We start from the raw sequence: 57,671 nt of genomic DNA on the forward strand, positions 1-57,671 counted from the left end.
AGTTTCTTGGGTGAAAATCCAAATAATAGGCTCGTTTGTTTAACAGATGAACAGCATGCTCGTTTCGAAATTTCCTATGGAGGCAAAAATGAGGATAGACCTAATGATATTGTTGATGGTGAAGAATTTATTGCGGTAAAATCGTACAAAGCTCGAGGAAAACGATTATCGACCTACGAAATTGCTACAATCAAGGAAATTGAACCGATAGTCATCGAGAAAGAACTTGAGAATAGTGAAAGTACTGACCAGAATATGAGCGATTCTGAGGAAAACAATCTGGATTAATTTCTCTTTTACTTTTAATTTGTTGTTATGAAGGTATTTTTGATTGGTTATATGGGCTGTGGAAAATCACGTTGGGGAAAAATTATTGCCAATCATTACGGTTTTCATTTTATCGATTTGGATGAACTCATTGAAGAAAGAGAGCAATTAAGTGTTCCAGAAATTTTTGAAAAATTCGGTGAAAGTGGCTTTCGCCAGCGAGAAAAGGAAGCATTGAAAGCCATCCCGAAAGTTGAAAATGTGATTGTTGCTACTGGCGGTGGAGCTCCTTGTTTTCATAACAATATGTCGTATATGAATGAAGAAGGAGCAAGCTTATTTATAGAATGCAGTCCTGAATTACTTCGGGAACGAATTACGAGCTCGAATACGGAACGTCCTTTGGTGAAAAATTTGTCGCCCGAAGAGTTATTGCAATACATTAGCAATCATTTAAACGAAAGGTTGCCTTTTTATGAGCAATCGAAGTATAAGTTGACTTCGGGAGACCTAGAAATAAGTGATTTTACAGCTGTTTTGGATCCAATTATAAATTCGTAAGCTGATCGATTTTAAAATCGTTTAAACTATCAAGAACGTCATTTGCAATTACGAATTTGTTTAGGTTTGATGCCTCTTTTTCGGGAACTGCAATGCATTTCATGTTTGCTGCAAGAGCCGAAATAACTCCGTTTAACGAATCTTCAAATACCAAACATTCTGCAGGAGGAACTCCTAGTAAATTAGCTGCTGTAATGAATACCTGCGGATGAGGTTTTCCGTATTGTTCGAATTCTGCAGAATGAATTACCTCAAAATAATCGTGAAGTTGAAGTTTATCTAGCACTGCTGTAATAATTTTCATTTTAGAGGATGAGGCAAGTCCAATTTTGAATGATGCAGTTTTTAGAATTTCAAGAGAGGAAATTACTCCGTCTAAACAGGAGCCCTTTTCATGCACTAGTTGAATTACGTTATCAACAATATCATCTGCTACCTTTTCTTTCGAACAATGATTCCAAGGTGTTGTATTGTACATGATTTCAACTACTTCATCAATTCTTTTTCCCATAAATTGTTCAAACATCTTTTTGTTTACATCAAGACCAAGCGATGAGAACACTTTTGTTTCACTTTCCTGCCAGAATGGTTCTGAGTTGATCAAAAGACCATCCATATCAAATATAACTGCTTTAATCATTATCGTTTTGTAAAATTAGCTTGCTAAAATACCTATTTTAGGATTGTGATTAAGATGCTTCAGAATTTCATTTGTTAATATTCGTTAAATCATTCGCGGATAAGCAAGATAGGAAGGCTTTTTTTTAAATTTGTTAGAACTCAAAACAGATTTTTTTTGATATGGATATTGTAGTAGAACATCTAACCAAAAGATATGGCCCTCAAAAGGCTGTGGATAATGTGTCATTCCGGGTAAAAGCTGGGGAAGTATTGGGTTTTTTAGGGCCTAATGGTGCTGGAAAAACAACTACAATGAAAGCCATTTCGTGTTTTATAAAACCCGAAGAAGGCGATATACTGATTGGAGGATATTCGATTCATGAGCATCCTGAAATTATCAAACGAAACATTGGCTATTTGGCCGAGAATAATCCCCTGTATCAGGGAATGAATATTATTGATTTTTTGGAATTTATAGCTAAAATTCATGGGATTCCTAAGTATCTTATTCCAGAACGAATTTTGGATATGATTCGTACTTGTGGTTTGGAAGGCGAAAAACACAAGTTGATTGGAGAACTTTCAAAAGGGTATCAGCAAAGAGTTGGATTGGCTCAGGCATTAATTCATGATCCTGAAATTTTAATTCTTGATGAACCTACAACAGGTTTAGATCCCAATCAGATTGTGGAAATTCGTGAATTAATAAAGCGCATAGGAAAGGAAAAAACAGTAATTTTAAGTTCGCATATTTTAGCAGAAGTGGAAGCAACTTGCGATCGGATTTTAATTATTAACAATGGAAGAATTGTTGTGGACGGTACTGCTGCCGATTTGCGAAAGCAAGCACAAGGAAGTGAAATTTTAAAATTAAGAGTGCAAGGAGGAAATATTGATGAAATTTTTGAGCGTTTGCATGAAATTGAAAGCATAGAGTCTATCGATTTTATAGATGTAGATAAGCAGATTTTTGAGATTCAATCATTACCCGAAACATCTTCGGTGAAAGCCATTTTTGATACCTGCGTGCGGAATAATTTCTACATCAGTGAACTAACACCAACGGAAACAAAACTCGAGGATATATTTAGACAACTAACTCTTCACTAGTTTTATATGAAGCAAATTATACACATTGCAGGCCGAGAATTAAGTACTTTTTTCAATTCATTAACGGCTTATGTTCTTATCGTTATTTTTTTGGGTTTTAGTGGGTTTTTTACCTGGATTTACGGAGCCGATGTTTTTTTCGTAGGACAAGCGAACCTGAATACTTTTTTTACGGTAGCTTACTGGAGTTTATTTATTTTTATTCCAGCTTTAACCATGCGTTCTATTGCCGGAGAATTAAAAGCTGGGACTCTGGAGCTACTGCTTACAAAACCTGTTAGTGATTGGCAATTAATTTTGGGAAAGTTTCTATCTACTTTTCTTTTAATTGTAATTGCTCTGGCTCCTACAATCATATACTACTTTACGTTATGGTCAATTGGCCCTGTCGATCATTCCGCAATACTACTGGGGTATGTAGGCCTTTTACTGATGAGTATGGTATATATTAGTATTGGATTGCTAGCCTCTTGTATTGCCGAAAATCCAATTATTGCCTCCTTGGTTGCCTTATCTGTGGGGATATTTTTTCATATTATTTTTGATGTATTGGCTTCTAATTTTGTTGGGTTTTTGGGTAGTTTTTTCAGTTACATGAGTCTTTCTACACATTTTGAGTCCATATCACGAGGGGTGGTGGATACCAAAGATTTAATTTATTTCTTATCCATTTCCTTCTTTTGTCTTTTTACTTCAAAAATGATATTGTCAAATCGTAATTTATAAATCCTGATTCATGACTAAAAGGAAAAATATAATATACAGTAGTTTAGTTGTTGCAGGTATCTTAATCATCCTGAATTTTATTGCATCCGTATTCTTTTTTCGTGCCGATTTTACTGAGGATAAACGCTATACACTCGATCGTGCAACCAAAAGAATATTAAGCGAGGTGGAAACACCTATTATCATGACATTATACGTGTCTGAAAATTTGCCTCCTGATGTTAATAGAACCGTTCAGGATTTAAAAAACCTACTCACCGAATACAATAACTATAGCCGAAAGAAAATTGATTTCGAATTTATCAATCCCAATGCAAATGAAGAGTTAGAGCAGGAAGCTATTGAGGCAGGAATTAATCCGGTACCTCTCGAAGTACGGGAGAAAGATCAAATAAAGGTGCAGCGAGTCTTTTTAGGAATGTCCATACAGGTTGGTGATCGGTCTGAAATCATTCCATTAATAAAGCCTGGCATTGTGATGGAATATACTTTATCGACTCTAATTAAACGACTTACGATAAAAAACAAACCGAGAGTTGGCTATATTGTTGGCCATGGAGAACCTGGCCTCGAAAGTTTAGATCAGGTAATGGCTGAATTATCGGTTTTGTACGACGTAAAACCCATTCACTTGCTTTCTGAACCTGATCTGTCGGTATACAAATCTTTGATGCTTATTGGCCCAATGGCAACCATTTCTTCCACTCAATTAGGACGTTTGGATCAATATTTGGCTAAAGGGGGTAATTTATTTGTGGCCATCGATCGGGTAAATGGTTTGTTAAATGATGGGATCGGAATTTCTGTAAATACTGGATTGGAAAAATGGCTTCTGGAAAAAGGTATTTATGTTGATGATTCTTTTATTGTGGATAAAAAATGTGGAACAGTAACTGTTCATCAGCAAGGGTATTTTTCTTTTCCACAACAAGTTAATTTTCCTTTCTTACCAGTTGTTTCAAAGTTCTCAAATCATAGCATTACCGATGGATTAGAAACTTTAGTTCTGCAATTTGCAAGTCCATTAAGTTTTGTTGGCGATAGTAGTATGACTTATCAGTCATTGGCCTTTACCTCTGATATATCAGGCAAGCTAAAGGCTCCCATAAGTTTTGATATTGGAAGAGTTTGGCGAGCACGTGATTTTCTCTATCCTGATTTAACAGTTGCGGCAGCGATTACTGGTTATATGGGTGGCGATAAAGAAGCTCGGCTTTGTGTTGTTGGCGATGGAAATTTTATTGTGAATGGTCGTGGTGCCAGCAAAATTCCTATTCAGAAGGATAATGTGAACTTTTTAGCTAATGCTATTGATTGGTTAAGCGACGATACAGGTCTCATGTCCTTACGAACCAAGGGAGTTTCATCGAGGCCATTGAAGCAAATAAGCGACGGAAGAGTTTTCTTTTTGAAATACCTTAACTTTTTGTTGCCTCTTATTTTGATTATAGTTTATGGCTTATTCCGATTCAGACACATACAAAATCAACGTGCCAAACGAATGAAACCTGGTTTTATTAAGTAGAATAGGGGTGAGTAATAAGGATTTATCCCGGCTTCTGGTAATTCCGGGAAAGAATATACCAGAAGCTAATTAGCATATCAATAAATTGGGATAAATAAAACAGGGGGAAACCTGTTCCTATTTATGGGTGTAATTTAAAAATATATTTTTTACTGATCAAAAAAAATTTATGATATTCAAGAGATCATTAGTTTCTAAAAATTCGGTATCAATAAATACCTTACTTGTAGCGGTGTTATCTTTCGTAATTTATAAACAATAAAAATAAAATGAATAAGCTTGTATTAATATTCTAGATTGTATAATTACATTATATCCATAAAAAAAACGCAGTGTAAACTGCGTTTTTTTTATCGATAGCTTGAAATAATTTCTAGCTTATTGGTTTGATTTTCAACTTTTGCCCTACTTTCAGGCTGCCATCGTCTTTTATATTGTTAATTCTCATAATGTCGGCATTCGATATTCCAGGAAATTTTTTGGCTATTGTCCAAAAGTTATCTCCTCTTTTAACTGTATAATATACATAGTTATTGCTAACAGTATTAGAATTAGTACTAGCAATAACAGGAGTGCTTGTTTTTCCTAAACTAGCTTGTTTTTGACTGTAGCTCATCGAATTAAAGTTCTCATAGTACGATTCTTTATCTTTAGGAACATAAATCACTAGTTTTTGGCCAAGTTTAATTAAGTTTCTTCGGATGTTATTCCAATACCTAAGATCAGAGGTTCTCACATGAAACCACGAAGCAATAAGACCAATTGCGTCACCCGATTTCACTTTGTAGTAAATTTTAGCTTTGCCTTTTGGTGTTACGTGAGCAAATTTTTGGTAACGATCTCTTGGGTTTACAACTTTATCTTTAATGCTAAAGTAGTAATCTTTTTTGTAGGCAAATATAGAATCTTCTTTGTCAATAAATTGCGCGACATATTCAATTGGTATTTTTAGGGCATAAGACTTGTTGGCAGGAATAATATCAGATCTGTACTGAGGATTTAGCTCTCGAAGTTGTTCCTTCGGAATATTAATAACTTTAGAGATTTGGTCGAAATGCACTTGCTCACTAATAAGTAAGGTATCGCATGCTGCCGGTAAATTGGTTGGTTTGGGAAATAGTTGATGCTCTTCGTGATAATTAAAAGTGTATGCAGCTGCAATAAAAGCTGGTACATATCCTCTGGTTTCTTTGGGTAAATAGTAGTAAATATCCCAGTAGTTTTTCTTTCCTCCGCTGCGTCTGATTGCTTTGTTTACATTTCCAGGTCCACAGTTATAGGCAGCAATTACCAAATGCCAATTGCCGTAAACTTTATACATGTCTTTAAGGTATTTTACAGCAGCATAACTTGCCTTAACAGGATCTCTGCGTTCATCTACGAAAGTATTAATGTCTAGATTATACATTCGTCCAGTTGCATACATAAATTGCCACAAGCCGCTTGCTCCAGCTCTCGATAAAGCCATAGGATTTAATGCAGATTCTATGATGGGTAAATATTTTAATTCGTGAGGCAAGCCTTCTCTGTCTAAAATTTCTTCAATAATGGGGAAGTAGTATTCCGATAACCCCATCATCATTTCTACTTGATTTCGTCTTCTTTTGGAATATAGTTCAATATAATTCCGGACAATTTTATTGTAGGATAAATCAATAAGAGAAGGGATGCCTTCCAATCGTTTTATATAAACCGAATCTGGAATGTATTCTGTTTGGAGCAGTGTTGAGTCGGAGTGATAGGTTCTGGTCTTAGTTGTATTCTTAACGTACCAGGTATATACCAAACTATCTAAATTCGTCGAAAAAGTGGTGTTGATGGTATCTTCAAGATCCCATCTTATATCAACAGGATTTACTTTTAAAAAAGCCAGGGAATCTTTTGAAATTAGGCTTTCGGTGCTTATCTCTTGCAAACTAGAGTCAATCGTCGAAAGGGTAATTGTTTCTTTGGGCAAATCGGCAGTTGAGCTGACATCGGAGCTAGTAGGTTGAATGGTGCTACAAGCTAAACTTGTTCCTAAAAAGAGAAGGGGTAAAATATATTTTTTTTTATTCATCGATATGGTCTTAAAAGGTAATTTGGCATCTTAGGCCTAGAGAATTGCCTGAAAAGGCAGAATAATTAATTGCTGGTTCTACTTTAATTGTTAAATCATTATTCACGTTAAAATTGGTAAAATGAGCATCAATTGCAGCATCAACAATGTTTAGTACGTAAATACCAGCCAAAATGATATAGCTAAGGTCTCGATCTTGTTTGTAGGAATCCTTTTTGTTTAGTAGGGTGGTTTTAAACCAGCTATCATAACTCGAACTTGTTTCAGAAAAATCAGTATCCAAAAGATCCTCGTAACTCTTTTCGGTAGGTTCCTCTATATCCTCATCGTCATCCTGATATTTATAATCGTAAAAGGCTGAAAAATCAGCATACGCATTTTTGTACAGTTTGAAATTTTTAGTATTCCAGCTAATGGCATAAATGGTTACTCCAATTCCTGCATATAAAATTGGGATTTTCCAGTATTTTTTGTTGTATGCTTGTCCTAAACCAGGAAACATAACCGAATACATAGTAGCCTTGTGTGGAGAACGCACAATAACATCGGATACAACAGATACTGTATCTGCTTCTAGACTTTGTGAGTTGGCATTTTTAGTCACTCCCAATAGGATAAAAGAGATCAGCCCAAGGAAAATAATCAGGCGTGAATAATTCAATGTCTTAAAATTTTAAATGTTCAACTATCTTATGATTTCATCTGATCCATTACAGCTAGAATTCGTTCTAAATCATCATCCGATTTAAAGGGGATAATAATTTTTCCCTTGCCATTTTTTGTGCGTTTTAAGTCAACCTTAGCACTAAAATGTGTTGCTAAATGATCTTTTAGAGACTCATACTCTTTAGGAAGCGAAAATGCTTTCACAGGAGTTGTTTTTTCTTCAGAGTTTTTGTTGAAATTACGAACTAACTCTTCAACTTTTCGAACTGAAAAATCATTTTCAACAGTTACTTGAAAAATATCAAGTTGAGTTTTTGGATCATCAATATTGACCAATGCTCGTGCATGGCCCATAAGTAGTTTTTTCTCGCGAATTCCTTTTTGGATTTCAGCAGGTAGTCTTAGAAGTCGTAAATAATTAGATATAGTAGAGCGTTTTTTTCCAACACGATCAGATAAACATTCCTGTGTTAGTTTGCATTCATCAATTAAGCGTTGGTAGCTGATTGCAACTTCTATTGAATCAAGATCTTCACGTTGGATGTTCTCAACCAAAGCGAGTTCAAGCATTTTGTCGTCCTCAGCCATGCGAACGTAAGCAGGAATTTTAGTTATGCCAGCAATTTTAGCTGCTCTTAAACGTCTTTCACCGGCAATAAGCTGATAGGAATTATTATGAATTTTTCGAACCGTAATGGGTTGAACAATTCCTAATTCTTTAATAGATTGGGCTAATTCATTTAAAGCATCCGTATCAAATTTGCTTCTTGGCTGATAGGGATTTGTTTCAATTTTGCTGATGTCGATTTCGTTGCTTAAATCTCTTTCAGGTTTTGCCTGAACATCATCTATATCATTAATGAGTGCTCCTAATCCTCTTCCTAATGCGCTTTTTTTCACCATCTTACAGTTTAAATATTATTCGCTTATGTGTTTTGTGCTCTTGCTTGATTTTGTCAGCTTATTATTTTTCAATAATTCACGTGCCAAATTTAAGTAATTAATTGCTCCTGCCGAATCTGCATCGTAAAGAATTGCAGGTTTTCCGTAACTTGGAGCCTCACCTAGCTTAGTGTTTCGTTGAATGATTGTCTCAAAAACCATATCCTGAAAGTGTTTTTTAACTTCACTTACAACTTGATTTGATAATCGTAAACGACTATCATACATGGTTAAAAGGAATCCTTCAATTTCTAGTGCTGTATTTAAACGATTTTGAATAATTTTAATCGTATTCAATAGTTTTCCCAAACCTTCCAATGCAAAATATTCACATTGAACAGGAATAATGATTGAATTTGCTGCTGTTAATGCATTTACGGTAATCAATCCCAATGAAGGAGAACAATCTATTAAGATAAAATCATAATCAGGACTTAATTTTTCGAGTACTTTCAGCAGTATATGTTCTCGATTTGCAAGGTTCAGCATCTCGATTTCTGCACCTACCAAGTCGATGTGCGAAGGTAGAATATCAAAGCCTTCAATCTCACTATGTAGAATTGCTTCTTTGGGGTTTATGCCATCAACAATACATTCATAAATACTTTTTTCGATGGTACGAACATCGAAGCCGATGCCTGAGGTAGAATTTGCTTGAGGATCAGCATCAACGATTAAAACCTTATACTCTAAAACAGCGAGGCTCGAAGCCAGATTTATTGCTGTTGTGGTTTTTCCAACCCCTCCTTTTTGGTTTGCCAGAGCAATTATTTTAGCCATAAACAATTTTAATTATAAGGTTTTATATTCTTAAAAAGATCTGGTTTCAAAGATACTATTTTAAAGCAAATTTAAAATTTTGAAAGCATCTAAAATAGTAACAATAAGGATCGAATTATCAACATGCTTATTGCTTGAAAACGAAAAGAATAAGCATTTTTCATAATCGGGATCATTGTAGTTTTTACTCTTACAATTTATCTATCATTTTTATACTTTCCGCTAATAGCTGAGCTTTGTCTATGGGAACCACCACTGGTATTTCACATACAATTCCTCCTGCTAGGTTTGATATGCTGGCCAACTGTCTGGCATTCATGCCAGCGGCTAAACATAAGGCTGCAACACTTATTACCGTATCTCCAGCACCCGAAACATCGGCTATCTGTCGAACTTCGGCAGGAATGTGTTCATAAGTTTTTTCATTGCTGATAAAAACACCTAATTCCGATAAGGTTATGAATAATTTTTTGATGCCCATTTCGTTTTGAAACTTCTTAGCTTCAGCAAATAATCCTTGTATATCTCCTTTTTCAAGTAGTAGGTTAGAACCTTCTACAAATTCTTTAAAATTAGGTTTGAAAAGGCTTACGTTTTTATAATCGTTATAATGTCGTTTCTTAGGATCAACTAAAATAGGAATCTCTTTTTTGTTGGCACAAGAAGTTATTTCGTCAATTAAATTTTTTGTGATCACTCCTTTGTCGTAATCTTCAAATATAATGGCGTGAATCTCGTGTTCATCGAGCAGATTCTTTATGTGTTGAGTAAAATCGAGTTCTATTTTATTCGCTAATTCATGGGTATCTTCTTCATCAACTCGAATCAAATGTTGATTGTTGCTGATGAATCGTGTTTTTACTGTTGTTATTCGATTGTCACTAACTAGAATTCCTGATTGCTCCTGTTCTATATCTTGTAATAGGCTGAGAAACTCTTTGCCTTTGTCGTCATCGCCAATTACCGAGCAAAGAATAGGATTCGCACCTAATGATTTGATGTTTAAAGCCACGTTTGCGGCTCCTCCTAGTCGACTTTCCCTCTTAACACAGGAAACGATAGGCACGGGTGCTTCAGGCGATATTCTATTTACTTTTCCCCAAATGTAGGCGTCTACCATAACATCGCCTATAATTAATACATTGTATTTGGAGAAGGATTCGAAAATTTCTTCTAATTCAATACTATTCACTATTTCTTAATTTTTGAATTATGCTAGCAAAGATAAACAAATTCGTGTGTTCGAGCAGAATAACAACATTCCTTATGCATTTTTAACGTTTCGGGTCGAGATAATTGCTTGTCTCTTAGGCTTACAATACAAGCGATATTACATTGGGTCAACATCAAAATTAATTAGTATGGATTTAAATTGATCCATGCTCTTTAAGTGATTGGCATGTTGATTTAATATCCATTTGGCCTTTGAAGGTGAACTCTTCTTTTCAATTTTCAGTAGTATGTTTACAATGTGAAAATTTTGAATGCGGCTGATTACAGGAGATTGAGGGCCAAAAATACGAATGCCAAATACTTTTCGCAATGATTTAGCCAGAACAGATGCTGCCTGATTCACCACTGTTTGATTTTTGTGTTTCAAACAGATGTTGATTAAGCGAAAGTAAGGTGGATAAATATATTCTTTTCTTTCGGCCAATTGTTCCGAATACATCGAGTAGTAATCGTTCTCAATTACATTTTTAATAATAGGATGATCAGGGGTATAAGTTTGAATGAGTACTTTGCCTCTTTTCTTATTACGGCCAGCTCGTCCCGATACTTGCGCCATCATCTGAAAACTACGTTCGTAAGCTCTGTAATCGGGATAGTTTAGCATGGAATCGGCATTTAGTACACCAACTAAACTTACATTATCGAAATCGAGTCCTTTCGAAACCATTTGAGTTCCTACCAAAATGTCGAGTTCTCGGTTTTCAAATTTGTAAATTAATTTTTCGTACGCCATTTTTTTGCGAGTAGTGTCCAAATCCATTCTTCCAATTTTCGCATCTGGGAAAAAAGACATTAATTCTTCTTCAATTTTCTCAGTCCCAAAGCCTCTGTCTTCTATTTCGGTAGAGCCACACTGCTCGCAAACAGTTGGCGGATGAATACTATGTGCACAGTAATGACAAACTAATTGATTATTATATCGATGGTAGGTTAGGCTAACCGAACAATTTGGACAATGAGGGACCCATCCACAACTCTTGCATTCCAAATAGGGGGAATAGCCTCTTCGATTCTGAAAAAGAATAATTTGTTCTTTGTTTTCTAGACAAATCTCTATCATTTGAATTAATTCCGGAGAAAATATCGATTTCATCCGTTTTTTTCGACGAGCTTCTTTTACATCAGCAATAATAATTTCAGGCATTTCAATGTCTTGATGACGATGAAATAATTCTACTAAGCCATATTTACCACTTTTTGCATTGTAGTAGGTTTCGATGGCTGGTGTGGCTGTTCCCAATAATGTTTTTGCCCCATGCAGGTTGGCTAGGTAAAGCGAAGCGTCTCGGGCATGGTATCGGGGAGCTGGATCGAATTGTTTGTAGGTATTTTCGTGTTCTTCATCAACAATTATTAATCCTAAATTGTTAAAAGGAAGAAATACCGATGAGCGAACTCCTAAAATGATTTGATAAGCATTTTTAGAATTGTTTTGATGAATGTTGTTGTAGATTTCCACTCGTTCGGCATCGTTAAATTTAGAATGATAGATTCCTACTTTGTTTCCAAAAACAGATTTTAGTCGATTGATTATTTGAGTGGTTAACGCAATTTCGGGCAACAGGTAGAGGACTTGCTTGCCTTCTTGCAATTGTTCATGTATCAAATGAATGTATATCTCAGTTTTTCCACTTGAGGTAACGCCATGGAGTAAAACGCAATTTTTTTCCTCGAAACTGGTTTTTATTTCAGATATAGCTTCTTGTTGGTATTTATTTAACTCTTTTAGTCCACTAGTCTCGGTTTGCGATAAATCGATTCGATCGATTTTTTCAGAATAGATTTCCAGAATATTTTTCTCTGCCAAAGATTTTAAGATTCCTTTGGCACTACCGACCGATTGTAAGAGTTCATCGACAGAAACTTTATTGGCATTCTCTTCAAAATAGTGTTTGGATAGGTTGAGGTAGGAGAGAAGCATCTCCTGTTGTTTTTTAGCTCGTTTTAGTTGGTTGATGAACAAACTCATCTCCGATTCACTAAAATCAGAGGATAAACGAACCCATTCTTTTGTTTTTTCTTTATAGCTGCTTACGATTTGTTCCTGTATGGATATTGCTCCTTTTTCGAGCAATGATTTTACTTGAGGAAGTGTGTTTTTTAATCCGGTAGCCTGGTTCAGGGTCGATATATTCACATCTTTTGAGTGTTGGAGTACATTCAAAATTTGCTCCTCGGTTTTTGTTAGCGAAATTTTCGTTTGAAAGTTTTCGTTGGCAGAAATCTTGCTTTGACTCTCGAGTTTTAATCCCGAAGGCAGAGCAGCTTTAAATACATCACCTAAAGTACATTGATAGTATTGCGAAATCCAATCCCAAAAACAAAGTTGTAAGGAAGTAATCAGAGGACTTTCATCTAGGCAAGAAATTATTTCTTTGGTGGCATAATCTTCGGGAGGATTGTTGTGAATATTTTTTACAATGCCTGTGTAGAATTTTGTTCTCCCAAAAGGAACAACTACCCTTTTTCCAATGGCCACATCAGCTTTTAATTCCTCTGGAATGGAGTAAGTAAATAGCTGGGCCAATGGAAGTGGCAGTATAAGATCTGCAAATTTGGTAGTTTTGTTCATTATTTATTCATTTTCCTCAAAGTTATTAGTTCTGATCAGAATCTCAACTTTCGGGTATGAATTCCATTGCGGGAAAATAATCAGGAACAAAAACCACCGCAAACAGATGATATTAAATGGAAAGAATATCGTTTAAACTCACTAATGATTCTTTCACTTTCTTTTTGTTTTTAATGGCTTTGTTGAATGAAACATGAGAAACTTCACCATGAACCATTCCTACCATTATGCTTTTTTGATCATCAAGTAAAGCATCAACAGCAGCAACACCTAAAGTAGAAGCTGTAACACGATCGAAAGCCGATGGAGAACCACCTCTTTGCATGTGACCTAAAACAGAAACACGAATGTCGTATTCGGGGTGTTTCTCTTCAATTTGTTTCGCAATTGCAAATACTCCAGAATCTTTTCCTTCTGCAACAATTACGATACCACTCGATTTGTGTTCTTTGTATCCTTTTTCAAGATAGGTTTGCAATTCTTGAGTATGAGTATCTTTTTCAGGAATAAGAATTGCTTCGGCTCCAGTAGCAATACCACTTCTCAAGGCAATAAATCCAGCATCACGCCCCATCACTTCAATAAAAAACAGACGGTTGTGTGCACTTGCAGTATCGCGAATTTTATCAACCGCATCAATTACGGTGTTAATTGCTGTGTCGTATCCAATGGTGTAATCAGTACCATACAAATCATTATCAATTGTACCTGGAATTCCTACAACAGGGATGTCATATTCCTGAGTAAAAATACGTGCTCCTGAAAATGTTCCATCTCCACCAATTACTACCAAAGCATCTATTTTGTTAGCAATCATTTGTTCGTGAGCCTTTTTTCTTCCCTCTACACTTCTAAACTCTTCACTTCTAGCTGAACGAAGAATGGTTCCCCCTTTTTGAATAATGTTGCTCACATCATGAGATTTTAGTTTTTTAAAATCTCCGTTGATTAATCCCTGATATCCCTGTAAAACGCCTACAACTTCAATTTTGTTGTAGATAGCCGCACGAACAACAGCTCTAATAGCTGCATTCATTCCTGGAGCATCTCCTCCTGAAGTTAATACCCCAATTTTCTTAATTTTAGACATGCTTAAATTGTTTTTATTTTCAAGTTTAATTTTTTCAATGGTTTCTTTCATTAGCCAACCTGGCGTTGATGTTGCACCACTTACGCCAACAGATTTTGCTTGTGCAAACCAATCTAGATTCAATTCATCGGGCTTAGTGATAAAATGACTCTTCGGATTTACTTGTTTGCATACATCATAAAGGAGTTTGCCATTGGAGCTTTTTTTTCCGCTTACAAAAATGATTACATCATGTTTTTGGGCAAATTCTTTTATGAGAGGAACGCGATTGGCCACTTTTCTGCAAATGGTATCGTTAATGGTCAGCGTATTTTTGCTATTTTCTTTTAAATATTTTGCTATTTTGGCAAAGCCAGAAATGGTTTTTGTTGTTTGTGAAAATAATACAATAGGGAAGTTAAGATTCACTAATTGCAGGTCTTCTTTGTTTTCAATAACAATTGCTTTTCCTTCTGTTTGTCCCACTAATCCGTTTACTTCGGCGTGGCCTTTTTTGCCATATATTACAATTTGACCCTTTGATTTTTGAATCTCACGGTATGCTTTTTTTATTTTTTTCTGAAGATTTAGAACAACAGGACAGGAAGCATCTACAATTTGTATCTTATTATTTCTTGCTGTTTCATAAGAACTTGGTGGTTCGCCATGCGCTCTAAATAAAACTTTTTGTCCAGACAATTCTGAAAATTCATTGTGATTTATTGATTGTAATCCTAATTTTTTGAGACGGTCAACTTCTGTATTGTTGTGTACGATATCACCAATACAGAAGAGTTTGTTTTCCTCGTTTAGTATTTCTTCTGCTTTTTGAATTGCATTAACAACGCCAAAACAGAATCCTGCATTAGGATCAATTTCAACCTTCATTATCTATTTTGTTTTTGAAATGTCTATTTTCCAATTTTATTCATTCGTTCCACAATCCAATCTAGTTGCTCCGATGGCGTTAGATGGCTGTTGTTTAGAGTGATTGCATCTTCAGCTTTGCGTAGTGGACTTTCCTTTCTATTTTCGTCGATAAAATCTCGTTTCGATACATTTTCTCTTATTTCATCCAAAGAAATTGTTTCTCCCTTTTCTTTTAGTTCTTTATAACGGCGAATGGCTCTAATTTCAACATCGGCAGTCATGAAAATTTTCAAGTCGGCATTGGGGAAAACTACAGTACCAATATCTCTACCATCCATAATTACACCACCTTCTTTGCTTAGTTCGCGTTGAAAGGCGACCATTTTTTCGCGAACAAATTTTATTTTTGCAATTAGGCTAACATTGTTCGAAACGTCTAGCCTACGGATTTCGTCTTCAACAAGTTCTTTATTTAGAAAGGTTTCGTGACGTTGCTTTTCATTGTTGTACTGAAAAGATATGGATACTTTCTCGATTAAATGAGCTAATTTATTTTCATCAACACGATCATCCGAAATTAAATTGTGTCGCATTGCAAACAAAGTTACCACTCGGTACATTGCTCCGCTATCAATATAGGTGTAACCAATCTTTTTTGCTAAATCTTTAGCTACGGTGCTTTTACCACATGAGGAGTGTCCGTCGATTGCTATAATAAGTTTCTTATCAGGTGTATTCATACAATTATTGCTCGAAATTTTTGTGCAATTGGGTACAAAAGTAAAAAGAAAATTAATGAAAAGATGAGAAATTACTTTAAAAAACGAGGAGCTTAAAATTGTTGCTTTCTGTAATCGATTGAAATGTAGGTATTGGTTAAGAATTATTTAAAATCACTTAAGCGTGTGCTTATGGAGAAATGATTGCTTGCACCCGCCAAATGATACCTTGCTGAAGCGTAATTAATTCGAAAATGAGAGACTTTTAGGCCAAAACCCCAAGTGAATCCTACGGTGGAAACTTTTTCATCGATCTTTAATTCAGCGTTTCGTTGGAAATTGTAGCCGAATCGGACAGTGAAATTTTTCGATGGCAGAAACTCGCTTCCTAAAATAAGGTGTTTAACTGCTTTATTAGAAAAGCTATCTTCCTCTGATTGTTCGTAGGATTCATCCTCTGAGTCTAATTCTGAGTCATAATTCAGATTGAATTCTTCTAAGTGTCGGTAGGTAATAGCAAAGCGGAAAGGAGCATGCTGTAGTTTGGTGCTTAGGCCAACCAAAATTTCATTTGGCAGATCTTCCCGGTGCGAATCGTAATAGGTTTTTATCTGATAACCAAAATTACGCGCTACTATCGACGCTCGAAAGCCTTGGTTTGGGTGGTCGTAAATAAAAGCCAAATCGGTAGCCAAGCCAATGGATGTGTATTTTTCTAAGGAGGAGTAGATGGGTTTGAGCGAAATTCCTATTCTAAAACGTTTACTCAACTCTCTTGCATAACTGATTATTAATGCATAATCGGAGGCTTTAAAGCTCCCTGTGATTTCTCCAAATTCATTGGCCTCGGTAAATTTTCCGTAGTTTACGTAATGCATGGCTATCGAAAAAGTGCCTATGTCTTTGTAATTTTTTGTGTAGGATGCGTATCCATAATTGATATCGGTAATGTAGTTGACGTAGTTTAGGCTAACGTTTTGATCCATATCAGCATGAAGAGCTGCAGGATTGTAGAAAGAATAATCGGCATCGGGATCGCTTAATGCAATTTGAGTGCCGCCGAGTGCCGCAACTCTGGCCGAACTTCCTAAATTGAGGAATTCATAGATATTTTCTCCACCACTTTGAGCTTTTCCAAAGAGAGATATCAATAAAAGAAGACTAAGTAAAGTGGTTGGTCTTTTCATAAAATTGTTTTTCTTACAATTTTTAAAGATAGGAATCCCGATGAAAAATGTGCTGATTAAAGTTGGTCTTTTTTCTTTTTGAGGCGATCGACTACTTCGAAAACAGCAGGGCAGTAATAGGTGTTTTTAAGTGTTATATTAAGAATTTGATAGAAGCGTTTGCGATCGGTATGCGGATATTCACGACAAGCACGGGGGCGATTTTCATAAACCATACAGTAGTTGTCTGGTAATAGAAAAGGGCAGGGGGTTTCTTTAAATACATAGTCGTGTTCATGATCGAGAAGTAAATATTGATCGGTGAATTCGGAAGGTTTCATGCGAAATTGCTTTGCCAATCGCTCAATATCCTTGTCGGTTATCATGGGGCTAATACTTTTGCAGCAATTTGCACATTCTAAACAATCCAGGTCTTCAAATACCTCATTGTGAATTGTTTTAACTAGGGAGTCTAGTTGTTTAGGTTTCTTTTTTTTGAGTTTGGCGAAGAATTCCTTGTTGGCAGTTTCTGTATTTTTTGCTTTTTGAGTCAATTGTTCTAGGTCAATTTTTATATGGCTCATGATCTAAGGCTATTTTCTGAAAAAATTTAATTTGGCTTGCGATAAGAACAGGCCACAAATAACAATGAAAATTCCTGCCATTTTCTGAAATGTAAGAATCTCATCGAGTACAAAGTAGGCAAATATAGCTGTAAATACAGGAATGGCATTGATGAAAATATTGGTTTTGGTAATTCCAATATGGTTAATTCCGTAGGTAAATAAAATAAAGGCCAGGGAAGATGCAAATATAGCTAATTCGAGTAAGGCAATCCATACTTTAATATTTGGTTTTGCGTAGATAAAGTCGTGAAAATCAAATAAGAAAAACCAGGGGAGGAAAAGGGCTATTCCCAACAAATTTTGGTAGGATATTAAGGTGATAGGGTTGTATTTTGCAGCCATATTTTTTAAAACTACCGAGTATCCAACGGCCGCTGCAACGGCTAAAAACATTAAAGCAATGCCAGTAGGCGAAGCTATAAGGTTCAAATTCTTATTGAAAATAATAACAGATACGCCTAGAATAGAAATTAAGATTCCTACAAGACCCATAATTCCAATTTTCTCGCGGTAAAAAATATAGGCCGCTATTGGTGAAAAAAGGGGGATTGTTGAGACGATAACTGCGCCCAAAGTAGATGAAACCAGTTGAAGGCCGAAGCTTTCGCCCATGAAGTAGAGAAATGGCTCAAAAAAGGCCAAAAGAAGCAATTGCATTCGGTCTTTTTTCTTAATAGGCTGTAGCTTTTTTATGCCTTTCCCAATGATAAACAGGAGAATGCTTGAGATAATCAGGCGTAGAAGTACAGTGGTAATTGGATTGTAAATCAAATACACAATTTTTACCCAAACAAAGGAAAAACTCCAGAATAGCATGGATAAAATAATGCTGCCGTAAACCAAAAGTTTTTTTTTACTCATTGAATTTAGTTAGAAATAGTAGGTGCTGAAATTACAGATATTATTTGAGGAAAAAATAGCTTGATTTGGGAAATGCTGATTGGATGCAATTTGTTTTTTGGTAATAAACTACCTCAAATATTGATTTGTTAATGATTGTTTTGTGTGTAAATGATTTAATAGGTATTTTTTAAAACTGAATAGTGTGGATTTAATATGCTTATAAAGAGGGAGATATGTTGCAGTTGTTGAATTGTTTTTAATGCTATTTTGGCTTGAGTATGAAAATAAAAAAAAGCAAACACTTTAAAAGTGTTTGCTTTTTATAGGGTGAAGGACCGGTTTCGAACCGGCGACCTCTGGAACCACAATCCAGCGCTCTAACCAACTGAGCTACAATCACCATTTTTGCTCTAACGCGGTGCAAATATAGAGAAATCTTTAAGTATCATGCAAGTATTTTTTGAAAAAAAATAAAAAAAATATCGTCTAAAGATTATAAACTCTACCTTTGCAGCTAGTTAACTAATTTGAGAAAAATGGATTTTTTTATTGACAATCAAGAAACCGAGAATTTGTTTCAGGAAATTTTCAAGAAAATTCAAATTCTTCGTAATGGTGAGACCCACCATGAAATGAAAAAATTTGGATTGAATTATCAGCATTCATTGGGAGCAACCATTGTAAATTTACGTGAAATTGGAAATGCTTTTCCGAAAGATCATTTGTTAGCACATAAATTGTGGACCAAAGGATTTCGGGAATCAAAAATTGTGGCAACGATTGTTGAGGAACCACAAAAAGTTAATGATGAACAATTGGAGCGATGGTTTGCCGAAATGGATTCCAATGAGTTATTAGAGCAGGCCAGCATGAATCTTTTTCAATACTTGCCAAAGATAAAAACTTTATTGCCCCTTTGGATGAAAAGTGGAATGCCTGCAAAACAAGCTTGTGCAGTTATGATTGTAGGAAGAATGGCCATGAATCAGAAAAAAGAAAATGAAGAGTTTTATATGGATTTTGTGGATTTACTTCCTGTAAAATTTGAAGATGCTTACCTACAAAAACAAGTAAAACGATCATTAGGAAAAATGGTTCGTAGGGGAGAACTTGTTGCGAACAAAATACTTGTTTTGGTTTCTAGACTGCAAAAAACAGATGAGGATTGGAAAGACATTTGGGAAGATCTTCAGTACGAATTGCAATTGTAAGTTTTTTTAATGTATTTTAAATCTAGATGTGCTTTTCAGTCTAGGAAAAGAAAATTAAAGAAAGTAAATTTGAAATCTATTTTACGAGAAAATTAAAAATAGAATTTTAAGAGATTAGAAGTAAAAGATTATGGGATATACTAAAAGTTCAAATCCAGTTTTAAGCGAAAAAATATTTTCTTCTTCGCGAAGTGGATCTTATGGCGAGTCCATGACAGTAAACGGAACCATAAATAAAATTGGCTTGTTGCTGTTTTTTTTGGTTGCTGCGGCTAGTTACACATGGGGATTGTATCAGGATACAATGGATCCCGCTAGTGTAACGCCTTGGTTAATAGGTGGTGCTATTGTAGGTTTAATTCTTGCTTTGGTTACCACATTTAAACCTGTTTGGTCTCCCTATACAGCTCCTTTTTATGCTTTGGCCGAAGGTTTACTTTTGGGCGGATTATCGGCAATGATGAATACTGCTTATCCCGGAATTGTGATTCAGGCTGTAGGCTTAAGTTTTGCAACATTGTTTGCTATGCTTTTTGCGTACAAAAGCGGATTGATTAAAGTGACCGAAAAGTTTAAATTTGGAGTTGTTGCTGCTACAGGAGGTATTTTTATTTTTTACATGTTGAGCTGGATTTTAGGCATGTTTGGTATTGGATTAAACTTTGCTAATGATACAAGCTTGTTGAGTATTGGAATTAGTCTGTTTGTGGTGGTTATTGCGGCCCTTAATTTGGTTTTAGATTTCGACTTTATCGAAAAAGGAGCACAATCAGGAGCACCTAAATACATGGAATGGTATGGTGCATTTGGCTTAATGGTTACATTAGTATGGTTGTACGTGGAGCTGTTAAGGCTTCTTTCAAAATTGGCCAGACGAAATTAATTTTGCATAAAATTTTGCGATTTTAGAGAACTTAAATAAACGAATCGAGTGAGGATAGTTGAAGTTAATAGTCAAAAGCATCGAAAAGAGTTTTTAGATATTGCCCGAAGCATTTATAAGAATGATTCAAATTATGCATGTCCATTAGATGTTGAGATTGAGGGGATATTTGATCCTAATGAAAATTCATTTTTTAAACATGGCGAGGCGTGTCGTTGGGTACTTCATAATGATGAAGGAACAGTAATTGGACGAATTGCCGCTTTTATCAATACAAATAAAGCTTATTCTTTTGATCAGCCTACTGGTGGTTGTGGATTTTTTGAATGTTTAAATGACAAAAAGGCAGCTTTCCTTTTGTTCGATACAGCGAAAGAATGGTTGCAAGCGCGTGGTATGGAAGCCATGGATGGGCCCGTAAATTTTGGTGAAAATGATAATTATTGGGGACTATTAGTCGATGGCTTTTTACCGCAAGGTTATGGGATGCCTTACAATAAGAAATATTACCAATCATTTTTTGAGGATTATGGATTTCTGATATTTTTTGAGCAATACAGCTATCATTTAGACCTTACCAAAGCATTTCCTGAACGGTTTTGGAAGATTGCCGAATGGATTGCAAAAAAACCAGGATTTACTTTTGAGCATTTTACTTATGCTAATTCTGAGAAGTACATTCAAGATCTGATTTCTATTTATAATGAGGCCTGGAAATTTCACGATAATTTTTCACCAATTGATCCTGCGGACATTCGTAAAATGGCTCAAGAAGGAAAAGGCGTAGTTGAGGAGGAATTTATCTGGTTTGCTTATCACGAAGGTAAACCTATTGCATTTTTTGTGATGATGCCAGATATCAATCAGATTTTGATAAAAATGGATGGGAAATTCAATTTGTTCCACAAATTGAAATTTTTCTACTACCTAAAAAAGAAAACAATTACGCGTGCCCGAATAACAGTTATGGGGGTAGTGCCTAAATATCAGAGGTTCGGTGTTGAGTCGGCTATTTTTTGGCATATGGATAAAGTGATGAAACGTAAACCTCACTATAAAGAGGTGGAACTTTCATGGGTTGGCGATTTTAATCCGAAAATGGTTTCCATTTATGAGTCGGTTGGAGGAGTTAAAAAGAAGACTCATTATACCTATCGACTGCTTTTTGATCCGAATAAACCCTTTAAGCGAACTCCGATTATCCCTCTGGAAAACAGAGGGAGTAAGGGAAAGAAAAAAAATGCAAAGGAAAGTGTCGAATAATTTATTTATTTTTTTGCAAAACAAATTACAATATCTACCTTTGCAGCCTATTGGAAGTAGATTATAAGAAACTAAAGGATAATAAAATGAAACAAGGAATACATCCGGAAAATTACCGACTTGTAGCTTTTAAAGACATGTCAAACGATACTGTTTTTATTGCTAAGTCAACTGCAAACACGAAAGAAACAATTGAGTTCGAAGGTGTTGAATACCCTGTAGTAAAGCTAGAGATCTCTAATACATCTCACCCTTTTTATACTGGTAAGATGACATTAGTAGATACTGCTGGACGTGTTGATAAGTTTATGAACCGTTACAAAAAACACATGGACGACCTTAAAAAGTAAGATTACTAAGTCTACGATACAAAGAAAAAGCCTCGATTATTCGAGGCTTTTTTTTATTTTTGAGAATATATACACTACTTCTGAACTAAAACACTACTTCAATGAATTATATTCTTTTTGATGATGTGGTATGGAACGATCTTCGTCCACTCACATTTACTCGTCCAGTTTGCGAAATTCGGGTTGGTATTTTAACTATTCGCGAAAAGTGGGAAAAATACCTTACTGCAACTTGTAGCTATTTAACTAAGGATTATTTATCGCACAAATATCCGCTGGTTTTGTATGATAAAAATATGCTGATTAATGCTTCCGTACTCCCTAGTGTGGAGTTGAGAAATGCAATTTCGAATTTGAATGAAGGAGAATATTTAAGCAAAGATGGACTTGTTCTTGCAGCCTATTTGAATGCTGAAGACCTAAAACTTGTTAATGAGAAAGGAATTCTTGAGAAAAAGGAAATTGTGTTCGGTTTTGATTTTATAAGAGTCGTAAAGCCCTACGATATCTTTAAATTAAACGATCAGGCGATACGAACTGATTTTAATTTGCTGACAAAGGGAAGAAAATCACAAGAAATTAGTGGTAGTGTAAATGTTTTGGGGAAAGAAAATGTTTTTCTTGAGGAAGGAGCAAAAGTAGAATTTGCTACGCTAAATGCCACAGATGGACCTATTTATATTGGAAAAGATGCCATTATAATGGAAGGATCTTTAGTTCGGGGTCCATTGGCAATGTGTGAGCATGCTCAATTAAAAATGGGAGCTAAGGTTTATGGAGCAACTACTCTGGGACCGTATTGCAAATGTGGTGGAGAACTAAATAATGTTGTATTATTTGGCTATTCGAGTAAAGCCCACGATGGTTTTTTGGGGAATGCGGTATTGGGCGAGTGGTGTAATATTGGGGCAGACACGAATAATTCCAATCTGAAGAATAATTATTCGGAAGTAAAATTATGGAGCTACTCGAGTAAACATTTTGAGAATACAGGTTTGCAATTTTGCGGTACCATTATGGGAGATCATTCTAAATGTGGTATCAATACCATGTTGAATACCGGAACCGTAATTGGTGTGAGCGCTAATATTTTTGGAGCTGGCTTTCCTCGGAATTTTATTCCCTCTTTTGCCATGGGAGGAAATCATGGTTTTAAAGAGTATCGCCTAAAAGCTTGTTTTGAGGTGGTAAGCTTAGTAATGCAACGTAGAGGATTAGAATGCAATGATACCGAAAGAGATATTTTAGCACATGTGTTTGAAATGACCGAAGAGTATAGAAAATCTTTTTAATAAATTAGTTGTAAATTAAAAGTTGTGAGTTCTTTCTTTTTAGGGATAGAACTCATATTTTTTTATTTTGGCATAGCTATTGCCAAGTATGTACTGACCCATTAATTTGGGGAGGAACAGACATTTTGTCATTTACAGAAACGATGAATGTTTATTTCCTTTATACAGAGTAAAGAACATGACAATCAAAGTAATGAGTAGAAAGATTGAAATTAATATAAGTGATATTGCATTGTCGAATATGATGGACGAAGATTCAGATTTTATTCCAATTATAACTGATGAGGATGAAAATGCCTTGGATGAACTGCAGGTTCCTGACAGTTTGCCAATTCTTCCTCTTCGGAATACGGTTTTATTTCCTGGGGTAGTGATTCCAATCTCGGTAGGAAGAGAAAAATCTTTGAAATTAGTTCGCGAGGTTTATGCTAAAAAAGGAATGTTGGGAGCAGCCACTCAAATTGATTTGAGTGTGGAAGAGCCTCATTTTGACGATATTTATAAAATTGGTACTGTTGCTCAGATTATCAAGATTTTAGAAATGCCAGATGGTTCAACAACCGTAATATTACAAGGGAAAAAGCGATTTGAACTAGAGGAAATCATATCTGAAGAACCTTATCATATTGGAAAGGTAAAAACTCTGAAAGACATCCGTCCAGAGGTAGAAGATAATGAATTTAAAGCGCTTGTTTCATCGGTTAAGGATATGGCTGTTAAGGTGATTAAATTGTCGCCACAGATTCCAAACGAAGCCAGTTTTGCCATTAAAAACATCGAAGGGTCCTCTTTTCTAATTAATTTTATATCAAGTAATTCGGAGATAAAGCACAATCAAAAACAAAAATTGCTTCAAATTGATGAAATTGGAAGTAGAGCCATGAAATTGCTTGAATTGTTGGTGCGTGAAGTTCAGGTTTTAGAACTGAAGGATGATATCCAAACCAAGGTGAAAACGGATATGGATCAGCAGCAGAGAGAATATTTGTTGCATCAGCAAATGAAAACCATTCAGGATGAACTTGGTGGTGGACAAAACGATCAGGATGTTATTGATTTAGAAGAAAGAGCCAAATCAAAAGATTGGAACGAAGAGGTTGCAGTTGTTTTTGAGAAAGAATTAGGCAAACTTCAGCGTTTAAATCCAGCCTCGGCAGAATATTCGGTGCAGTTAAACTATCTCGAAGAATTGCTCGATTTACCTTGGAATGAATACACTACGGACAATTTCGATTTAAAAAGAGCTCAAAAAGTTCTCGATCAGGATCATTTTGGTTTGGAAATCGTTAAAGACAGAATCATTGAGCATTTGGCGGTCTTAAAATTAAAAGGAGATTTAAAATCCCCTATTTTATGCTTGTATGGCCCCCCGGGTGTTGGTAAAACATCTTTGGGAAAATCGATAGCTCGAGCTTTGGATCGTAAATATGTCAGAATGTCTTTGGGTGGCTTGCACGATGAATCGGAAATTCGTGGTCACCGAAAAACATACATTGGAGCTATGCCTGGACGAATTATCCAGGGAATGAAAAAAGCTGGATCAGCGAATCCTGTTTTTATTTTGGATGAAATTGATAAGGTAAGTAATGATTTTCGCGGAGATCCATCTTCTGCTTTGCTAGAGGTACTCGATCCCGAACAAAATAATGCTTTTCACGATAACTTTTTGGATGTAGATTACGACTTGTCAAATGTTATGTTTGTAGCTACAGCCAATAATATAGGAGCCATTTCGGCACCTCTTCGCGATCGTATGGAAATGATTGATGTAAGTGGTTACATTCAGGAAGAAAAAGTAGAGATTGCTAAAAGTCATTTGATTCCTAGGCAAATGGAAAATCATGGGATCACATCAAAAGACGTGAAGATTTCCAAGGAGGTAATTGGTGAAATTATCGATAAATATACTCGGGAATCTGGAGTGAGAGCTTTGGATCAGCGCATAGCAAAAGTGATGCGACGAATTGCTCGTAAAGTTGCTATGGAAGACTCCTATGACATTCAAGTGAAGGTAGAAGATCTGAAAGACTTATTGGGTGCACCAATTTTTAACCGCGATAAATACCAAGGAAACGAATATGCCGGTGTGGTAACGGGTCTGGCTTGGACTTCAGTTGGCGGTGAAATCTTATTCATCGAATCGAGTTTATCTCAGGGCAAGGGAAAATTAACCCTTACAGGTAACTTGGGTGATGTGATGAAAGAGTCGGCTTTGTTGGCTCAAGAATATTTAAGAGCTCACTGTGATAAATTAAATATTAAAAAGGAAACTTTTGATGAATGGAACCTACATGTTCACGTTCCCGAAGGTGCAATTCCTAAAGACGGTCCTTCGGCTGGTGTGACCATGGTTACGGCTATGGCTTCTATTTTTACACAACGAAAAGTGAAGAAAAATCTGGCTATGACAGGTGAAATTACTCTTAGAGGAAAAGTATTGCCAGTAGGTGGAATCAAGGAGAAAATTCTTGCTGCCAAACGAGCAGGAATCAAAGAGATTATTCTTTGTAACCAGAATCAAAAAGATATCGAAGAGATCAAGGATGTTTATTTGAAAGGCTTAAAGTTCCATTTTGTAGATGAAATAATGGAAGTACTGGATATTGCTCTGATGAAACAAAAGGTTGATCATCCGATAAAAATATAATTATCATTTAATTATGAAAGGGCTTTCGCAAGAAAGCCTTTTTTTGTTTAGGCTTCCTGATACCATAAAATTTCTTACTTTTAAACTGTTCTAACAAAATACAAAAACGATCAATTACCTATGGATGGAAAAGGAAAATATTATATTGTAGCTCTCGGATTTATTTTGCTAGCGCTACTGTTTTGGTATTTCAGCAATATTGTAACCTATGTTTTAATTTCAGTAGTTTTGTCTTTTATAGGACGTCCTGTTGTTGATTTTTTGAATGGGTTAAAGATCAAAAAATGGCAGTTTCCTTCCGTTCTATCTGCAGGATTAACCTTAATTCTCCTGTGGCTAATTATGATTATGTTCTTTCGAACTTTTATTCCGATGATCGCTGCTCAGGCTCAAGATTTATCCAATATCGATGTAAATGCAGCTGCACAAAGTCTTGAAGAACCTATGCAGAAACTTGAAGCATTTATTGTACAATATTCGATTGGAGGAGAGGCATTTAACTTGAAAGCTGTATTGGTTAAAAATATATCGTCCATTGTGAAAGTTTCGGATGTTTCGGATGTTTTTGGTTCATTGGTGGGTACTTTGGGGAATGTTTTTATCGCCCTATTTTCCATTTCATTCATAACCTTCTTTTTTTTGAAAGACAGTAGTTTGTTTACCGAAGGAGTTGTTTTATTGGTGCCAGCACGAAACGAAGAAGGTGTTCGACATGTATTGGATTCCATTAAGAATTTACTGATGCGTTATTTTGTAGGTTTGTTTTTTGAGGTAATATTGGTTGGATTTATGGTCACCATTGGCTTAACCATTGTTGGTTTGCCTTTTAGCACAGCTGTTGTTATTGGGTTATTTGCCGGAATTATGAATGTGATTCCCTACATAGGACCAATTATAGGTGCGTGTTTTGGAATGATGATAGGTATTGCCACTAATCTGGATGCTGATTTTTACACAGGAATTATTCCTTTGTTAGGATATATGGCTATTGTTTTTGCCACCGTTCAAATTATCGATAACATTTTGTTTCAGCCTTTAATTTACTCGAACAGTGTAAATGCTCATCCGCTCGAAATTTTCATTGTAATTATCATGGCAGGTAGTATGGCTGGAATTTTGGGTATGATGTTAGCTATACCCGCTTACACCATTTTGCGTGTAATTGCTAAAGAATTTTTTAATAAGTATCGATTCGTGAAAAAGTTGACAGAAAAAATATAGCTTTCATTTTGCTGTTAGTTGTGATATTACCAGCAGCAATAAGATTGTATTCGCACAAAAAAAGCGTGATTCATTTTTTGAATCACGCTTTTTCTATTTGGCCAATTGCCAATTTATTTTTTACAGACTTGAAGTCTCAAAATGTTTTTTTAGGATTTGAAGTTCTTCTTCAAAACTTAATTTTTCCCCATCATACAAGTTCATAATTCGCTCATCGGATTTTACAAACTGTTGAGGCAAGTCTAAATGTTGGTTGGTAAAAATCATTTCCATGTCTGGATTTTGTCCTTGCATAACTTCCACCACATCCATAATCGACTTGTTGTGTTCCACCAAATTGTAAATGCCAGATTCCAATTTTTCACCCAATAAATTAGCCAAAATGGTAATTGTCTTGTCTAATGATACAAAGGAACGATGCTGATTACCACTTCCGTGGATAGAAATTCTACCTACAAAATGAGAATCGAAAAGAAGGCTATTCAGAATTTCTTTCATGTTCATGCTTACACCATAGCCAAAAACATTTCCCAAACGAATAATTTGTGTATTCATTTTCGACATCATTCGTTCTACATGCTGTTCGCCACGTAACTTAGAACTGCCCAAGGATGTTGTTGGTTCTGGAATTGAATTTTCATTAAATTCTTCATCGGAATAACCATAAACAGCGGTTGAACTAACATATATTAGTTGTTTTACATTGCTCTCCTCAATGGCGTAAACCAATTCGGCAGTTCCCCAATTGTTCACTTGTTCGTGCAGATGATGAAGCTTATCATTGTCTGTATTCTCAGCAGCTAAATGATAAACCACATCAATATTTTTCATGATTTTATCGAGAGTTCTGGAATCCAAAAGTTCTCCCTTCACAAATCGTAGTTTTCCAGGTTTTATTTGTGAATGTAAAAACAGATTAAAATTGGCCTGTTGCAAATTATCCAAAACGATAATTTCTTTCACTTCCGGATTCTGATTCAGTTTTATGCATAATTCGGTGCCAAGGTATCCAGCACCACCAGTAATTAATACTCTCATTGGATCTGTTTTTGTGTAATTACGAGTCGTAAACTAAATTTATTTATTGTTTTTGTTAACTACCAAATCGGTATTTAATCCACATTCTGTTTTTTTCATTCCAAACCATCGGGCCGAGCGGTCGTCACCTAAAACCATTTTACGGGTACAAGGCTCACAGCCAATGCTATCGTAGCCTTTCGCTTCCAGCGGATGACGAGGAAGATTGTGTTCCTTAATGTATCGATATATTTCGGGCTTACTCCAATCCAGCATGGGATGAAAACGAATTACATCGTGAGGAGCTGCCTGTTCTATTTGCATGGCTTTGCGCACTGCCGATTGATCGGCTCTAACACCATTGATCCACACATCATGATCGGCCAAAACGCTATCCAAAGGTTGAACTTTGTTTAGAAAACAACAGTAATCAGGATCAGATGTGAATAGAAAATTTCCTTTCGCATCTTTTTGTTGTGCTTTTGGAACCGATGATTTGGCATCAACGATATTTAATCCAAATTCTTCAGCAATTTGATCTTTAAACTGAATGGTTTCAGGAAATAAAAATCCAGTATTGATAAAATAAACAGGAATCGTATTGTCAATTCGGCTAATAATATGCAGAAGAACTAAACTGTGCGATTGGAAGGAGGAAGAAGTGAACATTCTTTTTCCCTCTGATTTGTATTGGTCTAGTTTCTTTTTAATGTTGTCAAAATCCATCTCAAAATCCTTTAGCCTCGAAAAATAAAAGGCGGTAAATGTATTGGTAAAGGACGGTAAAGATACAAATAAAAATTCCAATCTAAGGTGATTTTTGAAGAGGAGAGTGGCCTCTAAATTATAGGTACTTACAAAATTCTAAAAGCAATTGTTCTTACAATCTGAATACATTTTTTACTCTAAAATATTGACACATAGTTAATCTGATTTAATTATTTGCGGTGTAAAGATGTTAGCTTGTGAAATTAGTTTAAGAAATATTATACTGTTCAGTCAAATATAAATTTGCAGGTCCATTAAAAATGTATTAAATTCAATAATTCAGAGACTTATCTCTTTGTGGAGGCAAAAACAACCTATTGTGACACTGCTTTATTTATGTTAATCCAAATTCGATCGTTTTCGATTCAATTTAGACTTGGTGATATGATTAAAAATTATTTTAAGTTTCTTTTTTTACAATGCTTCTGTTTACTGGTGTAGGAGTGAAGGTGAATGATCAAAAGGTTCGCTTTCATGATTTAAATTTTTAAAAAAAATCTATAGATGCATTAATACTCGTGGACGGAAAAATGGAAAAATCGGATCGTGTAATTCGATTAACTAAGCCATATAATAGAAGTGAGTTAATATGTTAGGTGGCTTTTTGGTAGGTGTTTATGGTAGGGTGAGAGAATGTGTAGTATGGATGGTCTGTATTGCAAAAAACTTAAAAAAACAAAATTATGAAAAAGACACTACTAATTTTATTCGCGATTGTAACTGGATTCACATCTTGTGATAAAGTAAATGATCTGAAAACGAAAGAATTTTACGACATCGAATTGTCAAAGGAAACTGTAATAACTGTAAATACGGCCGAAGCTGTTAGCATAAAAGCCGATGAAGCTTATGCATTTTCCGAAACAATTAACCTTAACCTATCTGATATAGATGATATTAAAGATTATTTGAATAAGCTCGAAGATGTTGATGTAACATCAGTAAACTGTGAAATAACTGGCTTATCAGGAGGAGAAATACAAACATTAATCATTAGTGTTCCTGATTTGAATTTTGAATTTGAGTTTACCGAAGTTTCAGAAAATCAATCTCTTTTTGTGAATTTTACGGCGGTTCAGTTAGATGCAATAGCCGATGCATTATTGAAGAATAAAACTCTAAAAATTACCATATCAGGTACAGTTAGCGAGCAGCCATCAAGTTTTACTATTGAAACATTAGCCTTGGTAGATGTAGAAGTGGAAGTAGTATAAATTCAAAATATTACTCCTGCTTTTACTTACTGCTTCAAGAAAAACAATGCGAATTCGTCAACTTTAAGCTTAGATCTATATTAGGTTTTCTTTGTAGAAGTGAATGATAGCATGTGTGGACTGAAATTTTATACCATTTCTAGATTTTTTTTCAATAACTAAATTTAGTTAATTCTTCCTGTTTGGGCAATCAACAGATTCACTTTAAAATCTTTCAACCATAGTAAAAAAGTCCCAAACAGGAATTTTCTCTTATGAAATGAGTCTGACTTTCCCGCATAGAGGAAAAAATGCATGTATGGTAAAGTGGATGAAGAGGATGATATCTCTTTGATTATTGAGATTCCAGATTGCAATGCTTATGTCATTCTTGTAACTAGTTCTGTTCAAACAAAGTCTGAAAAGCTTTAGCTGATGGATGTGTTTAATTTTTAAAAGCTAGAAATTATGGGAAATACTCCTTATTTCATCAGTTGTAACACTTATAATTGGTTCAGGAAGTTTTTTTAAGCTACTTCCTTCAGTTGGACACCTCAACAGGCAATTCTTACCTCCATTTGTATTTCGTTATGAGAATGAATATGATTTGTTCGTTTAAATTATTATATTTGGTAGAGAGCGAGGAAGTTACGAAGAAAGTGAGCTCAACTACCTTAAAAAATTGAATGGATAGAATGTTGTAGGATGTGAGAGAATAAGGTTTCGTATTTTGATTTGTATTTTCATTGTTGGCTATTATATATAACCCTAATCTGTATCAAATACCTAATTCTATGAGTAAACCCTACGGATTTTTTTATGCCCTGATCATACTTTTTTTGTTTATTTGTCCTCCTGTGCTTCTTGCTGTTGAAACAGATAGTGCCCATATTGTTGAAACCGACAGCCATCATTTCAACTATTTTTTAAGTGCTGAAAAAAGAGGCGAGCGACTGTTTAAAGGTCTCACCAGAATAAAAACAGATGCTACAGCTTGTGTTTCCTGCCATAATGTCGATTATATCGATACACTGAACTGGAATCCTTCCGCTACCGATATTTCAAAAACCTTTGCAGATAAGAGTATTGCAGAATTCAAGTCTGTATTGATGACTCCATTAGGGAAAAAAATGGAAGCATCTCATGTTGGGTATTCATATACCGATGAGGAATTAGGATACATTAAGGCGTATATTTCACAAATAAAGGGAGACAGTCTTTATTCCACAAAACCCAAAGTGAATAACATATTAATATTCGTTTTTTTGGGGTTGTTAATAACAATGGCTTTGATAGATTTAGTTTTCACCAAGAAGATTAAGTACAAGGTAATTCCCATATTAATTTTTGTTCTTGCCTTTGGATATCAGATAAATATGCTTGCAGATGGCGCTATGGCATTAGGTCGTACGCAGAATTACCAACCAGCACAACCCATAAAATTTTCTCATAAGGTTCATGCTACGGATAATAAAATTGATTGTCGGTATTGTCATACAACTGTTGATGAAAGTAAATCTGCAGGAATTCCTCATGTAAATTTGTGTATGAATTGTCATGTAATTGTAAGGGAAGGAACTCATTCCGGAAAATTCGAAATCAATAAAATAATTATGGCCATTGAAAATAATACCTCGGTGGAATGGGTTCGAATTCATCAGTTGCCCGATCATGTTTTCTTTAGTCACGCTCAGCATGCCAATGTTGGGAAAAGAGACTGTCAGGAATGTCACGGATTGGTTGAGGAAATGCATGTAGTTAAGCAAGTGGAAGATTTATCCATGGGCTGGTGTCTAGATTGTCACGATAAAACAGCGGTTGATTTTCAGGCTAACGGATACTATTCTCAGAGATTTAAAAAATTACATGAAGAATTAGCTACTGGTGCTAGAGACACTGTTCGAGTTACCGATATTGGAGGAAGGGAATGTGCCCGATGCCATTACTAGAATTGTGAAAGTCGATTATTGTACCTATTGATAACCTTTTGATTTATGAAGAAACACTGGAAAAGTCTTGCAGAACGTAAAAATGGTTCAGATTCCCCCGAGAAGCAAAGCATGCAGAAAGGAAATCTGGAACAAATACTTGATATATTTGATAATGGGAATGAGAAAATGCAATCGACCCGTCGTGATTTTTTAAAGCTTTGCGGATACAGTCTTGCTATTGGTACTGTTTTGTCTAGTTGTGAGAATTCTGTTCAAAAGGCCATTCCTTACCTAATCAAACCCGAAGAAATTACTCCTGGGAAGGCAAACTACTATGCATCATCTTATGTAAATGGAAGTGAATATTGTAGCATTTTAATTAAAACCCGCGAAGGTCGTCCAATTAAAATAGAGGGTAACGATTTGTCATCAGTGACTAATGGAGGAACAAGTGCACGAGTACAAGCTTCCATTTTAGGATTATACGATACCTATCGTTATAAGAATCCGTTGAAAGGCGATCAAAAAATCTCGTGGGGAGAACTGGATAAACGTATTATTCAACAATTAAATCAGTTAAAAGCCACAAATGAGCATGCTGTGTTACTTACGCCTAGTATTTACAGTCCAAGCACAAAGGCAGTTATTGATTCTTTCTTAAGAACTTTTCCCAATGTTAATTGGATACAATACGATAATCGATCTGCCACAGCATTAATTAAGGCGAACGAAATCTGTTTCGGGAAAGCAGGAATTTGCGATTACCGCTTCGATCATGCGGATTTAATTGTGAGTTTCGATGCCGATTTTCTGGGAAATTGGCTCATGCCAGTTGAACACATTCGTAAGTATACAAAAAGGCGAAAATTACAAGCTGAAAAAGCGACTATGTCACGACACATTCAGTTTGAATCGCGCATGTCATTAACCGGAAGTAATGCTGATTATCGCATTCCGATAAAACCTTCTGAGCAAGCCATACTTGTTGCTCAATTGTACAATGAAATTCTAAAATTGAAAGGTCTGAAATCTTATTCTATTTCCGATGCTTCTGATGATATTCGTGATTTGGCAAAAAACCTTTGGAAAAATAGGGGGAAATCGTTGGTTGTTGCAGGAGAAAACGATGTAAATATTCAAATTTTAATTAATGCCATTAATTATGAGTTGGAGAATTATGGTACAAGCTTGCGGTTTGATCAGCAAATACTGACCAGGCAAGCGATTGATTCGGATATGGAGCAACTGCTTTCGGATCTGAAAGCAGGAAAAGTGAAAACTTTATTTTCTTATGGTGTAAATCCAGTTTTTGATTACTACAAAGGGGATGAATTCGGAAAGGCAATAGAGAAAGTGCCATTTTCGGTGTCGTTGGATGTGTCGCCAAGTGAAACGAGTAGTTGTTTTACTTACATAGCTCCCGATAATCATTTTATTGAGAGTTGGAACGATCTGGAACCCAAAACAAATTGTTATAGTTTAATGCAACCTGGAATCCGTCCTTTATTTGATAGTCGACAGTTTCAATCTTCTTTATTAGCTTGGTCGGGCTTGGAAACGGATTATTTGCAATTCATTAAGAATTATTGGGAAGAGGTGTTGTATCCGCTTCAAACAAGCTATCCAAATTTTACCAGTTTTTGGAACAATAGTTTGCAACAAGGAGTTTTCGAAGCTCCAATAAGATTGGGTTCCGATACTAAATTTAAGTTCGATGACTTTTCTGATGTCATTGAAAAAATTACACAAAGTCCCAGGTCTTCAGGAATAGAACTTCAGGTATATGAAAGTGTTGCCATGGGCGATGGGAAAATGGCTAATAATCCTTGGATTCAGGAATTTCCTGATCCGGTAACGAAAGTTTGTTGGGACAATTACCTGACGGTATCACCGAAACAAGCTGAGGAAATGGACTTGGAGCCTGGTGATGTTGTAGAATTAAATTCGGGAGTGAAATTACCAGTTTATATTTTACCCGGACAAGCATACAATACAGTATCCGTTGCGTTGGGTTATGGCAGAACCGAATGTGGTATAGTTGGTAAGAATGTAGGAATTAATGTTTCTAAATTATCTCGATTAAAGAATAATTGTCGTGTTGACTTTTCAGTCGGTGTTGAAATCAGTAAAACCGAGGAGAAGAATGAATTGGCAATGACTCAAACTCATCATTCTATGGAGGGAAGAGCAATTGTTCGTGAAGCTTCACTAGGAGAATATTTGCAAAATCAGTCTGCAGGTAATGAAGGTCATCATGCCTATGAGAATGCGAGTATTTATAAGGAGCCAAATTTTCCGAATCATCATTGGGGATTAGTGGTCGATTTGAATTCTTGTGTTGGCTGTGGTGCCTGTTCTATTGCCTGTCAGGCAGAAAATAATGTGCCAGTGGTTGGAAAAAAAGAAGTGATTCGTGCGCACGAAATGTCTTGGATTCGTATCGATCGGTATTTTTCAGGCAATGAATTTAATCCAGATGTTTCCTTTCAGCCAGTAATGTGTCAGCATTGCGATAATGCACCCTGCGAGAATGTTTGTCCGGTAGCGGCCACCACTCATAGCAGCGAAGGTTTAAATCAAATGGCCTATAATCGTTGTATTGGAACTCGTTACTGCGGAAATAACTGTCCGTATAAAGTGCGTCGTTTCAATTGGTTCGATTACACCAAAGCTGATTCCATTCCAAATAATTTGCACGATTTTGCGGAGATGACAATTGATTTAAAGCGAATGGTTTTAAATCCAGATGTTACTGTTCGTGCAAAAGGAGTTATTGAAAAATGTTCCATGTGCGTGCAGCGAATTCAGGAAGGAAAATTGAATGCAAAAATTCAGGGGCGAAAGGTAAAGGATGGAGAAATAAAAACTGCATGTCAGCAAGCCTGTCCTTCGGGCGCAATTATATTCGGCGATTTGAATGATAAAGACAGTCGGATAGCGAAAGAAACTTTGAGTAAGAGGAATTACCATTTGCTGGAGGAGATTCATACGCTTCCATCGGTAAGCTATCTTACAAAGATTAGAAATAAAAAAACGAACAATTCATAAAACCACGCTTATGTATGTGTCGCCAATTCGTGAACCTTTAATCACGGGAAAAAAAACGTATAAGAAGATTACTGATGAAATTTCGGCTCCTATCGAAGGGAAGGCAGGAAAGGCTTGGTACGCTGGAATTACCATTACACTTTCAGCATTGTTTCTTGGCTTAGCCATGATGGGATGGACCATTTGGCAGGGAATTGGGACATGGGGACTGAATAAAACCATCGGTTGGGGTTGGGGAATTACCAACTTTGTTTGGTGGGTAGGTATTGGTCATGCTGGTACATTTATTTCGGCCATTCTGTTGCTGTTTCGTCAGAAATGGAGAACAAGTATCAACCGATCGGCCGAGGCTATGACACTTTTCGCAGTAATGTGTGCCGGATTGTTTCCATTAATTCATATGGGGCGACCATTGCTTGGATTTTTTGTGTTTCCGTATCCAAATACGCGTGGTCTTTGGGTAAATTTTAATTCACCACTTTTGTGGGATGTATTTGCAATTAGCACTTATTTTAGTGTTTCGCTTCTATTTTGGTATGTTGGTTTAATACCTGATATTGGAACCATTCGCGACAAAGTGAAATCAAAATTCAAAAAAGCGATTTACGGATTTTTGAGTTTCGGATGGACAGGGTCTGCCAGACATTGGAGTAGACATGAAACCATGAGTTTGATATTGGCAGGATTAGCTGCTCCACTTGTGTTGTCGGTTCATAGTATTGTAAGCTCCGATTTTGCAACATCGGTAATTCCAGGTTGGCATACCACAATATTTCCACCCTATTTTGTTTCTGGAGCCATATTTTCTGGCTTTGCTATGGTGCTAACGCTTCTAATTATTACTCGGAAAGTGCTCAATTTGGAAAGCTATATTACAGTTGGCCATGTTGAATCGATGAACAAGATTATTATCGCAACGGGTTCTATTGTTGGTATTGCATATATCACCGAGTTGTTTATTGCCTGGTATTCGGGCGTGGAATACGAACAATATGCATTTCTAAATCGGGCAACCGGACCGTATTGGTGGGCTTATGCAATTATGATGACTTGCAATGTAATTTCGCCACAACTATTATGGTTCAAAAAATTAAGGCGTAACCTTGCATTTACTTTCGTTCTGTCCATTTTTATAAACATTGGAATGTGGTTCGAACGATTTGTAATCATTGTTACCTCTTTGCATCGCGATTATCTGCCTTCTAGTTGGTCGATGTACCAACCTACTATTGTCGAGGTGGGCATATTTATTGGAACCTTAGGCTTATTTTTCACCTGTTTTCTACTATTTATTCGTGTTTTTCCAGTAATTGCGATTGCCGAGGTGAAGACTGTGATGAAGAATTCAGGAGAAAACTTTACAAATAAGGATAAAAACGAATAATCATGAGAAGATATATTTCAGCCTATTTTGAAGATGAGGAGAATCTTCTTCGTGCTACCAAAGATTTGAGAGCTCGGGATGTGTCCATTCAGGATGTGTTAACTCCTTTCCCCGTTCATGGATTGGATCACGCTTTGGGATATAAACGATCGAATTTACCTACGGTTGCATTTATTTGTGGAGCCATAGGATTGGCAGTTGCTTTTGGTTTTCAGACCTGGGCATTTACCGTCGATTATCCTTTGTTTATTGGTGGTAAACCACATTTTTCAATTCCCGCATTCATACCAATTACTTTCGAATTGACGGTTTTGTTTGCTGCATTTGGAATGGCAACTGCATTTTTTATTCGTTCGAAACTCGGACCCGGTGCTAATAATGTAATTCACGATGAACGAAGTACCGATGATCGCTTTGTAATTATTATTGATTTGGATGAAGCTGGGAATCAGGATCAAATAATAAAAGATATTCTGAATAGGGAAGAAGGTCAGAATATACAAATTAAGGAGATAGAATTGTAAACCATAAAAAGCATATTGCGATGGACAACAACTATACATTTACGGGAAAAGACAAACTAATACTCTTTTTTATTGGTGGTGCAGGAATTTTGTTCCTAATCGTAAGCTATTTTATCGAATCACCCAATAGTCAGCGTTTTTGGACCAATATTCTTATAAACAACCTATTCTTCTTATTCATAGCCTTGTTTGGAGTCGTTTTTCAGGCTTTACACAAAATAGCCTATTCGGGTTGGCATACAGCTTTGCAACGGATACCCGAAGCTATGTCTGCATTTTTACCCATATCAGCCATTCTCATGTTTCTTTTGTACTTCGGTATGCACGATATTTATCATTGGTCGCATGAGGGATTGCACGATCCTATTTTGGAAGGCAAAGCTGCCTATTTAAATGTTCCATTTTTCTTTATCAGAATGGCAATTTATTTTGTTATTTGGATTTGGTTGAGTCGTTTGCTTCGTAAAAATTCCCTGCAGCAGGATTTATCAACCGATAGTAAGTACTATAAAAAAGGAAAGTTATTAGCTGCTTTATTTATGGTTTTCTTTGCCATTTCAAGCTCTACCATGAGCTGGGATTGGTTAATGTCTATCGATGCTCATTGGTTTAGTACTCTGTACGGATGGTTTGTTTTTATTGGTCTTTTTGTAAGTGGAATTGCCACAATTATTCTTCTAATTAGTTTACTAAAATGGAAAGGTCATTTGGATTTTATCAACAAAGAACACATTCATGATATGGGAAAATACCTCTTTGCATTCAGTATTTTTTGGATGTATTTGTGGTTTTCACAGTACCTGCTTATTTGGTATAGTCATATTCCCGAAGAAACAGCCTATTTTGCTCCCCGACTAAACGATCATGCTTTTCTGTTTTTCACCATACTTATTTTAAATTTTGTGATTCCATTTCTGGGATTAATGACCCGTAACTCAAAACGAAATTTAAAGTGGTTATCGGTTATGGCGATTGTTGTGTTGATTGGACAATGGTTGAATGTGTATTTATTGGTGATTCCTGGCACAATAGGAAAATCTGCAGAAATTGGCTTAATCGAAATTGGCTTCGTTTGTTTGTATTTGGGAGGTTTTTTATTTGTTGTTTTTTCTTCTTTGGCCAAGGCGCCTCTATTGAGTAAAAATGATCCTTTACTCGAAGAAAGTTTTCATTACGAGACTTGATTTATTACCAAAAAAAGAAATTGTTATGCAAAAAATCATTTCATATTGTAGTACTTTATTGGTAGTTGTAGTGTTGTTCACATCATGCGATAAAAATCGAAATCATCCAGGCTATTCTTATTTTCCAGATATGGCAGAATCGCGTGCCTTTGAACCTTATTCCGAGAATCCAAACTTTGAAGATGGTTTGAGTTTACGCCTACCGGCCGAGGGAACAATTCCTCGCGAGATGATTCCCTATCATTTCGAAAAAACTCCTGAAGAAAGACTTTGGGCTGGTGAAAATATTGTGAATAACACGGCAATGAGTCTTAGCGATGTTCAGAGAGGAAAAGAACTTTTTGGAATCTACTGTATAAATTGCCACGGAGAACTGGGTGATGGACTGGGCTTTTTATTTACAAGTGGAAAATATCCATTTCCTCCCAAAAGTTTGGTTACTGATGTGATGAAAGCCACTCCACGCGGTGAAATTTTTCACGTAATAACGGTTGGTTTTGGTGTAATGGGTGCTCATGGAGCTCAGGTGAAACAATCCGACAGATGGAAAATTATTGAGTATATAAAAGTTGATTTACAAGGGCAATAGTAGGGCGAGCGATTATGATGAAGGTATTTTACGAATGAACTCGTTAGCTTGATGCTGAGCTTACTCAGAATCCAATTCTAGGAACGACTATTACCCTTGATCGTTTGAAGAAACGTGGCTACATATCGATTTACAAACAAATCACGCCTGTTAGACGTGATATATTATTTCCCATAACTTAACGAACCGCCGTATACGAGACCCGTACGTACGGTGTGAGAGGTTCTCCGCTAGGCTAATGACCTAGCGGCTGCCTACTCGATTGTGTGTAGCTTTTATTTTTCTCTTTTTCAATATACTTACCAATAAAATTCTCGTACTGTTGCATTAGTTGAGACTCACTATTCAATAAATTACTTAATTGGGCAACAACCAATTTTTTACTTTCTTCAGAATCAACAAAAAGATTTGGATACAAAAAATCCATAAGTTTCTGCATTTTCGTATCAATAAGATTTATGGTGTTTTCTATTCTAATCAGTTCGGACACTATCTCAAAATCTATTGAATTAAGTTGATTTTTTTTATAAAATTCAAATTTGGTATTGCTCAACATTGTACTTACTTAGCCCACCTTCCTTTATTAATAATCAGTTCACGTATTGTTATATGATTTGTCCTATATTTTTTAATTGTATCTAACAAGTTCATATGTCCCTCAATGGTTCCTTTTAAGTCTTTATAGTTTGTTTCGATTTCATTATTTATAGTTTCAATTGAAGTAATGTAATATTTCCGTGTTTGATTGTTTTCTTTATAATTGCTTAAAAATAATGCTACCAAAACTCCTGCTGTAACTATTGTAAACTCTATCAAATAGGGCTTAATATCTTTAAAATTAGTTTTCATATTTTATAGTCTTGTTTTATCATTACAGTCAATATATCTTAAATCATAATTAAATACGAAAATAATTATCTACAATGTCCTTCAATTAGTGCTTGAATTTTAACATCTCGAATTTGTCTGTAAACATAGTCTCAATATGCTACCGTTTTGTTCATAACAAGGAAAAAACATCTTTGGGAAAAAAGATGTTTTTTGTAATGTTGCTTGGCAGTATCCTATTTTACTTGTCAACATGATAGCCAATGCTTTCAATTTGTTGAGCAATTTCTTCACTGCTAACTTTATCTTTTTCTACCTTAATTGTTACTTTGCCACTGGTGTGAGAAGCTTCTATTTCTGCAACCCCATCAATTTGTTTTAAAGCATTTTTTATGGTGTTTTCACAACCTGTGCAGGTCATCCCTGTTACACTCAGTTCTATGTTTTCATAATCAACAATTTGTGTTGTTTCTGCTTTGGAATCGTTCTTAGTCTTTTTGGTGTTCGACTGGCAAGAAACGAAGAAAGCTGTTACGAATAATACGATAATAATTTTTTTCATTTTAATAATGTTTAGTTGAATGTTTATTGGCTTAAATTCTATGTTAGCAGTAAAGTATTTTTTCTAAAAATAAAGTCTATCGATACTAATCATGATCATGACTATCAGGAAATAGAGATTCAATCGCAAAAATAATTTTCGAATAGTTATTCTGTCGTAATTTTTTAAAAGGATAAAACTATTAGGAATAATCCATAATGACATCGCCAGTAAAGACCAGATCAGAATTTTTGAGGAGAACACATCAAATACAGGAAGCAGAAGAGCAACCATTATTGTTGCCAACATCCATATTAATGTAATGTTGTGAATTTGTTTAACGCTAAATACATCTGTTAGTACTTTAAAACCACCTTTTTTGTATTCGTCGCCATAGAGCAGGAGTAGTAACCAAAAGTGCGGTATTTGACCAATAAAGAAGAAAAAAGAAAGGGCTAAAATTGGCAAATCAAGAAAATGACCACCTGCAGCCACATAGCCAATAAGTGGAGGAAATGCACCACTTAATGCACCAGGAACCACAGCAAATGCCGATACTTGTTTTAAAGGCGTGTACACCAAATTGTACCAAAAGATTGAAAATATGGCAATCCAAAGACTGGTAGTATTTCCGCCCCAAGCGAGAAGACCACAGCCTAAAAGCAAGAAAAATACGCTCCATTTTACTGCTTCGGATATGCTTATTTTTCCTGAGGGAATAGGACGAAACTTGGTTCGATTCATCAAAGCATCCTTTTTATACTCCTGAATATGATTTAGGGCAGAAGCTCCGGCTACAATCAACAGAATTCCAAACACCACAAATCCCAAATTCCATGAGAATTCAGGAGAATGCAGTAAATAGCCTGTGAAGCAGGAAATTGCTATTGGAATAGCGATTTTAATTTTTCCCAACTCAAAGAGGGTGCTTATTTTAGAGGATAAGTTCATGCCATTTTTATTACCTATTTTTACTCACTTATGGTTTTCATGAATTCAATTATTTCACCGATATCTTCTTCGGTTAGTTCATTTCTGTAGGAAAGCATCAAGCCTTTGCTATAACCTTCTACTATATCATCGTTCGGATTGTAAATGGAGTTAATCACGTAGGTACTATCTACTATTTGTTCACGTTTTTGTCCTTTATTGCTTACGATTTCGGTTTTGCCATACAAGCCTTTCCAAGTTGGACCAACCAATTTCGAACCATCTAAAGAGTGACAGGCTAAACAGCCATTTTTCTGAACGATTCGTAAGCCTAAAGCACCTGGTCGGTCGGAAATAAGAGTCACAGTTTTTGTGGTATCAACATACCAGGCATCGAATTTATCTTGGGGCATTACAATTACCGAAGTTTGCATGGAAGAGTGTTGTAGTCCGCAATATTCTGTGCAGAACAAATCATATTCACCTTCTCGTCCTGGAATGAACCACATCATTTGTTCTTTTCCAGGAACCAAATCTTGTTTCAATCGAAAGGAAGGGATGTACAAACTATGTAGAACATCTAGGGCAATTAAATCCAATTTTACAGCGCGATCCAAAGGAACATATAGGGTGTCTGTTTTTTTTCCATTCTCATATTCGAATTGCCAATTCCACATTCGGCCAATACTTTTAATCTCAAAGGCATCATCTGGCACTTCTTTCATAGGTTTGTAACCCATCCAACCATAATAAAACATAACCATTACCAGGAGTGTTGGTATAACAGTCCATAAAATTTCCAAAGTAACACTTCCGTGAATTTGGGTTGCTTTTGGATTTTTTTCTTTACGATATCGAAAAACAAAGTAAATCATAGTCACTGTGATGGCGATGAGGAAAAAGAATATGATTCCCAATATCACCTCGAAAGAGGTATCTACACCTTTCACAAAATTAGAAGCATCGGGTATTTTATTAAAAGTCATAAGCTATCGGTATAAGTAGTCTAAGAATGTAATAAAAATAACGCTGGCAAGGAGGATGAAAACGGCGGCCACCATAAGGGCGTAGAATTTTTTATCAAATTTTAAGTGCATAAAAATCAGCAATACTAAAACGGACTTGATGCCTGCTAATAGTAAAGCTGCAGAAACTGTGTATGGACCTAAATTGATACTGGTTATCGCTACAGAAGCAAAGGTCATAAAAAGCAAAGCAATTAATACAATTACATAAGTTTTGTATTTTACAATGTGAGTATGTTGTTCTTTTTCCATAACGGTATAATTAAGTGATTAGGTAAAATAGTGGGAAAAGGAAAATCCAAATAAGATCGACCAAGTGCCAATACAAGCCACTGTTTTCGAGGATGATAAAATTGTCGTGTTGAACTTCGTTCTTACTAACTAGCCGCATTACGTAGGCAATAAATGCCACTCCAATAATAATGTGCAATGCGTGTAATCCTGTCATTGCGTAATACAATCCAAAAAATAGAATTTCTCCCTGACTGGTTTCCATCAGTGATGGACTTCCTGGATATATTCCATGTGAGATTTTTCCACTCCATTCAATGTATTTGTTCACCATGAATACAATGGCTAAAAAAATAGTAATACCCATTAGTAGCAAGGTGAATTTTTTGTTTTTGTATTGAATGGCACTAATCGACATAGCTATAGTCATACTACTAACTAATAGGATTACTGTATTCACAGTTCCAATAAAGGGATCTAGCTCTTCGGCCGCTAAATGAAAGGCTGCCGGATTCAAGTATCGATAAACAGAATAGACAATAAACAGTCCTCCAAAAAGGAGCAGTTCAGTGAAAATGAATATCCACATGCCTGTTTTTGCACCTTCATCGTCTCGGTGTTCGTCAATATTAGCGTGATTATTCATAGTCGTAAGGCTGTTTAGTTACTACTGGAATTTGCTCAAAATTTTCAAGTGTTGGTGGGCTGGCAATGGTCCATTCCAATGTTTTTCCTTTCCAGGGATCAGCTTCGGCAGGAATACCTTTGCGAGCCGATCGAACTAAATTGGTGATAATGATAATTAAACCAGCAATCATTAGCATAGCACCAAATGAGGATACAATATTTGGTCCGTGAAATACTTCAACATAGTCGTAATACCTACGTGGCATTCCTATCATACCCAAATAAAACATTGGAAGATAAAGGGTGTTGAAGCCTGTGAAGAATACCGCCAGACCGATATTTGCCCAACCCTTGTCGTACATTCTACCGAACATTTTAGGATACCAATAATGCAAAGCCCCAAAAAAGGCATATCCAGTTCCACCAAAAACAATAAAGTGAAAGTGAGCTACAACAAAAGCAGTATCGTGCAAATGAACATTGGCCGATAAAGCACCAAGTACCATTCCAGATAAACCTCCTATCATGAAAACGAAAAGAAAACACAATGCCCATAAAAATGGGGTTTGAATATCAATGGAAGCTTTGTGCAGAGTTGCTACCCAATTGAATATTTTAATGGCGCTGGGAATGGCAACCAGAAAGGTTAGAATGGAGAAAGTATACAAAGCAGTGCCACTCATTCCTGAGGTAAACATGTGATGTCCCCACACAAAGTAACCTACAAATGCAATTGCTAGAGTAGATATCACAATAGCCTTGTAACCAAAGATGGTTTTTCGTGCGAATGTGGGTATGATTTCAGAAATAACACCCATTGCTGGTAAAATCATGATATATACAGCGGGGTGGGAGTAAATCCAAAATAAATGCTGATACAAAATAGGATCGCCACCCAAGGCAGGGTCGAAAAATCCGATTTGCATGGTACGTTCCAATACAATCATTAAAAGAGTTACACCAACAATTGGGGTGGCCAATACTTGAATCCAGCTGGTGCCGTATAAAGCCCATGGGAACAATGGCATTTTCATCCAGCTCATTCCCGGAGCTCTCATACGGTGCATAGTTACTATAAAGTTGATACCAGTGGCAATGGAAGAGAAACCTAGAATAAATGCTCCAGTTACTGCAGGAAGCATATTTGTGCCGGTTCTAAAACTGTAGGGAGCATAAAAAGTCCATCCGGTATCAGGAGGACCATCACCAAAAAACTGAGCCGAAAGAGCAACAGCAGCTCCCAAAATATAAATCCACCAGGATAAAAGGTTTAGCTTAGGAAATGCTACATCTTTAGCTCCAATCATTAAAGGCAGAAAGAAATTTCCAAACACAGCTGGAAGTCCTGGTACCACAATTAAAAATATCATGGTAATCCCGTGAAGGGTAAAAAAGCTGTTGTAAGTTTGGGCATCCATAATTGTTTTCCCAGGGGCAATTAATTCTACTTTCATAAGCAGGCCCAGAATAGCAGCAACACTAAAAAGCACCAGCATACTATATAAATACAACAAGCCAATTCTCTTATGATCTGTCGAGAAAATCCAAGCATAAATTCCTTTGTATCGTCCCTGATATTCAAGGTAATTTGGTTCCTGATTTTGCATTATGGTATCAGACATATATAGTAGTGTTATGATTGTGGTTTCTTTCTGGGTTTCTTAAAAATTAACAACAGGAATACGATTAGTCCCATGCTTAATATGATGGTTCCGGTAACCTTCGTTACATTTAATACATAGGCTTGTCCTACTGGATCGTAGGAGTAACAATATTGAAGTATTTTGTTAATGGTTGGTCCTGTTTGTCCTTTAGAAGCTTCCATTATAGCAAGTTTAAATTCAAAGGGTAAAAAGTAAGTTCCATTCAAATAACGGGTGATTTTCCCCTCAGGACTGGTTACAATTACCGTAGCAGCATGTGTAAAGTCATTTCCTACTTTTTTGTATCTAAAGCCCAATGCTTGGGTTGCAATAGCAATGTTTAGACTATCACCAGTGTAAAATTTCCATCCTTCCTGAGTATTTTTATTTTTGATCAGTGATTTATAATTGTTCTTTTTCTTGATGGCCAAATCGATTGTTTCACTGGGATCGAAACTGATGGTAATAACTTGGTAATCTTTGGCAATTTCTAAATCGCTTTTTTCAATTACATCGGCCAAACCATCCATTAGTGGACTGCAAATCCCCGGACAACGGAAGTAAACAAATACTATTGCTGTTGGTTTGTCAATTTGGTCTTTTAAGAAAACTAACTCGCCCGATTCACTGGTGAGTTGGATATTTTGTGGAATAGTGTCATCAAGTTGTTCTATAACGCCAACTTCTAAGTCGAAATATAAATCTTTTACACCTTGGCTAACTATACATGAAGCATTAAAAAAGAGCAAAAGACCTACGATTAATTTTAGTTTCATAAATAATCCTCCATAGTTTTAGGGTTAAGGAGAGAAATGGGGCAATTATGTGATAATCATTACTCTGATCTTTATAAATATATAAAAATATTTGATGAAAACTTATGGTTAATTGGCTTTTTTTGCGGCACTTAGCTATTTAGTCACCTGAATAATTTGGATTATTCGCGCTGACTTTGTTATTTTTACTAGATCTAAAAAAGAATAATAAATATGAATAAATTGAATCTACTATTTTTGGTCTTTGTGTTTTTCTTGCTTGCATGCAATGGATCGGAGAAAAAAGCTGAAAAGAAATCTGTTGACAGAATTGAAATGTCAGCTGTAAATATTGAAAAGGGAGGAGAACTATACCGAGCTAAATGTATGAATTGTCATATGCAAAAGGGAGAAGGAATTGCAAAATTTTATCCTCCCTTGGCAAATTCTGATTATTTAAAAGAGAATACCAATGAAGCCATAAGAATGGTAAAATTTGGAAGTAATAAACCCATTAAAGTTAATGGAGAGAAGTATAATAGTTTGATGCCTTCCTCTGGTTTAACCGATAAGGAATTGGTTCTGGTTTTTAATTATATTTTAAATTCATGGGGGAATGATTATGGTCAAATTTCTATAGAGGAGGTTGAAGCCGTAAAACGATAAGTTCGATTTGTTTTAGGATGGAATAGCTGGATTTGCTATTCCATTTTCCTATTAAATATACTTTAGTGAAAATGCGATTTTACCCTGAAATGCTCTTTTCTAAGGGTTTTAATTCTCATAACTTTTATTGTTTCTTCACCACTAGTTTCATTAATTTTTTTGACTGCTACTTTGCTTTTCTTTTGATGTTCTGGATAGTGGCAGCTTTTGTATTTTTTACCACTATTGCAGTAGCATTTGTCGTTGCGTTCAATTCGTACATAGTAAAAGTTATCATCATCTCGAGTGTCGAAAAATGTCAACAAATTGTTCAGAATTTTTTTCATAGTGTTCGAATATCTTAAAGTTAAATTTTGACTTGCTTTAATTTACAAGATATCCTGATTGAAAACAAAAAAAATGTAAAATAGATTTTGGTGACTAAAAATGAGGATAGTGTGAAGTGCTAAAAAATATTTCATGCTGTAAAGGCACAAATCGGGAGAACTATTTTTCTGTAGGTAAAAGGACTTTTTCTGATATTCTTTAGATAAAGTAGCGAAGTCTGAAAAGAACCAAGCGAAATATTTTTAGTTTTGTTGCATAAGCCATTTCTTCTAAATAGAGTACAATATGCACTGTCCTAAAGTAGGAATCTTGTTTCCAATGCGATTAAGTTTACTCCTCAAAATGGTATTGTAACTATTAATGCAGAAACTGAGGCAACATTTGTACTTATATCTGTTTGTGATAATGGTGTTGGAATTGCATCGGAAACATTGGATCATTTTGAGTCAAAATCGATCAACAGGAGGAACGGCAGACGAAAAAGGAACAGGATTAGGTTTGATTTTATGCAAGGAATTTACTGAGAAACATGGTGGTGAAATATGGGTTGAGAGTGAAGTTGGGAAAGGATCTTTATTTTATTTTACCATTCCTTTGGAATCAGAAAAGAGCTGAAACTTTGTATTTTGTTACAAATAGCCTCAGTTCTTTTATTTAGTTGAAAGAGATATTTTTTTGTTGTGTAGTTTAATGACAGCAATCTGGTTTAGCTTCGCTTGCATCAATTTGTTCTACCGGCACGGTCATTGCTTTTTCGGGTGGACTTAAAAAAGGAATTCCCAAGCTTAAACCACGAAGGACAAATAATACCCCAATAAATACAATTGCGTACGGAATCAATTTGGTTACTTTCTTTCTCAATTCAAGGGTTATTATATTTCCGATGAGGGAAATGGCCAACATCATAGGAAGAGTACCTAAACCAAATAAAAACATAAACAGACTTCCGCCAGACGCCGAACCTGTAGCAATGGCTGCAGCAATGGCCATGTAAACCAACCCGCAAGGCAGCAAACCATTTAGTAGGCCAATAAAAAAAAGAGAGCCATAACTGCGCTGAGTGAATAATTTTCCCAAAGAGAGCTTTACTTTTCCTACGAATGAAAATACTCCTTTTTCTGCATTAAAGCGATTTTTGTAAATCGAAGGAGTGATTACCGATAGAATCATGACTGCCCCCATAATTACCGATACCCATTGTTGAAAACCACTCATTACTAAACCTCGGCCTAGTAGCCCAAAAACGGCTCCCATTGCCGCATATGTTAGGGCGCGACCAATATTGTAAATAAGGCCACCCGTAATTCTGGTTAACCAGGAATTGGTTTTTAATGGAATGGCCAAAGCAATAGGGCCACACATACCTACACAATGAAAACTGCCCAATAGGCCTAATGTTAATGCTGATAAATAGATCATTTTGTTTGTTTATTAAACTTCATGGTGCGCAAAGGCTTTTATTTTAGTGCACTAGGTTTTACTATATTTTTTTGTAATAAAGTTTACTTTGTTGTTTTTACATTTAGGTTCTTTGAATTGATCTTAGTGTTTACTAGGTAAATCGTTACTTATTCAGGTAAATTGCTTCTTCTTTATAGTATCCTACACCAGCATGTTTCCATTCAATTTTAATGGTATACATTCCTTGTAAAAGTTGTTCGCTATCTAATTCCTGCACACCGTTTTCGTCAATCAAAATTGCTGTTTTAATATCAGATTCATAATCAGCCGGACGGTAAAAAATAATTTCGCCTGTTATATCGTGGTGCATACCAGAGGGGAATTGAAATTTGATTTTTCCATGCTCCTGAGTAATGACAATTGATTCGGGTAATTCTTTTGCATTCTTTATTTTATCAATTTGTGTTTGGTATTCCACCTCTTTGGGGTAATAATCTTTCGAAACCAAATTGATTTTTTGTGTTGTACTAAATCCTACAAAAATCAGAATTCCGATGACATATATCGAAGCCCCAATTGCTAGTTTTGTTCCCCAGCTTAATTTTTTCATATCTCAATTTTCTTCTTAATTCGGTCCAACAAATGTCAAGTCAATTTCTTCTATTAATCGCTCTTCTGCATATACGCCAATGGTAATTGGGATGTTATCGCTACTGATTTCCTGCTTTGGTAAAATGGCAAAAAACACACCTTCTTTTATGGAGCTTGCATGAGCCTTAGCTTCCTCTCCAATCATTTTAATTTCACCTTCATGATTCATAATTTTAAAATGAATGGGAACGTCTTTTGTTGTTTTGTTCACCACCTTAAAGTTATACATATTGCTAATAGCATTGTTATTCTGTGGCTGATAAAGCAGACCAGGAGTACGAAGAATAATAGCTTCTAAATCGCTTCTCGAGGCAAATAATACAGCAACAACTCCTAACAAAATAGAGAGAACTACAGTATAAGCGATTTTTCGTGCAGGCCATTTTTGCTGTTTACCTTCGGCGATATTTTTTTCTGAATCGAAACGAATTAAGCCTTTGGGTTTCCCTAGCCAACTCATTACCGAATTGCACTCATCAATACAGGCGGTGCAGTTGATACATTCCAATTGGGTTCCGTCCCGAACGTCAATCCCAGTCGGGCAAACATCAACACATTGATAACAATCGATACAATCGCCCTTTCCATCAGATTTTCGGTCTTCACCTGCCTCTAAAGGAGCTCTTTCTTCGCCACGTTTGTAATCGTAGGCTACCACTATCGAGTTAGAATCCAAAAGGACTCCTTGCAATCTGCCGTATGGGCATATCATTGCACACACCTGTTCGCGCAATTTAGCGAACACAAAAAACATTACACCCGAAAACAAAAGAGCAATAATGAAACCTGTTTGGTGCTGTGAGATAGGTTCGCTTGCAATTTTAAGGACTTTATCAACCCCAATAATATAGGATAAAAAGGTATTGGTTATGAGAAAGCAGATAGCATAGAACAGACTCAACTTTAGCATTTTTTTCCAGAACTTTGTCAAATTCATCGATTGAGCATCCAATTTTCGCTGTTCCGCAGGATTGCCTTCGATGAGGTATTCTATTTTTCGAAAAATAAATTCCAAAAAAACAGTTTGAGGACAGGTCCATCCGCACCAAATTCTTCCATAGCTAACAGTAAATAGCACTACAAATACAAATAGGGTAATCATGGAATACAGGAAGAGATGAAAATCCTGAGGCCAAAAGTGAACGCCAAATAAAATGAATTTACGTTCCAGAATATTGAACAACAAAAAAGGCTCGCCATGTAGCTTTACAAAAGGCAATGCAAAAAGAAGAAAAAGTAAACTGTAGCTAACAAGTTGGCGATAGTTATACAGTTTCCCTTTGGGTTTTTGTGCATAAATCCATCTGCGTTTTCCTGTTTCTTTTAGGGTAGCTAGTTGATCGCGATAACCATTGTAGGGGTTTGTGGGAGCCATTTTTAATTTTATTCGATTAGTTCACCTTGTGCTTCTTTAGCATTGGCGGGATTTGTTCCCTGCAAACTCATGGTGTAGCTTGATACTTGCAACATTTGTTCTGGCGATAATTGATTTTGCCAGGCCAACATGCCTTTCATTGGTTTTCCTACTTTAATAATGTGATAGACATCCTGAAGACTACCTCCATTCAACCAATACTTATCGGTTAGGTTAGGACCAATTGCATTTCCTTCGCCAAGAGTTCCATGGCAAGCAACACAGTTTTTATCGTAGATGGCTTTTCCTGCGTCTAAATTGCTGGCATCAGTCATTAAGACAAGTGCATTTTCATCAAAGGCTGCTTTGGGCTTGTTCGCTTCTGCCAAGGCCATTTCCTTATTGTATTCGTCAATTTGCAGATCGTCGCCAAAAACATGGTAACGAAACATGTAAACAGCTGCAAAAATAATGCTTGCATAAAATAAATATCGCCACCAGGTTGGCATAGGATTGTTCAACTCCTGTATACCATCGTAATCATGATCGCTAATTAAGTGTTTGTTTTCTTCTAAGAATTTATCTTTCTTTTCCATTGTGTCTCAATTTAGGGGCATTTTTTATTCTAGGCTCTCCGAAGAGGATTTCTTAGTATCCTCGTCTAAAGCATAACTTTCCATTTCAGTAAAGAATTCTTTGTTACTTTTCTTGAAAGTCCACCAAATCATTCCTACAAAAAATAGGAAGAATATCAGGAGCGAAATGCTTGGAAAAAAACCAACATCAGCAATTCCTTGTAAATAATGACTAACTATTTTCATATCTATTCATTTTTAGCTGTGAAATATGAGAAAGCAATATAATGAATGTGATTTCTCATTATTCACAGCTATGATCTATCTCTATTTTTGTACGGAAATATCTTTTCCTAAACGTTGCAAGTATGCAATTACAGCAAGAATTTCCTTATCATTTGCGACCTCTACACCTGAATTTTTCAAATCAGCAGCAATTTCTTCAGCTTGTTTCTTCAGATCTTCGTTGGCTATTTGATCGTAGTTTTCTGGATATGGAACACCCAAAGTTTGCATGGCTCGAATTTTTGCTGGAGTCGATGAAATATCCAATTTATCTTTTATTAACCATGGATAAGCTGGCATGATGGACTGAGCATTCATTTTTTGCGGATCAAGCATGTGGTTGTAATGCCAAACATTCGTTTTGTACATTTTTCCTCCTGGAACACCTTCGCGAGCTAAATCAGGTCCGGTACGTTTCGATCCCCACAAGTGTGGATGATCATAAACCGATTCTCCAGCTTTTGAATATTCCCCATATCGTTCTGTTTCCGAGCGGAAAGGACGTACCATTTGAGAGTGGCAAGTATTACAACCTTCGCGGATGTAAATATCTCTACCTTGTAATTCAAGTGGAGTATAAGGTTTCACACTTTCAATAGTTGGTATGTTTGATTTGATGAGGTAAGTAGGAACAATTTCGAAAGCACCTCCAATTAAAATAGCGATGGTTGCCAATACCATGAACTGAACTGGCTTGCGTTCCAACCAACGGTGTAAACCTTCACTTTTACCACGTTTTGTATTGGTTACAATTGCCGGAGCTGAGGTTTCTTCATTATCGACACATTTACCTGCGGCAGCTGTTTTCAATAGGTTATAAACCATCAGGAATAATCCGGTAAAATAAAGCAATCCGCCAAAAACTCTTGCGTGATACATAGGCAAAATCTGGGTAATAGTTTCCAGAAAGTTCGGGTAAGCCAATAATCCATCAGGAGTAAATTCTTTCCACATTAAAGTTTGAACTATTGCTCCCCAATACAATGGCAAAGCATAAAATATCATTCCTAATGTTCCCATCCAGAAGTGAGTATTGGCCAGTTTTTCGGAATACAATTTTGTATTCCACATTTTTGGGAATAAGTAGTAAAGCATTCCAAAGGTTAGAAATCCATTCCATCCCAAGGCCCCAATGTGAACGTGAGCAATGGTCCAGTCGGTATAATGTGTTAAAGAATTCACCCATTTCAGCGACATCATTGGACCTTCGAAAGTAGACATTCCATAGCAGGTTACTGCAACCACCATAAATTTAAGCGTAGCACTGTCGCGGACTTTATCCCATGCACCACGAAGCGTTAGTAAACCATTAAACATTCCTCCCCAAGAAGGAGCAAGAAGCATAATTGAGAAAGCAACCCCTAAAGATTGTGCCCAATCGGGTAAAGAAGTATAAAGTAGGTGATGAGGACCAGCCCAGATATAAAGAAAAATAAGTGCCCAAAAGTGAATGATTGATAATCGATACGAATAAACTGGACGATTGGCTGCTTTTGGTAAAAAGTAGTACATCAATCCCAAATAGGGAGTGGTTAAGAAAAATGCAACAGCATTGTGTCCGTACCACCATTGCACCAAGGCATCCTGAACACCTGCATAAACCGGATAAGATTGAATCCAACTGTATGGCAAGGCTAAGGAGTTACCGATATGGAGCACGGCAACGGTTACAAAAGTTGCGATATAGAACCAGATGGCAACATATAAGTGATCAGCCCTTCGTTTTAGAATGGTACCGAACATGTTCCAACCAAAAACCACCCAAATAATAGTGAGTACGATATCAATAGGCCATTCTAGTTCAGCATATTCTTTACTGGTTGTAAATCCTAACATAAAGGTTACTGCAGCAGATACAATAATGGCCTGCCAACCCCAAAAATGGATCCAGCTCAATTTATCGCTATACATTCTGGCTTTTAACAAACGCTGAAGTGAATAGTATACTGCGGTAAAAATACCGTTTCCTACAAAGGCGAAAATAACCGCGTTGGTATGAATGGGACGGATTCGGCCAAAAGTAGTATATGCCAGCTTAAAATTAAAAATTGGAAATGCCAATTGTAGCGCAGCCAAAAGCCCTACCAGCATTCCAACGACACCCCAAAGAATGGTAGCGTAGGCGAAAAATTTCACGATTTTGTTATCGTACGAAAAATGTTGTGTTTCCATTAAATTAAGATTTATGGTTCTTCTTAGTTGTTTCTTTTTTTTCTTGTTCTTCTTTTTTTTCCTTTTTTTCTTCCTCTTCTTCCTGATCGTCGAACAGAATCCGAACCGATGGCGAATAGGAATCATCATATTGTCCTTTTTTTACAGCCCAAAGGAATGCCATAAGGAAACCTCCTGCTACAAGCATGCTTACACCGATTAAAACGAACAATACACTCATTATCTTTAGTTTAGTTGAACCGATTTTTTTACATCAGCAAGCGAATGCCTGCTGTTGTTTTTAGACTTCTCAATTGATTTATTTTTATTCTCTTTCGGTTTGGCAATGTAATTGGTTGTAAAAGTGGCAAATGCGACTACCGAAATGGAACTTATTGGCATTAGTAAGGCTGCAACAATAGGCGATAAAACCCCTTGAACAGCAAAATACAAACCCACCAAATTGTAAATAAAAGAGAGCACAAAACTTAGTTTTACAATGAGAATGCTTTTTCTTGATATTTTTAGAAAGTGTTGCAATTGTTGAAATTTCGAAGCTTCTAAAATGGCATCGCAGGCAGGTGAAAAATGGTAAATATCATCTGCAATGGAAATGCCAACATCGCTCGATTTTAAGGCTCCAGCATCATTTAAGCCATCGCCAATCATTAAAACATGTTTGTCTTGGTGCTTTAAATTCTGAATGTATAGCAACTTATCATTGGGCGATTGATTAAATCGAATAGCAGATTGAGAAGGAAATATTTTTTTCAGATTTTCCATTTCAGAATCGTTATCTCCAGAAAGAATGTGTAAATCGAATTTAGGTGCCAGACTGGAAATTAATTTCGTTAAGCCCAATCGATATTGGTTGCTTAAGGTAAAATGGCCTTTTATTTTTCCATCTACCGAAAGGTAAATTTCTGTGCTTAGCGAACTTGTTTCGGTTGTTCCATCGTGTATAAATTTTGAGGAACCTAGTTTTATTTTTCGACCGTTCACAATTCCGGAAATTCCCATGGAAGGTAATTCTTTGTAATCCACAACCGTTTGGGGGATGATGTTTTTAAAGTATTCGTATAAAGTTGAACTCAAAACATGAGTAGAATGTCTGGTTAAGGATTTAATGGCTATTCTGTCATCATCAGATAAGCTTTTTCCTATAAAATTGACTTTTACCTGATCGGCTTGAGTTATGGTTCCTGTTTTATCAAATACAATTGTGGTGATTGAATTCAATTTTTCGATTACCTCGGAACTTTTCAGATAAATGCCTAAACGACCCATTAAGCGCATGCTGTTTCCCAGTGCAAAAGGAACCGAAAGAGCCAAGGCACAAGGGCAGGCAACGATTAGAACCGAGGTAAAGGCGAACAGAGCTTTTGTGGAATCGTTTATGAGCCAATAGATACCGGCAAACATGGCAACGGCAATAATTACTATTGTAAAATATTTGCTGATTTTATCGATTAGAGTGTTTAGTTTTGTGGAGGAAGATACACCATCATCAAATTGGTTCCATAGTTGTGTCAGTCGACTTTGAATCACATCTTTATCGATGGTTAATTCAATGGCAGCGCCCATTTGTTTTCCTCCTGCAAAAATATGATCACCACTTTCTTTAAAGACAGGTTTCGATTCTCCCGTTACAAAGCTGTAATCAATTTGTGCTTCTCCTTTAGTTAAAATGCTGTCGGCAGGAATTAATTCCTGATTTCGGATTAATATAATATCACCTTTCTGTAGTTTTTCAATGGGGGTACTTATTTCAATTCCCTTTTCCATTTTACTCACCGCAACTGGAAAGTAGGAACGGTAATCTCGTTCGAACGAAAGAGCCTGATAGGTTCTGCTTTGGTACCATTTACCAATCAAAAGGAAAAAGATTAATCCGGTAAGAGAATCCATATATCCAGAACCACTTGCGGTAAAAATTTCGATGCTACTTTGAACAAAAAGCATGAGAATACCCAGCGAAATGGGAACGTCAATGTTAATGAATCTGTGTTTTAGGGCTTTTAGGGCTGATTTTAAATAATCACTGCCGCTGTATAGGAATACAGGCAATACCAATATGAAATTCATCATGCCAAAAAATTCCTTGAAATGCGTTTCGAGGTATTCGTGGCCAGGTACATATTCGGGCAAGCTCAGAAGCATGATATTTCCGAAGCAGAAACCGGCAATTCCTATTTTATAAAGGAGTTTTTTATTCACTTCTTCGTTCTGTTTTTTCTGAAGTTTGTCTAAGGTGATTTCAGGAATGTAATGAATCGAAGAAAGCAGTTCGGCCAGTTGACGAATACTAATCTCATTGGAATTAAAAGTGATGGAAACTTCTTTTTTAACAAAATTTACAATGGATTTAATCACTCCTTGGTTCAAAACATTCAAATGCTCCAAAAGCCAAATGCACGAACTACAGTGAATACCAGGAATGTAAAAGTTCACTTTACGGATATTTCCTTCCGAGAATTCATAAAGTTGTTCCGAAATTTCACTGTCGTCTAAAAAGGCAAATTTTTCTCTGTATTTTCCTTCTTCGATCTTGATTCCTGGGTTGGATTCAAAGTTGTAGTAGGTACAAAGTTCGTTCTCGTGCAAAATTTGGTATACGGTAGAACAACCATTGCAACAAAAGGGCTTGCCATCCCACATTACAGGATGTGCGCCACAATCATCGCCACAGTGCACACAAATGTGATTTTTTGTTTCTTGTTGTATTTTTACCATATTGCCGACCTTTCAGTCTTAAATTATTCGATATGAAATCCGATTTAACTCTTATCTATATTATAGCTGGAATTACAGCTCTTCATTTTTTAGTGGCAATGGGATACCTATTGTATAAATTAGGAGGTCCATCAAAAAAGAAGAAAGAGCCTGATTCCAAGTAGACATTATTCTTTGTTTTTTGCGAGTTTAGGTAATTGTATTAGTTGAAATAGTACCAAAAAGATTACTCCCCAAATACTGATTACTCCACCTACATAACTTAAAACAATCCATATGGGCGCATTTGCACGAGTTCCCCACATTGCTCTTTCATCAAGCGGATTTACGGGATCAGTAGGAAGGCCGAGAGTTGCAACTCGATCTACGGTAATGTCACCATAAAAAGCGTCGTCGGTAACTTTTACCAATAGATTCACATGTCCTTCGCGGTCGCCAGGTAAATCGATAGGGAATTGTATTTCTGCTTTTCCATCCTTGTTGGTGTAGGCATCATCACCTGAAATGTCTAAGTAACCAAAGCTTCGTTTTACTTTAAAGCTGAGTTCGATTCCTTGCAGGCCAATTCTGTCTCCTTTATTTGTTAGTCCAGTAAGAAGAGCTGCAATCTTTTTGTTTTCCTTATCAATGTCTAATAAAAGTTTGACATCACTAACCTCAGGATTTTTTACTTCTGCAATTTTTTCACTTACTTTTTTATTCTTGTCAAAGGATCGAAGGTAACTAATCACCATCCATTTGTCTTCGTCACTTAGTGTTTTCTCGAAGGTAGGCATGGAACCTTGTCCTTTGTTAATCTTGTAAAAAATTTCACCGTCGCTTTGTACTAAAAAAGCCTGGGATCCTAAATCGGTTGGCGCAACAGGCTGTAAAGGAAGCATATTGGCCATTCCCGCATCGCCATGGCACGATTTACAATTGATATTGTAGACTTTTTTTCCAGAGCTCATATTTTTTGTGCTTGCCTCGTAAGGGTTTTGCTTTTTTTTAGCTGATGCTGGAACCGACCATTCTTGAGCACTTACAACTGTTGTTGTGAATGCAAAAAGTAGAAACAGACTGGCAATTATTTGGATAGCATTTTTCATTGTTCGTATGTTTTTAGTCTTCAATTTTGTATTTAATTCCTTTGTTATCTGCTGTTTCACAAATTGGAACAACTGGGAATATTTTCGACAGAACGGTAATGATAAGCAAGGCAAGAGCAAAACTTAAAACAGTTACTGCAATTTCAATTGCAGAAGGGGAGTAGTGTGCAAAATTGTCAGGGACATTTTGAATGGGTAAATGAGGGTGAAGCAGGGTAGGAATTACAATTACATATCTTTTGAACCATGCTCCTGCTAAAATAAAAATAGATATGATCATGATTGGTAAAGGCTTACGGAATTTTTTCGTAACCAAAAGCATGATAGGAATGATATTTCCCAACAATTGAGAACCCCAGAACATGAAAGCCCAATGACCAATAAATAATTCTTTTAAGTGAATGTCGTCACCTGTTTTCATTTTGTAGCCAGGAACCAAAAATTCATTAAGGTTAAAGTACAGATAAACTAGACAGACTGCAACCATTAATTTTCCCATATAATCGAATTGCATATCGGTAATGTAATCTTGTAACTTGTAGTTTACTCGAAAGAAATACATAGCAATAATTAAAGCTGCTGAACCAGCAACAAAAGCTCCTGCAACAAAGTAAGGGCCGAAAATTGTGGTATCCCAACCATTTCGTAAGGTAGCCGCAAATAACCACGAGGTTACCGTGTGAATGGCCAAACCAACTGGAACAATTAATACCATAAGAGTTCGTATCATTCGGTGTAAATGCCTGTGTTGTGCGGGTGTATTGATGTAACCAAAGGATAGAATGTTGTACAGTTTTTTTTGAATGGGAGAAGCCTTCTTGAGTTCATTTTTACAGATGGCCAAATCTGGAATCATCGGTAATATGAGTAGTAATAGGCTAATGGTGAGATAGGTGGTAATTACGGTAACATCCCAAAGAATTGGTGATTGAAAACGACCGTGAATAAATACATTGATTACTCTATCGGGGCGACCCATGTCTAAGATAATGACCAAACC

The 57,671-nt window shown here is 36.1% G+C and carries 56 protein-coding genes, 1 tRNA gene and 1 pseudogene (1 of these 58 running past the window's edge); 23 read left to right on the forward strand and 35 right to left on the reverse strand.

Translation table 11 applies throughout. From position 1 onward, the window contains the following. A pseudogene (locus tag ABYT26_RS07790) lies at positions 1–288 on the forward strand (DNA gyrase/topoisomerase IV subunit A); the annotation flags it as partial. Positions 289–315: 27 nt separating this feature from the next. Continuing rightward, entirely contained in the window at positions 316–828 is a 513-nt protein-coding gene (locus ABYT26_RS07795) for a shikimate kinase (RefSeq protein WP_372752580.1), read from the forward strand. On the opposite strand, the gene hxpB is transcribed toward ABYT26_RS07795, so the two are convergent. Further along, a complete protein-coding gene (gene hxpB, locus ABYT26_RS07800; RefSeq protein WP_372752582.1) occupies positions 815–1,468 on the reverse strand; it encodes a hexitol phosphatase HxpB in 654 nt (217 codons plus the stop codon). The two genes, ABYT26_RS07795 and hxpB, sit on opposite strands and share 14 nt — an antisense overlap. 161 nt (positions 1,469–1,629) lie before the next feature. On the opposite strand from hxpB, the gene ABYT26_RS07805 reads away from it, so the two are divergent. Genes ABYT26_RS07805 through ABYT26_RS07815 form a run of 3 tightly spaced genes read left to right on the forward strand, consistent with a single transcriptional unit; the run spans position 1,630 to position 4,810 of the window. Then, positions 1,630–2,559 (forward strand): ATP-binding cassette domain-containing protein, encoded by a 930-nt coding sequence (locus tag ABYT26_RS07805; RefSeq protein WP_372752584.1) that lies wholly within the window; start codon positions 1,630–1,632, stop codon positions 2,557–2,559. A gap of 6 nt (positions 2,560–2,565) precedes the next feature. Further along, the gene (locus tag ABYT26_RS07810) at positions 2,566–3,285 is read left to right on the forward strand and encodes an ABC transporter permease subunit (RefSeq protein WP_372752586.1); all 720 of its coding nucleotides are present in this window, start codon (positions 2,566–2,568) and stop codon (positions 3,283–3,285) included. Between the two features lie 10 nt (positions 3,286–3,295). Then, on the forward strand, positions 3,296–4,810 hold the full coding sequence (locus ABYT26_RS07815; RefSeq protein ID WP_372752588.1) for a GldG family protein: 1,515 nt from the start codon (positions 3,296–3,298) through the stop codon (positions 4,808–4,810). 373 nt (positions 4,811–5,183) lie between these two features. Here the strand turns inward: ABYT26_RS07815 and ABYT26_RS07820 are convergent, their stop codons facing one another. The 12 genes from ABYT26_RS07820 to ABYT26_RS07875 all read right to left on the reverse strand — a co-directional run bounded on the left by ABYT26_RS07820 (position 5,184) and on the right by ABYT26_RS07875 (position 18,756). Beyond that, a complete protein-coding gene (locus ABYT26_RS07820) occupies positions 5,184–6,869 on the reverse strand; it encodes a transglycosylase SLT domain-containing protein (protein WP_372752590.1) in 1,686 nt (561 codons plus the stop codon). Positions 6,870–6,879: 10 nt separating this feature from the next. After that, positions 6,880–7,530, reverse strand: a complete 651-nt coding sequence (locus ABYT26_RS07825; RefSeq protein WP_372752592.1) for a DUF5683 domain-containing protein — start codon at positions 7,528–7,530, stop codon at positions 6,880–6,882. Between the two features lie 29 nt (positions 7,531–7,559). Then, positions 7,560–8,438, reverse strand: coding sequence for a ParB/RepB/Spo0J family partition protein (locus ABYT26_RS07830; RefSeq protein WP_372752594.1), 879 nt, complete (start codon positions 8,436–8,438; stop codon positions 7,560–7,562). Between the two features lie 15 nt (positions 8,439–8,453). Beyond that, positions 8,454–9,257 carry a ParA family protein gene (locus ABYT26_RS07835; protein WP_372752596.1) on the reverse strand — a complete coding sequence of 268 codons (804 nt, stop codon included), beginning with the start codon at positions 9,255–9,257 and terminating at the stop codon, positions 8,454–8,456. A gap of 190 nt (positions 9,258–9,447) precedes the next feature. Then, a complete protein-coding gene (locus tag ABYT26_RS07840; protein WP_372752598.1) occupies positions 9,448–10,449 on the reverse strand; it encodes a bifunctional heptose 7-phosphate kinase/heptose 1-phosphate adenyltransferase in 1,002 nt (333 codons plus the stop codon). 138 nt (positions 10,450–10,587) lie between these two features. Further along, a complete protein-coding gene (gene priA, locus ABYT26_RS07845) occupies positions 10,588–13,062 on the reverse strand; it encodes a primosomal protein N' (RefSeq protein ID WP_372752600.1) in 2,475 nt (824 codons plus the stop codon). Positions 13,063–13,174: 112 nt separating this feature from the next. Beyond that, a complete protein-coding gene (pfkA, locus tag ABYT26_RS07850; RefSeq protein WP_372752602.1) occupies positions 13,175–15,019 on the reverse strand; it encodes a 6-phosphofructokinase in 1,845 nt (614 codons plus the stop codon). Positions 15,020–15,042: 23 nt separating this feature from the next. Continuing rightward, a complete protein-coding gene (gene cmk / locus ABYT26_RS07855) occupies positions 15,043–15,741 on the reverse strand; it encodes a (d)CMP kinase (RefSeq protein WP_372752604.1) in 699 nt (232 codons plus the stop codon). Between the two features lie 143 nt (positions 15,742–15,884). Next, entirely contained in the window at positions 15,885–16,907 is a 1,023-nt protein-coding gene (porQ, locus tag ABYT26_RS07860; protein ID WP_372752606.1) for a type IX secretion system protein PorQ, read from the reverse strand. A gap of 56 nt (positions 16,908–16,963) precedes the next feature. Then, on the reverse strand, positions 16,964–17,470 hold the full coding sequence (locus ABYT26_RS07865; RefSeq protein WP_372752608.1) for a YkgJ family cysteine cluster protein: 507 nt from the start codon (positions 17,468–17,470) through the stop codon (positions 16,964–16,966). 9 nt (positions 17,471–17,479) lie between these two features. After that, positions 17,480–18,373: a DMT family transporter gene (locus tag ABYT26_RS07870; protein ID WP_372752610.1), complete on the reverse strand. Its 894-nt coding sequence runs from the start codon at positions 18,371–18,373 to the stop codon at positions 17,480–17,482. A gap of 307 nt (positions 18,374–18,680) precedes the next feature. Further along, positions 18,681–18,756, reverse strand: a tRNA-His gene (locus tag ABYT26_RS07875). A gap of 135 nt (positions 18,757–18,891) precedes the next feature. Between ABYT26_RS07875 and ABYT26_RS07880 the strand changes: the two genes are divergently transcribed. The 7 genes from ABYT26_RS07880 (at position 18,892) to ABYT26_RS07910 (ending at position 27,222) form a co-directional block, all read left to right on the forward strand. Beyond that, a complete protein-coding gene (locus ABYT26_RS07880) occupies positions 18,892–19,566 on the forward strand; it encodes a DNA alkylation repair protein (RefSeq protein WP_372752612.1) in 675 nt (224 codons plus the stop codon). Positions 19,567–19,696: 130 nt separating this feature from the next. After that, on the forward strand, positions 19,697–20,449 hold the full coding sequence (locus tag ABYT26_RS07885) for a Bax inhibitor-1/YccA family protein (protein WP_372752614.1): 753 nt from the start codon (positions 19,697–19,699) through the stop codon (positions 20,447–20,449). A gap of 48 nt (positions 20,450–20,497) precedes the next feature. Then, entirely contained in the window at positions 20,498–21,712 is a 1,215-nt protein-coding gene (locus ABYT26_RS07890; protein WP_372752616.1) for a GNAT family N-acetyltransferase, read from the forward strand. Positions 21,713–21,798: 86 nt separating this feature from the next. Further along, entirely contained in the window at positions 21,799–22,062 is a 264-nt protein-coding gene (locus ABYT26_RS07895; RefSeq protein ID WP_372752618.1) for a type B 50S ribosomal protein L31, read from the forward strand. A gap of 101 nt (positions 22,063–22,163) precedes the next feature. Beyond that, the gene (locus tag ABYT26_RS07900; protein WP_372752620.1) at positions 22,164–23,354 is read left to right on the forward strand and encodes a GlmU family protein; all 1,191 of its coding nucleotides are present in this window, start codon (positions 22,164–22,166) and stop codon (positions 23,352–23,354) included. A 193-nt stretch (positions 23,355–23,547) separates the two neighbouring features. Then, entirely contained in the window at positions 23,548–26,001 is a 2,454-nt protein-coding gene (gene lon / locus ABYT26_RS07905) for an endopeptidase La (RefSeq protein ID WP_372752622.1), read from the forward strand. Between the two features lie 120 nt (positions 26,002–26,121). Beyond that, positions 26,122–27,222 carry an AI-2E family transporter gene (locus ABYT26_RS07910; protein WP_372752624.1) on the forward strand — a complete coding sequence of 367 codons (1,101 nt, stop codon included), beginning with the start codon at positions 26,122–26,124 and terminating at the stop codon, positions 27,220–27,222. A gap of 120 nt (positions 27,223–27,342) precedes the next feature. Here ABYT26_RS07910 and ABYT26_RS07915 read toward each other — a convergent pair whose 3' ends face one another. Next, the gene (locus ABYT26_RS07915) at positions 27,343–28,260 is read right to left on the reverse strand and encodes an NAD-dependent epimerase/dehydratase family protein (protein WP_372752626.1); all 918 of its coding nucleotides are present in this window, start codon (positions 28,258–28,260) and stop codon (positions 27,343–27,345) included. Positions 28,261–28,299: 39 nt separating this feature from the next. Beyond that, complete coding sequence (locus ABYT26_RS07920) at positions 28,300–29,046, reverse strand: phosphoadenylyl-sulfate reductase (protein ID WP_372752628.1); 747 nt, start codon at positions 29,044–29,046, stop codon at positions 28,300–28,302. A 644-nt stretch (positions 29,047–29,690) separates the two neighbouring features. Here ABYT26_RS07920 and ABYT26_RS07925 point away from each other — a divergent pair. The 7 genes from ABYT26_RS07925 (at position 29,691) to ABYT26_RS07955 (ending at position 38,860) form a co-directional block, all read left to right on the forward strand. Then, a complete protein-coding gene (locus tag ABYT26_RS07925; RefSeq protein WP_372752630.1) occupies positions 29,691–30,221 on the forward strand; it encodes a hypothetical protein in 531 nt (176 codons plus the stop codon). A gap of 773 nt (positions 30,222–30,994) precedes the next feature. Then, complete coding sequence (locus ABYT26_RS07930; protein ID WP_372752632.1) at positions 30,995–32,149, forward strand: cytochrome c3 family protein; 1,155 nt, start codon at positions 30,995–30,997, stop codon at positions 32,147–32,149. 45 nt (positions 32,150–32,194) lie between these two features. Next, positions 32,195–35,179 (forward strand): Fe-S-cluster-containing hydrogenase, encoded by a 2,985-nt coding sequence (locus tag ABYT26_RS07935; RefSeq protein WP_372752634.1) that lies wholly within the window; start codon positions 32,195–32,197, stop codon positions 35,177–35,179. 10 nt (positions 35,180–35,189) lie between these two features. Further along, a complete protein-coding gene (nrfD, locus tag ABYT26_RS07940) occupies positions 35,190–36,563 on the forward strand; it encodes an NrfD/PsrC family molybdoenzyme membrane anchor subunit (protein ID WP_372752636.1) in 1,374 nt (457 codons plus the stop codon). Positions 36,564–36,565: 2 nt separating this feature from the next. Further along, positions 36,566–37,087: a DUF3341 domain-containing protein gene (locus tag ABYT26_RS07945; RefSeq protein WP_372752638.1), complete on the forward strand. Its 522-nt coding sequence runs from the start codon at positions 36,566–36,568 to the stop codon at positions 37,085–37,087. A 20-nt stretch (positions 37,088–37,107) separates the two neighbouring features. Beyond that, a complete protein-coding gene (locus ABYT26_RS07950) occupies positions 37,108–38,271 on the forward strand; it encodes a quinol:cytochrome C oxidoreductase (RefSeq protein ID WP_372752640.1) in 1,164 nt (387 codons plus the stop codon). Between the two features lie 25 nt (positions 38,272–38,296). Next, positions 38,297–38,860, forward strand: coding sequence for a cytochrome c (locus ABYT26_RS07955; protein ID WP_372752642.1), 564 nt, complete (start codon positions 38,297–38,299; stop codon positions 38,858–38,860). A gap of 235 nt (positions 38,861–39,095) precedes the next feature. Here ABYT26_RS07955 and ABYT26_RS07960 read toward each other — a convergent pair whose 3' ends face one another. From ABYT26_RS07960 to ABYT26_RS08000, 9 genes are all read right to left on the reverse strand, one after another. Continuing rightward, positions 39,096–39,350 carry a hypothetical protein gene (locus ABYT26_RS07960; RefSeq protein ID WP_372752644.1) on the reverse strand — a complete coding sequence of 85 codons (255 nt, stop codon included), beginning with the start codon at positions 39,348–39,350 and terminating at the stop codon, positions 39,096–39,098. A 71-nt stretch (positions 39,351–39,421) separates the two neighbouring features. Further along, on the reverse strand, positions 39,422–39,709 hold the full coding sequence (locus tag ABYT26_RS07965) for a hypothetical protein (protein ID WP_372752646.1): 288 nt from the start codon (positions 39,707–39,709) through the stop codon (positions 39,422–39,424). Between the two features lie 220 nt (positions 39,710–39,929). Beyond that, a complete protein-coding gene (locus ABYT26_RS07970) occupies positions 39,930–40,250 on the reverse strand; it encodes a cation transporter (protein WP_372752648.1) in 321 nt (106 codons plus the stop codon). Between the two features lie 63 nt (positions 40,251–40,313). After that, complete coding sequence (locus ABYT26_RS07975) at positions 40,314–41,180, reverse strand: protoheme IX farnesyltransferase (RefSeq protein ID WP_372752650.1); 867 nt, start codon at positions 41,178–41,180, stop codon at positions 40,314–40,316. 20 nt (positions 41,181–41,200) lie between these two features. After that, the gene (gene coxB, locus ABYT26_RS07980) at positions 41,201–42,145 is read right to left on the reverse strand and encodes a cytochrome c oxidase subunit II (RefSeq protein WP_372752652.1); all 945 of its coding nucleotides are present in this window, start codon (positions 42,143–42,145) and stop codon (positions 41,201–41,203) included. Positions 42,146–42,148: 3 nt separating this feature from the next. Next, entirely contained in the window at positions 42,149–42,436 is a 288-nt protein-coding gene (locus tag ABYT26_RS07985) for a cytochrome C oxidase subunit IV family protein (RefSeq protein ID WP_372752654.1), read from the reverse strand. Positions 42,437–42,446: 10 nt separating this feature from the next. Beyond that, positions 42,447–43,061 carry a cytochrome c oxidase subunit 3 family protein gene (locus ABYT26_RS07990; protein WP_372752656.1) on the reverse strand — a complete coding sequence of 205 codons (615 nt, stop codon included), beginning with the start codon at positions 43,059–43,061 and terminating at the stop codon, positions 42,447–42,449. Continuing rightward, the gene (locus ABYT26_RS07995; RefSeq protein ID WP_372752658.1) at positions 43,054–44,664 is read right to left on the reverse strand and encodes a cbb3-type cytochrome c oxidase subunit I; all 1,611 of its coding nucleotides are present in this window, start codon (positions 44,662–44,664) and stop codon (positions 43,054–43,056) included. Before ABYT26_RS07995 ends, ABYT26_RS07990 begins: the two co-directional genes overlap by 8 nt. A gap of 11 nt (positions 44,665–44,675) precedes the next feature. Then, positions 44,676–45,461: an SCO family protein gene (locus ABYT26_RS08000; protein WP_372752660.1), complete on the reverse strand. Its 786-nt coding sequence runs from the start codon at positions 45,459–45,461 to the stop codon at positions 44,676–44,678. Between the two features lie 213 nt (positions 45,462–45,674). On the opposite strand from ABYT26_RS08000, the gene ABYT26_RS08005 reads away from it, so the two are divergent. Further along, complete coding sequence (locus ABYT26_RS08005) at positions 45,675–46,106, forward strand: cytochrome c (RefSeq protein ID WP_372752662.1); 432 nt, start codon at positions 45,675–45,677, stop codon at positions 46,104–46,106. 62 nt (positions 46,107–46,168) lie between these two features. Here ABYT26_RS08005 and ABYT26_RS08010 read toward each other — a convergent pair whose 3' ends face one another. Further along, complete coding sequence (locus ABYT26_RS08010) at positions 46,169–46,432, reverse strand: SEC-C metal-binding domain-containing protein (protein WP_372752664.1); 264 nt, start codon at positions 46,430–46,432, stop codon at positions 46,169–46,171. Between the two features lie 348 nt (positions 46,433–46,780). On the opposite strand from ABYT26_RS08010, the gene ABYT26_RS08015 reads away from it, so the two are divergent. Together ABYT26_RS08015 and ABYT26_RS08020 are read left to right on the forward strand one after the other, a co-directional pair. Continuing rightward, on the forward strand, positions 46,781–46,957 hold the full coding sequence (locus ABYT26_RS08015; protein ID WP_372752694.1) for a hypothetical protein: 177 nt from the start codon (positions 46,781–46,783) through the stop codon (positions 46,955–46,957). Continuing rightward, positions 46,875–47,048, forward strand: coding sequence for an ATP-binding protein (locus ABYT26_RS08020; protein WP_372752696.1), 174 nt, complete (start codon positions 46,875–46,877; stop codon positions 47,046–47,048). Before ABYT26_RS08015 ends, ABYT26_RS08020 begins: the two co-directional genes overlap by 83 nt. Positions 47,049–47,120: 72 nt before the next feature. On the opposite strand, the gene ABYT26_RS08025 is transcribed toward ABYT26_RS08020, so the two are convergent. The 8 genes from ABYT26_RS08025 to ABYT26_RS08060 form a co-directional block, all read right to left on the reverse strand. Further along, positions 47,121–47,852 carry a sulfite exporter TauE/SafE family protein gene (locus tag ABYT26_RS08025; protein ID WP_372752666.1) on the reverse strand — a complete coding sequence of 244 codons (732 nt, stop codon included), beginning with the start codon at positions 47,850–47,852 and terminating at the stop codon, positions 47,121–47,123. 145 nt (positions 47,853–47,997) lie between these two features. Beyond that, positions 47,998–48,444 carry a FixH family protein gene (locus tag ABYT26_RS08030; protein WP_372752668.1) on the reverse strand — a complete coding sequence of 149 codons (447 nt, stop codon included), beginning with the start codon at positions 48,442–48,444 and terminating at the stop codon, positions 47,998–48,000. A 15-nt stretch (positions 48,445–48,459) separates the two neighbouring features. After that, positions 48,460–49,860, reverse strand: coding sequence for a cytochrome c oxidase accessory protein CcoG (gene ccoG / locus ABYT26_RS08035; RefSeq protein WP_372752670.1), 1,401 nt, complete (start codon positions 49,858–49,860; stop codon positions 48,460–48,462). An 8-nt stretch (positions 49,861–49,868) separates the two neighbouring features. Beyond that, a complete protein-coding gene (locus ABYT26_RS08040) occupies positions 49,869–50,435 on the reverse strand; it encodes a cbb3-type cytochrome c oxidase N-terminal domain-containing protein (RefSeq protein WP_372752672.1) in 567 nt (188 codons plus the stop codon). A 24-nt stretch (positions 50,436–50,459) separates the two neighbouring features. Beyond that, a complete protein-coding gene (locus ABYT26_RS08045) occupies positions 50,460–50,660 on the reverse strand; it encodes a cbb3-type cytochrome oxidase subunit 3 (protein ID WP_372752674.1) in 201 nt (66 codons plus the stop codon). 81 nt (positions 50,661–50,741) lie between these two features. Next, positions 50,742–52,871 carry a cytochrome-c oxidase, cbb3-type subunit I gene (gene ccoN / locus ABYT26_RS08050; protein ID WP_372752676.1) on the reverse strand — a complete coding sequence of 710 codons (2,130 nt, stop codon included), beginning with the start codon at positions 52,869–52,871 and terminating at the stop codon, positions 50,742–50,744. A 4-nt stretch (positions 52,872–52,875) separates the two neighbouring features. Next, positions 52,876–53,091, reverse strand: a complete 216-nt coding sequence (gene ccoS, locus ABYT26_RS08055) for a cbb3-type cytochrome oxidase assembly protein CcoS (RefSeq protein ID WP_372752678.1) — start codon at positions 53,089–53,091, stop codon at positions 52,876–52,878. 5 nt (positions 53,092–53,096) lie between these two features. Next, positions 53,097–55,583: a heavy metal translocating P-type ATPase gene (locus ABYT26_RS08060; RefSeq protein ID WP_372752680.1), complete on the reverse strand. Its 2,487-nt coding sequence runs from the start codon at positions 55,581–55,583 to the stop codon at positions 53,097–53,099. 32 nt (positions 55,584–55,615) lie between these two features. On the opposite strand from ABYT26_RS08060, the gene ABYT26_RS08065 reads away from it, so the two are divergent. Then, positions 55,616–55,747, forward strand: a complete 132-nt coding sequence (locus ABYT26_RS08065) for a hypothetical protein (RefSeq protein WP_372752682.1) — start codon at positions 55,616–55,618, stop codon at positions 55,745–55,747. A gap of 3 nt (positions 55,748–55,750) precedes the next feature. Here ABYT26_RS08065 and ABYT26_RS08070 read toward each other — a convergent pair whose 3' ends face one another. Together ABYT26_RS08070 and nrfD (ABYT26_RS08075) are read right to left on the reverse strand one after the other, a co-directional pair. Further along, positions 55,751–56,671: a cytochrome c gene (locus tag ABYT26_RS08070; RefSeq protein WP_372752684.1), complete on the reverse strand. Its 921-nt coding sequence runs from the start codon at positions 56,669–56,671 to the stop codon at positions 55,751–55,753. Between the two features lie 13 nt (positions 56,672–56,684). After that, positions 56,685–57,671, reverse strand: the 3' portion of a protein-coding gene (gene nrfD, locus ABYT26_RS08075; RefSeq protein WP_372752686.1) for an NrfD/PsrC family molybdoenzyme membrane anchor subunit. 354 nt of this gene lie beyond the right edge of the window; the window shows 987 of its 1,341 coding nt (coding positions 355–1,341); the start codon falls outside the window, past its right edge; its stop codon occupies positions 56,685–56,687.

Origin of the sequence: Labilibaculum sp. (assembly GCF_041595635.1) — a bacterium.
Classification (GTDB): domain Bacteria; phylum Bacteroidota; class Bacteroidia; order Bacteroidales; family Marinifilaceae; genus Labilibaculum.

Excerpts from the sequence above, each read along its gene's own strand:
- ABYT26_RS07795 (WP_372752580.1), top strand. The coding sequence starts at position 316 with ATGAAGGTATTTTTGATTGGTTATATGGGCTGTGGAAAATCACGTTGG.
- hxpB (WP_372752582.1), bottom strand. The coding sequence starts at position 1,468 with ATGATTAAAGCAGTTATATTTGATATGGATGGTCTTTTGATCAACTCA.
- ABYT26_RS07805 (WP_372752584.1), top strand. The coding sequence starts at position 1,630 with ATGGATATTGTAGTAGAACATCTAACCAAAAGATATGGCCCTCAAAAG.
- ABYT26_RS07810 (WP_372752586.1), top strand. The coding sequence starts at position 2,566 with ATGAAGCAAATTATACACATTGCAGGCCGAGAATTAAGTACTTTTTTC.
- ABYT26_RS07815 (WP_372752588.1), top strand. The coding sequence starts at position 3,296 with ATGACTAAAAGGAAAAATATAATATACAGTAGTTTAGTTGTTGCAGGT.
- ABYT26_RS07820 (WP_372752590.1), bottom strand. The coding sequence starts at position 6,869 with ATGAATAAAAAAAAATATATTTTACCCCTTCTCTTTTTAGGAACAAGT.
- ABYT26_RS07830 (WP_372752594.1), bottom strand. The coding sequence starts at position 8,438 with ATGGTGAAAAAAAGCGCATTAGGAAGAGGATTAGGAGCACTCATTAAT.
- ABYT26_RS07835 (WP_372752596.1), bottom strand. The coding sequence starts at position 9,257 with ATGGCTAAAATAATTGCTCTGGCAAACCAAAAAGGAGGGGTTGGAAAA.
- priA (WP_372752600.1), bottom strand. The coding sequence starts at position 13,062 with ATGAACAAAACTACCAAATTTGCAGATCTTATACTGCCACTTCCATTG.
- pfkA (WP_372752602.1), bottom strand. The coding sequence starts at position 15,019 with ATGAAGGTTGAAATTGATCCTAATGCAGGATTCTGTTTTGGCGTTGTT.
- cmk (WP_372752604.1), bottom strand. The coding sequence starts at position 15,741 with ATGAATACACCTGATAAGAAACTTATTATAGCAATCGACGGACACTCC.
- porQ (WP_372752606.1), bottom strand. The coding sequence starts at position 16,907 with ATGAAAAGACCAACCACTTTACTTAGTCTTCTTTTATTGATATCTCTC.
- ABYT26_RS07865 (WP_372752608.1), bottom strand. The coding sequence starts at position 17,470 with ATGAGCCATATAAAAATTGACCTAGAACAATTGACTCAAAAAGCAAAA.
- ABYT26_RS07870 (WP_372752610.1), bottom strand. The coding sequence starts at position 18,373 with ATGAGTAAAAAAAAACTTTTGGTTTACGGCAGCATTATTTTATCCATG.
- ABYT26_RS07880 (WP_372752612.1), top strand. The coding sequence starts at position 18,892 with ATGGATTTTTTTATTGACAATCAAGAAACCGAGAATTTGTTTCAGGAA.
- ABYT26_RS07885 (WP_372752614.1), top strand. The coding sequence starts at position 19,697 with ATGGGATATACTAAAAGTTCAAATCCAGTTTTAAGCGAAAAAATATTT.
- ABYT26_RS07895 (WP_372752618.1), top strand. The coding sequence starts at position 21,799 with ATGAAACAAGGAATACATCCGGAAAATTACCGACTTGTAGCTTTTAAA.
- ABYT26_RS07900 (WP_372752620.1), top strand. The coding sequence starts at position 22,164 with ATGAATTATATTCTTTTTGATGATGTGGTATGGAACGATCTTCGTCCA.
- lon (WP_372752622.1), top strand. The coding sequence starts at position 23,548 with ATGAGTAGAAAGATTGAAATTAATATAAGTGATATTGCATTGTCGAAT.
- ABYT26_RS07910 (WP_372752624.1), top strand. The coding sequence starts at position 26,122 with ATGGATGGAAAAGGAAAATATTATATTGTAGCTCTCGGATTTATTTTG.
- ABYT26_RS07915 (WP_372752626.1), bottom strand. The coding sequence starts at position 28,260 with ATGAGAGTATTAATTACTGGTGGTGCTGGATACCTTGGCACCGAATTA.
- ABYT26_RS07925 (WP_372752630.1), top strand. The coding sequence starts at position 29,691 with ATGAAAAAGACACTACTAATTTTATTCGCGATTGTAACTGGATTCACA.
- ABYT26_RS07930 (WP_372752632.1), top strand. The coding sequence starts at position 30,995 with ATGAGTAAACCCTACGGATTTTTTTATGCCCTGATCATACTTTTTTTG.
- ABYT26_RS07935 (WP_372752634.1), top strand. The coding sequence starts at position 32,195 with ATGAAGAAACACTGGAAAAGTCTTGCAGAACGTAAAAATGGTTCAGAT.
- nrfD (WP_372752636.1), top strand. The coding sequence starts at position 35,190 with ATGTATGTGTCGCCAATTCGTGAACCTTTAATCACGGGAAAAAAAACG.
- ABYT26_RS07945 (WP_372752638.1), top strand. The coding sequence starts at position 36,566 with ATGAGAAGATATATTTCAGCCTATTTTGAAGATGAGGAGAATCTTCTT.
- ABYT26_RS07950 (WP_372752640.1), top strand. The coding sequence starts at position 37,108 with ATGGACAACAACTATACATTTACGGGAAAAGACAAACTAATACTCTTT.
- ABYT26_RS07955 (WP_372752642.1), top strand. The coding sequence starts at position 38,297 with ATGCAAAAAATCATTTCATATTGTAGTACTTTATTGGTAGTTGTAGTG.
- ABYT26_RS07965 (WP_372752646.1), bottom strand. The coding sequence starts at position 39,709 with ATGAAAACTAATTTTAAAGATATTAAGCCCTATTTGATAGAGTTTACA.
- ABYT26_RS07970 (WP_372752648.1), bottom strand. The coding sequence starts at position 40,250 with ATGAAAAAAATTATTATCGTATTATTCGTAACAGCTTTCTTCGTTTCT.
- ABYT26_RS07975 (WP_372752650.1), bottom strand. The coding sequence starts at position 41,180 with ATGAACTTATCCTCTAAAATAAGCACCCTCTTTGAGTTGGGAAAAATT.
- coxB (WP_372752652.1), bottom strand. The coding sequence starts at position 42,145 with ATGACTTTTAATAAAATACCCGATGCTTCTAATTTTGTGAAAGGTGTA.
- ABYT26_RS07985 (WP_372752654.1), bottom strand. The coding sequence starts at position 42,436 with ATGGAAAAAGAACAACATACTCACATTGTAAAATACAAAACTTATGTA.
- ABYT26_RS07990 (WP_372752656.1), bottom strand. The coding sequence starts at position 43,061 with ATGAATAATCACGCTAATATTGACGAACACCGAGACGATGAAGGTGCA.
- ABYT26_RS07995 (WP_372752658.1), bottom strand. The coding sequence starts at position 44,664 with ATGTCTGATACCATAATGCAAAATCAGGAACCAAATTACCTTGAATAT.
- ABYT26_RS08000 (WP_372752660.1), bottom strand. The coding sequence starts at position 45,461 with ATGAAACTAAAATTAATCGTAGGTCTTTTGCTCTTTTTTAATGCTTCA.
- ABYT26_RS08005 (WP_372752662.1), top strand. The coding sequence starts at position 45,675 with ATGAATAAATTGAATCTACTATTTTTGGTCTTTGTGTTTTTCTTGCTT.
- ABYT26_RS08010 (WP_372752664.1), bottom strand. The coding sequence starts at position 46,432 with ATGAAAAAAATTCTGAACAATTTGTTGACATTTTTCGACACTCGAGAT.
- ABYT26_RS08025 (WP_372752666.1), bottom strand. The coding sequence starts at position 47,852 with ATGATCTATTTATCAGCATTAACATTAGGCCTATTGGGCAGTTTTCAT.
- ABYT26_RS08030 (WP_372752668.1), bottom strand. The coding sequence starts at position 48,444 with ATGAAAAAATTAAGCTGGGGAACAAAACTAGCAATTGGGGCTTCGATA.
- ccoG (WP_372752670.1), bottom strand. The coding sequence starts at position 49,860 with ATGGCTCCCACAAACCCCTACAATGGTTATCGCGATCAACTAGCTACC.
- ABYT26_RS08040 (WP_372752672.1), bottom strand. The coding sequence starts at position 50,435 with ATGGAAAAGAAAGATAAATTCTTAGAAGAAAACAAACACTTAATTAGC.
- ABYT26_RS08045 (WP_372752674.1), bottom strand. The coding sequence starts at position 50,660 with ATGAAAATAGTTAGTCATTATTTACAAGGAATTGCTGATGTTGGTTTT.
- ccoN (WP_372752676.1), bottom strand. The coding sequence starts at position 52,871 with ATGGAAACACAACATTTTTCGTACGATAACAAAATCGTGAAATTTTTC.
- ccoS (WP_372752678.1), bottom strand. The coding sequence starts at position 53,091 with ATGAGTGTATTGTTCGTTTTAATCGGTGTAAGCATGCTTGTAGCAGGA.
- ABYT26_RS08060 (WP_372752680.1), bottom strand. The coding sequence starts at position 55,583 with ATGGTAAAAATACAACAAGAAACAAAAAATCACATTTGTGTGCACTGT.
- ABYT26_RS08065 (WP_372752682.1), top strand. The coding sequence starts at position 55,616 with ATGAAATCCGATTTAACTCTTATCTATATTATAGCTGGAATTACAGCT.
- ABYT26_RS08070 (WP_372752684.1), bottom strand. The coding sequence starts at position 56,671 with ATGAAAAATGCTATCCAAATAATTGCCAGTCTGTTTCTACTTTTTGCA.